Origin of the sequence: Flavobacterium xinjiangense (assembly GCF_900142885.1) — a bacterium.
GTDB lineage: Bacteria > Bacteroidota > Bacteroidia > Flavobacteriales > Flavobacteriaceae > Flavobacterium > Flavobacterium xinjiangense.
In genome coordinates this window covers 1-54,001 of record NZ_FRCL01000018.1, presented here as the reverse complement: position 1 = coordinate 54,001, position 54,001 = coordinate 1, and the positions used below count along the sequence as shown (strand labels likewise).

Annotated in this window: 45 protein-coding genes and 3 tRNA genes; 23 read left to right on the top strand and 25 right to left on the bottom strand. The window is 32.0% G+C overall.

The window, feature by feature from the left end; genetic code table 11:
* Positions 1 to 809, bottom strand: an 809-nt coding sequence (locus BUC23_RS15990; protein WP_073211296.1) for a hypothetical protein, incomplete at its 3' end; no start/stop codon positions are given.
* A gap of 218 nt (positions 810 to 1,027) precedes the next feature.
* Complete coding sequence (locus BUC23_RS15985; RefSeq protein ID WP_084538381.1) at positions 1,028 to 1,498, bottom strand: T9SS type A sorting domain-containing protein; 471 nt, start codon at positions 1,496 to 1,498, stop codon at positions 1,028 to 1,030.
* A gap of 749 nt (positions 1,499 to 2,247) precedes the next feature.
* On the opposite strand from BUC23_RS15985, the gene BUC23_RS17565 reads away from it, so the two are divergent.
* Positions 2,248 to 2,964: a helix-turn-helix domain-containing protein gene (locus BUC23_RS17565; protein ID WP_167365597.1), complete on the top strand. Its 717-nt coding sequence runs from the start codon at positions 2,248 to 2,250 to the stop codon at positions 2,962 to 2,964.
* A gap of 28 nt (positions 2,965 to 2,992) precedes the next feature.
* Here the strand turns inward: BUC23_RS17565 and ccsA are convergent, their stop codons facing one another.
* Positions 2,993 to 6,136, bottom strand: coding sequence for a cytochrome c biogenesis protein CcsA (gene ccsA, locus BUC23_RS15975; protein WP_073211290.1), 3,144 nt, complete (start codon positions 6,134 to 6,136; stop codon positions 2,993 to 2,995).
* 201 nt (positions 6,137 to 6,337) lie between these two features.
* Here ccsA and BUC23_RS15970 point away from each other — a divergent pair, with 201 nt between their 5' ends.
* The 9 genes from BUC23_RS15970 to BUC23_RS15930 all read left to right on the top strand — a co-directional run bounded on the left by BUC23_RS15970 (position 6,338) and on the right by BUC23_RS15930 (position 14,079).
* A complete protein-coding gene (locus tag BUC23_RS15970) occupies positions 6,338 to 7,111 on the top strand; it encodes a Rossmann-like and DUF2520 domain-containing protein (RefSeq protein ID WP_073211287.1) in 774 nt (257 codons plus the stop codon).
* Positions 7,095 to 7,622, top strand: a complete 528-nt coding sequence (locus tag BUC23_RS15965) for a KdsC family phosphatase (protein WP_073211285.1) — start codon at positions 7,095 to 7,097, stop codon at positions 7,620 to 7,622. Before BUC23_RS15970 ends, BUC23_RS15965 begins: the two co-directional genes overlap by 17 nt.
* A gap of 43 nt (positions 7,623 to 7,665) precedes the next feature.
* Positions 7,666 to 8,589, top strand: coding sequence for a geranylgeranylglycerol-phosphate geranylgeranyltransferase (locus BUC23_RS15960; protein WP_073211282.1), 924 nt, complete (start codon positions 7,666 to 7,668; stop codon positions 8,587 to 8,589).
* A complete protein-coding gene (locus tag BUC23_RS15955) occupies positions 8,582 to 9,166 on the top strand; it encodes a Maf-like protein (RefSeq protein ID WP_073211279.1) in 585 nt (194 codons plus the stop codon). The genes BUC23_RS15960 and BUC23_RS15955 overlap by 8 nt, the downstream gene beginning before the upstream one ends.
* A gap of 12 nt (positions 9,167 to 9,178) precedes the next feature.
* Complete coding sequence (locus BUC23_RS15950) at positions 9,179 to 9,709, top strand: mechanosensitive ion channel family protein (protein WP_073211318.1); 531 nt, start codon at positions 9,179 to 9,181, stop codon at positions 9,707 to 9,709.
* Between the two features lie 183 nt (positions 9,710 to 9,892).
* Positions 9,893 to 11,122, top strand: coding sequence for an AI-2E family transporter (locus tag BUC23_RS15945; RefSeq protein WP_073211276.1), 1,230 nt, complete (start codon positions 9,893 to 9,895; stop codon positions 11,120 to 11,122).
* Between the two features lie 21 nt (positions 11,123 to 11,143).
* Positions 11,144 to 12,964: a BamA/TamA family outer membrane protein gene (locus BUC23_RS15940; protein WP_073211273.1), complete on the top strand. Its 1,821-nt coding sequence runs from the start codon at positions 11,144 to 11,146 to the stop codon at positions 12,962 to 12,964.
* 143 nt (positions 12,965 to 13,107) lie between these two features.
* Positions 13,108 to 13,425 carry a hypothetical protein gene (locus BUC23_RS15935; protein ID WP_073211271.1) on the top strand — a complete coding sequence of 106 codons (318 nt, stop codon included), beginning with the start codon at positions 13,108 to 13,110 and terminating at the stop codon, positions 13,423 to 13,425.
* A 168-nt stretch (positions 13,426 to 13,593) separates the two neighbouring features.
* The gene (locus tag BUC23_RS15930) at positions 13,594 to 14,079 is read left to right on the top strand and encodes a hypothetical protein (protein WP_073211268.1); all 486 of its coding nucleotides are present in this window, start codon (positions 13,594 to 13,596) and stop codon (positions 14,077 to 14,079) included.
* 54 nt (positions 14,080 to 14,133) lie between these two features.
* Here BUC23_RS15930 and BUC23_RS15925 read toward each other — a convergent pair whose 3' ends face one another.
* From BUC23_RS15925 to BUC23_RS15865, 13 genes are all read right to left on the bottom strand, one after another.
* Positions 14,134 to 14,562 carry a protease complex subunit PrcB family protein gene (locus BUC23_RS15925; RefSeq protein ID WP_073211264.1) on the bottom strand — a complete coding sequence of 143 codons (429 nt, stop codon included), beginning with the start codon at positions 14,560 to 14,562 and terminating at the stop codon, positions 14,134 to 14,136.
* Positions 14,563 to 14,591: 29 nt separating this feature from the next.
* Complete coding sequence (gene bshA / locus BUC23_RS15920) at positions 14,592 to 15,725, bottom strand: N-acetyl-alpha-D-glucosaminyl L-malate synthase BshA (protein ID WP_073211262.1); 1,134 nt, start codon at positions 15,723 to 15,725, stop codon at positions 14,592 to 14,594.
* 76 nt (positions 15,726 to 15,801) lie between these two features.
* Positions 15,802 to 17,817 carry a heavy metal translocating P-type ATPase gene (locus tag BUC23_RS15915; protein ID WP_073211259.1) on the bottom strand — a complete coding sequence of 672 codons (2,016 nt, stop codon included), beginning with the start codon at positions 17,815 to 17,817 and terminating at the stop codon, positions 15,802 to 15,804.
* 1 nt (position 17,818) lies between these two features.
* Positions 17,819 to 19,000 carry an MFS transporter gene (locus tag BUC23_RS15910; RefSeq protein ID WP_073211256.1) on the bottom strand — a complete coding sequence of 394 codons (1,182 nt, stop codon included), beginning with the start codon at positions 18,998 to 19,000 and terminating at the stop codon, positions 17,819 to 17,821.
* A gap of 46 nt (positions 19,001 to 19,046) precedes the next feature.
* Positions 19,047 to 19,667, bottom strand: coding sequence for a phosphatase PAP2 family protein (locus BUC23_RS15905; RefSeq protein WP_084538379.1), 621 nt, complete (start codon positions 19,665 to 19,667; stop codon positions 19,047 to 19,049).
* A 41-nt stretch (positions 19,668 to 19,708) separates the two neighbouring features.
* Positions 19,709 to 22,702, bottom strand: coding sequence for a serine hydrolase domain-containing protein (locus BUC23_RS15900; protein ID WP_073211255.1), 2,994 nt, complete (start codon positions 22,700 to 22,702; stop codon positions 19,709 to 19,711).
* Positions 22,703 to 22,715: 13 nt separating this feature from the next.
* Positions 22,716 to 23,198, bottom strand: a complete 483-nt coding sequence (locus BUC23_RS15895) for an ABC transporter ATPase (protein ID WP_073211313.1) — start codon at positions 23,196 to 23,198, stop codon at positions 22,716 to 22,718.
* A 34-nt stretch (positions 23,199 to 23,232) separates the two neighbouring features.
* Positions 23,233 to 24,003 carry a phosphatase PAP2 family protein gene (locus BUC23_RS15890; RefSeq protein ID WP_073211252.1) on the bottom strand — a complete coding sequence of 257 codons (771 nt, stop codon included), beginning with the start codon at positions 24,001 to 24,003 and terminating at the stop codon, positions 23,233 to 23,235.
* 32 nt (positions 24,004 to 24,035) lie between these two features.
* A complete protein-coding gene (locus BUC23_RS15885) occupies positions 24,036 to 24,827 on the bottom strand; it encodes a (Fe-S)-binding protein (protein ID WP_073211249.1) in 792 nt (263 codons plus the stop codon).
* A gap of 58 nt (positions 24,828 to 24,885) precedes the next feature.
* On the bottom strand, positions 24,886 to 26,223 hold the full coding sequence (locus tag BUC23_RS15880; RefSeq protein WP_073211310.1) for a 4Fe-4S dicluster domain-containing protein: 1,338 nt from the start codon (positions 26,221 to 26,223) through the stop codon (positions 24,886 to 24,888).
* A gap of 5 nt (positions 26,224 to 26,228) precedes the next feature.
* On the bottom strand, positions 26,229 to 27,194 hold the full coding sequence (locus BUC23_RS15875) for an MlaD family protein (RefSeq protein WP_073211246.1): 966 nt from the start codon (positions 27,192 to 27,194) through the stop codon (positions 26,229 to 26,231).
* A gap of 47 nt (positions 27,195 to 27,241) precedes the next feature.
* Positions 27,242 to 28,402, bottom strand: a complete 1,161-nt coding sequence (locus BUC23_RS15870) for an N-acetylmuramoyl-L-alanine amidase (protein WP_244153847.1) — start codon at positions 28,400 to 28,402, stop codon at positions 27,242 to 27,244.
* Positions 28,403 to 28,449: 47 nt separating this feature from the next.
* A complete protein-coding gene (locus tag BUC23_RS15865) occupies positions 28,450 to 29,619 on the bottom strand; it encodes an N-acetylmuramoyl-L-alanine amidase family protein (RefSeq protein WP_073211303.1) in 1,170 nt (389 codons plus the stop codon).
* An 82-nt stretch (positions 29,620 to 29,701) separates the two neighbouring features.
* On the opposite strand from BUC23_RS15865, the gene BUC23_RS15860 reads away from it, so the two are divergent.
* Positions 29,702 to 32,449, top strand: coding sequence for a putative LPS assembly protein LptD (locus BUC23_RS15860; protein WP_073211300.1), 2,748 nt, complete (start codon positions 29,702 to 29,704; stop codon positions 32,447 to 32,449).
* A 137-nt stretch (positions 32,450 to 32,586) separates the two neighbouring features.
* Positions 32,587 to 32,967, top strand: a complete 381-nt coding sequence (locus tag BUC23_RS15855) for a RidA family protein (RefSeq protein ID WP_073211243.1) — start codon at positions 32,587 to 32,589, stop codon at positions 32,965 to 32,967.
* Between the two features lie 143 nt (positions 32,968 to 33,110).
* Here BUC23_RS15855 and BUC23_RS15850 read toward each other — a convergent pair whose 3' ends face one another.
* The 4 genes from BUC23_RS15850 to BUC23_RS15835 form a co-directional block, all read right to left on the bottom strand.
* Positions 33,111 to 33,962, bottom strand: a complete 852-nt coding sequence (locus tag BUC23_RS15850) for an N-acetylglucosamine kinase (protein WP_073211240.1) — start codon at positions 33,960 to 33,962, stop codon at positions 33,111 to 33,113.
* Between the two features lie 139 nt (positions 33,963 to 34,101).
* Entirely contained in the window at positions 34,102 to 35,106 is a 1,005-nt protein-coding gene (gene gap, locus BUC23_RS15845; protein WP_073211298.1) for a type I glyceraldehyde-3-phosphate dehydrogenase, read from the bottom strand.
* Between the two features lie 76 nt (positions 35,107 to 35,182).
* Positions 35,183 to 36,169 (bottom strand): 6-phosphofructokinase, encoded by a 987-nt coding sequence (gene pfkA, locus BUC23_RS15840; protein ID WP_073211237.1) that lies wholly within the window; start codon positions 36,167 to 36,169, stop codon positions 35,183 to 35,185.
* Between the two features lie 316 nt (positions 36,170 to 36,485).
* Positions 36,486 to 40,904: a translocation/assembly module TamB domain-containing protein gene (locus BUC23_RS15835; protein WP_139259939.1), complete on the bottom strand. Its 4,419-nt coding sequence runs from the start codon at positions 40,902 to 40,904 to the stop codon at positions 36,486 to 36,488.
* Between the two features lie 225 nt (positions 40,905 to 41,129).
* On the opposite strand from BUC23_RS15835, the gene tsaD reads away from it, so the two are divergent.
* From tsaD to BUC23_RS15790, 9 genes are all read left to right on the top strand, one after another.
* Positions 41,130 to 42,152 (top strand): tRNA (adenosine(37)-N6)-threonylcarbamoyltransferase complex transferase subunit TsaD, encoded by a 1,023-nt coding sequence (tsaD, locus tag BUC23_RS15830; protein WP_073211232.1) that lies wholly within the window; start codon positions 41,130 to 41,132, stop codon positions 42,150 to 42,152.
* 3 nt (positions 42,153 to 42,155) lie between these two features.
* Positions 42,156 to 42,863 carry a 16S rRNA (uracil(1498)-N(3))-methyltransferase gene (locus tag BUC23_RS15825; RefSeq protein WP_073211229.1) on the top strand — a complete coding sequence of 236 codons (708 nt, stop codon included), beginning with the start codon at positions 42,156 to 42,158 and terminating at the stop codon, positions 42,861 to 42,863.
* Between the two features lie 23 nt (positions 42,864 to 42,886).
* Positions 42,887 to 43,522, top strand: coding sequence for a DUF4159 domain-containing protein (locus tag BUC23_RS15820; protein WP_073211227.1), 636 nt, complete (start codon positions 42,887 to 42,889; stop codon positions 43,520 to 43,522).
* Between the two features lie 374 nt (positions 43,523 to 43,896).
* Positions 43,897 to 44,847: a zinc metalloprotease gene (locus BUC23_RS15815; RefSeq protein ID WP_073211224.1), complete on the top strand. Its 951-nt coding sequence runs from the start codon at positions 43,897 to 43,899 to the stop codon at positions 44,845 to 44,847.
* Positions 44,848 to 45,348: 501 nt separating this feature from the next.
* Positions 45,349 to 46,299, top strand: a complete 951-nt coding sequence (locus BUC23_RS15810; protein WP_073211221.1) for a zinc metalloprotease — start codon at positions 45,349 to 45,351, stop codon at positions 46,297 to 46,299.
* Between the two features lie 198 nt (positions 46,300 to 46,497).
* Entirely contained in the window at positions 46,498 to 47,448 is a 951-nt protein-coding gene (locus BUC23_RS15805) for a zinc metalloprotease (RefSeq protein WP_073211218.1), read from the top strand.
* Between the two features lie 74 nt (positions 47,449 to 47,522).
* A complete protein-coding gene (locus BUC23_RS15800; protein WP_073211215.1) occupies positions 47,523 to 48,614 on the top strand; it encodes an AI-2E family transporter in 1,092 nt (363 codons plus the stop codon).
* Between the two features lie 2 nt (positions 48,615 to 48,616).
* On the top strand, positions 48,617 to 49,798 hold the full coding sequence (locus BUC23_RS15795; protein WP_073211210.1) for a THUMP-like domain-containing protein: 1,182 nt from the start codon (positions 48,617 to 48,619) through the stop codon (positions 49,796 to 49,798).
* Positions 49,799 to 49,800: 2 nt separating this feature from the next.
* Positions 49,801 to 50,367 carry a hypothetical protein gene (locus BUC23_RS15790; RefSeq protein ID WP_073211207.1) on the top strand — a complete coding sequence of 189 codons (567 nt, stop codon included), beginning with the start codon at positions 49,801 to 49,803 and terminating at the stop codon, positions 50,365 to 50,367.
* Here BUC23_RS15790 and BUC23_RS15785 read toward each other — a convergent pair whose 3' ends face one another.
* The 4 genes from BUC23_RS15785 to BUC23_RS15770 form a co-directional block, all read right to left on the bottom strand.
* A complete protein-coding gene (locus BUC23_RS15785; protein WP_073211204.1) occupies positions 50,368 to 51,024 on the bottom strand; it encodes a M15 family metallopeptidase in 657 nt (218 codons plus the stop codon).
* Positions 51,025 to 51,118: 94 nt separating this feature from the next.
* Positions 51,119 to 51,192: transfer RNA gene (locus BUC23_RS15780), tRNA-Arg, on the bottom strand.
* Positions 51,193 to 51,215: 23 nt separating this feature from the next.
* Positions 51,216 to 51,290, bottom strand: a tRNA-Pro gene (locus tag BUC23_RS15775).
* 17 nt (positions 51,291 to 51,307) lie between these two features.
* Positions 51,308 to 51,391 (bottom strand) — tRNA-Ser (locus tag BUC23_RS15770).
* 229 nt (positions 51,392 to 51,620) lie between these two features.
* Here BUC23_RS15770 and BUC23_RS15765 point away from each other — a divergent pair.
* Together BUC23_RS15765 and BUC23_RS15760 are read left to right on the top strand one after the other, a co-directional pair.
* Positions 51,621 to 52,799 carry an acetyl-CoA C-acyltransferase gene (locus BUC23_RS15765; protein ID WP_073211201.1) on the top strand — a complete coding sequence of 393 codons (1,179 nt, stop codon included), beginning with the start codon at positions 51,621 to 51,623 and terminating at the stop codon, positions 52,797 to 52,799.
* Positions 52,800 to 52,870: 71 nt separating this feature from the next.
* Positions 52,871 to 53,632 carry a C40 family peptidase gene (locus BUC23_RS15760; RefSeq protein WP_073211198.1) on the top strand — a complete coding sequence of 254 codons (762 nt, stop codon included), beginning with the start codon at positions 52,871 to 52,873 and terminating at the stop codon, positions 53,630 to 53,632.
* A 53-nt stretch (positions 53,633 to 53,685) separates the two neighbouring features.
* Here BUC23_RS15760 and BUC23_RS15755 read toward each other — a convergent pair.
* Positions 53,686 to 54,001 (bottom strand): IS3 family transposase (locus BUC23_RS15755; RefSeq protein WP_139259937.1); only part of this gene is annotated, 316 nt, incomplete at its 5' end.

Sequence of the window (54,001 nt, the reverse complement as noted above, 5' to 3'; positions counted from 1 at the left end):
GTTTGTAAAGCAGTATCCGCTGAGGTTCTTGCTGCAGTTTCTGAAGTCAGATCTGAAGTCAAAATACCTTCAGCTGTTGTAGCTCTTGAAATTTCAAATTGTAAAGCTGTATTACTATTTGAAATAGTAGTGTCAAAATAGGTTTTAACTGCTTTAACTGTAGGGTATTTTGTACTAGAATCACCGTCAACATTAACATCTGAACTTTTATTAGATGCAATTTCTTTACTGTCTAGTACTGTTTTAGTCGCCAAACTGACAGGTTTATTTAAATCACTTGTGTTATCGATATTTTGAAAACCTAGGTTCTTTTTTGCCTCAAGAAGCGTTGTTGCGTTAGTTCCTCCGTTTTCAATAGAAACAACTCCGGTAACATTAGCAGCATTTGTTGCAGAATAAGCAAAAGGAACATAAGTAAAAGGTTGATTACTGATTTCCGTAAATGCTGAGCAACTTCCTGAAGTACTAATACCTACTACCAGACTTTTTTTCATAGAATCCCATGAAATTGTTTCAAAAGAAGTAGCATAACCATCCGTTTGTGATCCGGTACCGATGATTAAATTAACCATGCCATATTGATCAGTTTTAGTTTGAATAACTTCCTGATATTCTAATTTTGAAAACTCATCATAGAATTTAAACAAGAGGCAAACATCTTTATCAACTAACGGAGAATTTGAATTATTAGAATTAGTTGTTTGTCCTACATTTGGATTTAAAATCACGGCTTGATAGGTAATACCATTTGTTTGAGCAAAAGTTTTAGAGGCTAAAAAAAATAGGAAGAGTAAAATTATTTTTTTCATAATTAAAATTAATTATTGTTAAAAGGAAGGTCGGGATAAAATTGAGTTTGGATAATAACTTTTGTTACATCTTTAAAAAATCAAAAAACATAAAAAAATGCGATACTACATCTATAATTTTATAAATATTAATGAAGTATACCTTGAAAAATTATTTCTGACTGGATTAATTTTATTTAGAGTAGTAATCAAAATAGAAAGTGGAAAGTAATTTTTTATCATAGTTTGATGATTTTAGTGTAATAATTAAAGCTAAGCGCATTTAACCGAACAAGATATTCTGAACTTGGAAGTGATGGTAAATCAATCGTCAAAATATTGTTGCTGGGTTTTATCTTTTGGTCAAAAATCAAATGTCCGCTTAAGTCAAAAACATTTACATTCATTAGTCCCGTAATTGGTTTTGATAATTCAAAATTAACAGTACTAATAAAAGGATTGGGATATGTCGTTATTTTGATATCCTCAGCTGCATTAGATGAAATATATTTTCCCCACATACTTTGTTGAAATCCCTGCATTATTACATAATTGCTACTGGAAGTTCCAATAAGGGATTGTTGTCCAATAGTCTGCGTTATCACTGAACCAGCAGGCATTACTTTTGATATGCCTTGTGAAGAAAGCATTTGGTGATGCAAAACTTGCCCATGAAAAGTTATAGTAAAAAATATAAGTAAATACCTCATAAAAATAAATTTTAAGCAATTTAACCTATAATTATTACCGTTTATCGATAAAATTTTAAACACATAAAAAAAAGCTTAATCAGTAACAACTTTTCAGTTTTTAGTAACAGAAAAGAGTGTCAAAAAGCAATAAAAGAAGATTAGTTTAAGAATATAATACATACTTAAATCTTTTTTTAAATAGGATTACAAAAAAATATATATTTCAAATTAATTAGATATTAAAAATTTAATTCTATATTTTTAATGCATCATATTAAAAAATTAAAATGCTGACAAATTTACTTTTCATCATTACTGGACTTATAGGTTTATTAACCCTTATTTTAATATTTACAAATTATAAATCAAATAGGATTATGAATTTTTATATAATTCTATTAATCTTTATAATGTCTTTACGTTTCTTTTTAAATGGGTTTACCTATTTTACAACTGATTTCTCTCTTAAAAACATCTATTTTACATATTCCAATTTTTCATCGGTTGTAATCCCACTGTGTTATTTGTACTTTAAAAATTTATTTGCAAGTGAAAAAGCATTTAAAACTAAAGAACTATATCATTTTATATTCCCTTTGTCACTTACTATATTAGGAATTGTTCTTAATTATTTGAATTTCACAATACCGAACTTAAAACTTTTTTTGTACGTCATTTTTGTTGCGTTCATTTTATACTATAATATATTATCCTTTAGGATTATAAATACTAATATTTGGTCAAAAAAGAGTTCGATAAAAACAATTATGAATGATAACAAAGCCATTAATAGTTGGGCTTCATTTTTATTTATTGCTCTAGTATTAATATCCATTAGACTTACTGCTGCTCTTTTTATAGAAATTTATTACAACCAGAATATGAAGGGGTATAATTACCAATGGATAGCTGCTTTTATCTGGTTACTGATTTTAATTAAAATATTAATTTCTCCAGAAATACTTTACGGTTATAATGCCTTGAACAAAAAATTAAATGAAAATAAAAATACTGATTTAATACTAAAAACAATCTGGATTACACCCAATACTACCAAAGTAAATAATATTCAACACGAGGCTTTAAAAGAAAAAATAGAGGAAAATCTAATAAATTACATCAAAAAAATTGAAAAAGTATCGCTTGAATACGAACTCTTCAGAAATTCAAAAATGACTCTTACTGATTTAGCGAGCAAGCTAAATATACCAAAAAGTCATATTTCTTATCTATTTAAATACCACTCGACTATTTCCTTTTCTGAATACAAAAAATTAATCCGAATCCATGATGCAATCAAGCATATCGAATCAAATTATCTGAAAAACAACACATTAGATTCGCTATCTAAAAAGGTTGGATTTACTTCCTATAATCCTTTTTTTACTAGTTTCAAAGAAATTTCGGGTGTTTCGCCTTTAGAATATTTAAAAATGGCAAAAGTTAAATTTGACGAAAAAAAAAAGGTTCAGCCGCAAAACTGAACCTTTTTTTATGGAAATAATTCAATCACTATTTCTTATAATATTTTCTATATTTTGGATAGGAAATAGCTCCAAATAATGCAATTGCTCCTAAAGAAATCCAAATCCAACTCAATGATTTAGCCTCACCACTTGCATAGGAATGTAAACCAACCAAGTGAAAATTTACACCATAATAAGTAAATAAAATAGATACGAAAGCAAACATACTCATCAGGTTAAAAAACCATTTCCCTCTTAAAGATGGCACAAAACGAGCGTGAATCACAAAAGCATAAACCATTATACTGATTAAAGCCCAAGTTTCTTTTGGATCCCAACCCCAATAACGTCCCCAACTTTCGTTAGCCCATTGTCCACCAAGGAAGTTTCCAATGGTTAGCATTATTAAACCTATGGTCAGTGCCATTTCATTGATATATGTAATTTCCTGAATATTCAAATCCATTTTGGCCTTGTTTTTTTCGTTGGTAAACAATATCAGTAATAGAGAAACAGCTCCCAAAATCATTCCTAACGCAAACGGTCCGTAACTTGCAACAATAACAGCGACGTGAATCATCAACCAATACGAATTAAGAACGGGCTGTAAATTAGCAATCTCAGGATCAATCCAGTTCATGAATGCCGCAAACAAAATCATTGAAGTAACAAATGCAGATGCAGCAACCGTAAGTTTTGATTTTCTGTCAAAAGCCAAACCAAAGAACATAGTTGCCCAAGCCACATAAATAATCGATTCATACGCATTACTCCAAGGTGCATGACCAGATATAAACCAACGCGCAATTAATCCAATGGTGTGTAAACCAAATAATATTCCAATAATTACATGGAAAGAGTTAATTGCGATACGTAATAATTTTTTCTCAAAAATAATATTAAGTATTGTAAAGATTAGCATTAAGCAACCTATAGTAAAATAAGCCATGAAAAGATTCTTGAAAATATCGGATTTATTATACAAGATTTCCAATGAAATTTTATCTTCACTCGGTCTTACTTTAGCTCCAAATTTTTTCTGAAAACCATTTATGCTTTCTAATAATTCGTTAGCTGTCTTATAATTTTTAGTATCAGCTGCATTAGTTAAAGTCCCAAAATACAATGGCAATACACTTTTAGTATAAGTCGAATCCATTCCTTTCATCCCCGATTCATTCAACTCTAAATAAGAAATCCATTTATTATTTGCATCGTTCGGAATAGGGAAAATCTTTAATATTCTTCCGCTTAGAGCCGATTCCATCAGATTTACTTTTTTATCAGTCTCGATAAAGTCCTTTTCGAATTGATTCGGATTAGCATTTTTGAACGCATCATCCAAGTAAGGAGATAGTTTATAATTCCCTTTTTCATCAAAAAAGGATATAAATGGAGCATATTGTGCCTCTTTATCAACCCCAATTATTTTTCGAATGCTATCATTTCCTGCTTTGATATAAATTAAAGGAACTTCAATCCATAGTTTGGCATATTGAGTCATCGACAATAATACCTGATCTGAATTCATTCCTTTATACGATTCCATATGGCTCACTTTTCTCAGCAATTCAGATGAAAAGGTATTAACCGGTTTCATTCTTCCTCCCGCATCTTGTATAATTAAACGCCCAAATTTTGCCGCATGATCTTCTGGAACTTTATATTTATTCAGTAATGAATCAATTTGTTTTTCGCTTGGAGTCTGATGTTGATGATTGTCATGACCTTGGGCAAAAGCATTAAAACTAAGCAGTAAGACTAAAATCGTAAGCAATTTAGCCTTCTTCGCTTTCACTACTTCGAGTTTTCGTTTCAAATCAGCAAAACGGGAATACTTGGTAAACATAATAGACATCATTGCAAAGAACAACATGAAGTAACCACTATAAGTAATTGCAGTTCCCCAAAAATCGTGATTGACTGATAACACTGTTCCTTTTTCATCAGGATCGAATGAAGATTGAAAAAATCGAAATTGTTTATAATCTAAAACATTATTCATAAAAATTTTGGCATCAAATGATTTGATTGAATCCTGAACAGTAACCTGGCTTTCAAAAGAAGAATAGCTTTTCTCCGTTCCTGGATATTTTTTGGCAATAAAATCATTCAGTTTTATCTTGAAAGGTAAGACATAAGCCTTACTTCCGTAAAATACAGTATACTCTATATTTCCAATTTTCACTGTTTTAGATTCTCCAATTTTACCTTTAGAACCTAATATCGTAACTTCTTTTTGCTGTCCATCCGCACTAACATTCAAGACTAAAGCGTCTTCATGATTCTTTTCCTTAAAATCATTTTTTGAATCATACCCAATCACTCCTTTTACTGCAGGATCTGGAAATACGAAGCGCATTTCGCCAATTGAATATAAAGAACGCATCATCAATGGTTGAGCAGCTCCAATCGTCACTTTACCCTGTAATTTATCAGCCATACGCATATAATTTCCTTCAAATGGTGTTTGTATGGTACTGGTATCACCGCTAATGTTTATATTTATTGCGCCGTCGGTATATTTATTCAATGAAAACAAGACATTATGAATATTTTGAATTTCACCTTCTTTTAGCAGGTGTTCATGACGTCCGCCATCGCCTGCCTCAACGATTTTAAAATACAATATACCCTTAGGATCTGGTTTGATAACTTCTTTTGCACCCAAAATAAAATTTTTATATTCGACTTTAAATTCAGTATCTGCAAATTTATCGGAAATAGAAAAATTATTATTGGTAACTGGCGAAAGCAATAATTGTTTTTCAAAAACTCTGCGTTTCATTTCGCCTTTGTACTCACCATCAACAAAAACGGTAAGAAACGTTTTATCTGAAAAAACTTGATTTTCCGCAGCGCCTTCACGAATAGGCATCATTCCTTCGTAACTAATATATCGAGTTACGAAAGCTCCCAAAAGAATAAAGACAAAAGCCAAATGGAGTAATAATGTGGCCCATTTTTCTTTCTTCAACAATTGATAACGCTTAATATTCCCTATGAAATTAATCATAAAAAACACCATTATGGCTTCAAACCACCAAGCGTTGTAAACCCAAATTTTAGCTGTATCAGTATTATATTTGCTTTCGATAAAAGTTCCGGCCCCCATTGCAATTGCAAATGATAAAAAAAGGATAGCCATTAATCGAGTTGAGAACAAAATAGAGAAGATTTTTTTAATCATTTGTAAGGTATTTCATTTCTTATAAAGTGCCACAAAAGTACTTAAAAATGTTGACTTCTATATTCGTACAATTGTTAATTTAATCCAAAATTAAGACTTTTTGTTTTCTGATAAAAAAATGACTCGACTACCTATTATACTTTGAAAACTAATGAAGAAACACTTAAAAAACACTTAATATTTTTTTCCTAATTTTGCCCTATGACTAAAGTAATAATTATTGGCTCTGGAAATGTCGCACAACATTTAATTGTTGCTTTTCAACATTCCCAAAACATGGGAACAGAAATCGACTTAATTCAAGTTTTTTCAAGACGAAAAGAAAGTGTCTCACATCTACTCGATTTAAATAAAATCACAGATAATTTAGAGACTTTGGAAGAAGCTGATTTGTATATCATTGCCGTTTCTGATGATGCAATTGCCGCTGTTTCATCGGAGCTTCCGTTCAAAAATCGCTTAGTGGTGCATACTTCCGGAAGTATATCACTAAATAATTTAGATGAAGATAACCGAAAAGGTGTTTTCTATCCCTTGCAGACATTTACCAAAAACAAAGAAGTTGATTTTAAAATCATCCCAATTTGCTTAGAAAGCGAAAATGCAACCGATTATCAACTATTAGAAAAAGTCGCAAAAATAATTTCTGATAAGGTTTTCGCTATTAATTCAGAGCAACGCAAAGCATTGCATGTTGCGGCTGTATTTGTCAATAATTTCACCAATCATTTGTATCAAATAGGGAATGAAATTTGTCAGGAAAATAAAGTTCCTTTCGAAATTCTGAAACCTTTAATTGCAGAAACCGCAGAAAAAATAATGGTACTTTCGCCAGAAGAAGCTCAAACCGGACCGGCAAAACGCAATGATAGCAGTACAATTGAAGCACATGAAGCTTTTATAACGGATCAAAACCATTTAAAAATTTATAAAACACTAACACAATCAATACAGCATAATGGCAAAAAGTTATAAAGAAATAATGAACGACATCACCACTTTTATTTTTGATGTCGATGGCGTACTAACCGATAGCTCGGTTTTTGTAACCAATGAAGGGGATATTCTGCGAACCATGAATATTCGCGATGGTTATGCTATGAAAGCAGCAGTCGAAAGCGGATATAACGTATGCATTATTTCAGGCGGAAGCAATGAAGGCGTTCGTATTAGACTAAGAAACCTTGGAATTACAGATATTCATTTAGGAACTCCAAATAAAGTAGAAACCTTTGATGAATATACAGACGTCTACAATATAAATCCAGAACACGTTTTGTATATGGGAGACGATATTCCTGATTATCATGTCATGAAATTAGTTGGCCTACCAACTTGTCCTCAAGACGCAAGTCCTGAAATTAAAGGGATTTGTAAATATATTTCGCATATAAACGGTGGAAAAGGAGCTGCTCGCGACGTAATCGAACAAGTCATGAAAGTGCAAGGAAAGTGGATGGAGCATTTTGACGGAAAACACGATTAGTAGCTGTTTTAAAATGTTGAATTATAAATTTTAAATGAAATAAATGTTTCCGTTTCTAAAACTAATACGTTACCAAAATTTACTGATGCTTGCATTTATGCAACTCGTTTTTAGATATGGTTTTTTTAAATTTCAAAATATCCCATTGTCGCTTGCTGATTGGCAATATGTGTTGCTAGTCGTATCTACCGTTTTACTTGCTGCAGGTGGCTATGTAATCAATAATATCGTTGACCAAAATACGGATAACGATAACAAACCGAAAGACGTCATTGTAGGCAAATTCATTTCGGAAGCAAAAGCGTACAATATATATGTTGCACTTAATTGTGTGGGTGTGGGAATTGGATTTTATTTATCAAATGTGATAATGAAACCTGGTTTTGCGTCTATTTTTATTTTGATAGCCGCAACACTTTATCTTTATGCTACAAGCTTGAAGCAAATGGTTCTTATTGGAAACATAATAGTTGCTTTAGTACTGGCTTTCAGCGTTGTTATAATAGGAATTTTTGATTTATATCCGGCCACCTATGAAGGAAATCAAGGACAAATGGCTGTGATTTTCTCCATTCTATTAGATTATGCTATTTTTACTTTCTTTCTCAATTTCATTAGAGAAATCGTTAAAGATTTAGAGGATGTAGATGGAGATTACAATCATGGAATAAATACTTTACCGGTAGCAATAGGAATTAGCCGAACCACTAAAATAGTTTTTGCTTTAAGTTTTATACCTGTAGTAGCAATCCTTTTTTATATATATAACTATTTGTTCCTGTTGATGTACACCACTATTTACTTCTTATTTTTTGTTGTGGGACCACTACTATATTTTACAATCAAAATTTGGAATGCAAAAACAAAAAAAGACTTTTCTCAATTGAGTTTGTTACTGAAATGGATATTGTTTTTCGGAATTTTATCTATTGTTGTAATCACTATTAATATGAAATACAATGCTTAAAAATAAATTAAAAAAATACAAGCTTATTCTTGCCTCCGGTTCTCCAAGACGTCAACAATTCTTTAAAGATCTGGATTTAGATTTTGAAATCAGATTAAAAGAAATCGAAGAAGTCTATCCTCCGGAATTAAAGGCAGCAGCAATTACAGATTATTTGGCTGAACTCAAAGCAAGCGCGTTTGAAAACGAATTGCAACCCCATGAAATCCTTATAACAAGCGATACGATAGTTTGGCACAACAATAAAGCTTTGGGCAAGCCAAAAGATGCAGCAGATGCATTTGCTATTCTAAAATCTTTGTCGAATGCCACTCACGATGTGATCACCTCTGTTTGTTTTAAAACTGTTTCAGCAACAACGGTACTAAATGAACTGACTAAAGTTACTTTTAACGAATTGAGTGATGAAGCCATTTCCTATTATATCGAAAATTATAAACCGTTTGATAAAGCGGGAGCTTATGGGATTCAAGAATGGATAGGTTTTATTGGTGTTTCAAAAATTGAAGGTTCTTACGCAAATGTGATGGGAATGCCTACTGATAAAGTTTACGAATATTTGAATAAATTAGCCTAATTAATCATGGATATGAATCTGCTTTTCGATTATACAAAAGAACTAATTGGTACCGGAATATTATTAGTCGTATTTATTTCATTAAGAATTATAACAACCAAATTAGTTAGGCGCTATGCTAAATCAAGTCATACTCTCGAACATCGAACTAATTTAGTCATCAAATACATTCATCTATTTATTAATATTTTAGCGTTCATCGCTTTAGTTTTAATTTGGGGAGTCCAGACCAAAGATATATTTATTGCTCTTTCCTCTATTACAACAGTTGTAGGCGTGGCCATGTTTGCGCAATGGTCTATTTTGAGTAATATTACCTCTGGTATTATTTTGTTCTTTTCATTTCCGTTTAAAATTGGTGATGTAATACGTATTCATGATAAAGATTTCCCTTTTGAAGGTGAGATTGAAGATATTGGGGCTTTTCATGTGTACTTAAAAACCCATGATGGAGAAAAGGTTATCTATCCAAACAATTTACTTTTACAAAAAGGAATTTCAATAATGAAAAACCATTTTGATGATAAGGAATTTATAGATTAATTGTAATTTTATATAAATATATTATTGTAGTTGCAGTTATAAATTTTTACCGTTTATGTGTAAATTATATAACAATTTAAAAAAAATCTATAAACTTAAAAGTTTTTATTACCTCATATTTGCTTGTTAAATTTTAAATTATATCTTGTTACAGTTTAATACGATATAAATACAACTAAAAATATGAATGACACTATAAAACTTCCATTCTACGCAAAAATCACTCTGATTTTATTGAGTCTGATTAGCTTTGGCTATATTTTTTATATCGGTCAGGAAATCTTAATTCCAATTCTGTTGTCTTTTATATTTGCCATATTATTACGACCAATTGCGCATTTTATAAGACACAAGCTTCGTTTTCCACATGTTATTGCAGTCATGATTACTGTTTTGCTATTTATTTTATTTTTCATTGGACTTTTTGCATTTCTATCAATTCAGATTAGTGAGATGGCTAATGATTTTAATAAAATCGAAAGAAATTTCACTATTCACATGCAAAATATGCAGCAATATATCAGGGACCATTTTAATATAAGTTCAAGAGAACAAAAAGAATATCTTGACACAGCTACTGAGGATTCAATGAAAAAAGGAAAAGAAATGATAGGAACGACTTTGATGTCTTTTACGGATACACTCCTAAACCTTATTTTGATTCCCATTTATACTTTTTTAATCCTTTTGTACAGAACACATTTCATGTTGTTTTTTTCTAAATTGATAAAAAAAGAATACCATCCCAAATTACAGGATATATTGTCTCAGATAAAAGTAGCTGTAAAAAGTTATATCGTTGGTTTAATAATAGAAATGATTTTGGTTTCTGTATTAACTACAGTTGGTTTCATGATAATAGGTGTTAAATATGCTGTTTTATTGGGAATTGTCACCGGACTTCTAAATTTAATACCTTACGTCGGAATATTGTTCGCAGGTGGTTTAAGTATTGTAGCGTCGCTAACTGGCACTCCTGATTTATCGATAATTATTGGTGTTATTGTAGTCAACATAATTGTACAGTTGATTGATAATAATGTTTTAGTGCCATTAGTTGTAAGTTCAAAAGTCCAAATAAATGCATTTGTTTCGATTGTTGGAATTATAATAGGCGGTGCAATCTGTGGGATTTCTGGAATGTTTTTGGCTATTCCGATTATAGCCATTCTTAAAGTAATTTTCGACAGAATAGAATCGTTAGAACCTTGGGGCTATTTAATGGGCGATGATTTACCAAAAACTTATACTTGGCGAAATATCAAATTACCACTTTTTGATTCAGAAACATCGGCAAAGAAAATCATAATCAAAACGGATATTATTGTTCCCATGTTTACGGAAACTACTACTGAAACGGAGATAAACCGAATTAATGATGATAATTTAGAAGCACAAAATCAAAATAATTAGACCTATTCAAAGTTTTTTTAGATGCTAAAAAGCCAAAAAATCATATTATTCCTTTTATTACTCTGCTACTCTCAAGTCTCTTTTTCGCAAGTCGATAAACAAAAAAAAGATTCTTCTGAAGTATATAAAAACATTCAAACCTATTCTAAAAAAAATAAATTCACCAAATTAGTTCATAAACTAGTTTTTAGACCTGTTAATTTAAAAACTGCAAAGAAGAAAGTCATACAGAAAAGATACCCCAATTTTGAAGGTAAAATAATTAGAAAAATCAACATTTTCACCCTTGATCCATTTGGATATTCAGAAATTGATTCTACCAAAAAACCAAAAAACTGGGCAGAAAGGGAAGGAAACAGAATACATATTAAAACCAACAGACTTGCTATTCTGAATCTATTACTTATTAAGAAGAATAGGCCATTAGATTCTCTACTAGTTAGGGAATCCGAGCGTTTAATCAGAACTCAAAGATATGTTAACAGAGTTAGCATTACCGCTGACAAAATCGAAAACAATCCTGATTCAGTCGATGTCTTCGTGCGGGTATTAGATTCGTGGAGCATGATTCCAAAAGGTTCTATTTCAAGTTCCAGGGCTACTTTCGATTTGAATGAACGCAATTTTCTTGGTTCAGGTCATGAATTTAATAATAAATTTAGAAATCGATTCAGTGATGGAAAAATTGCTTACAGTTTGGCATATAGTATTCCAAACATTAAAAACACTTTTATAAAAACGACCGTTAGATATTATATTGATCTAGATAATTATTACGGTAAAAGCGTAAATATTGAACGCCCTTTTTATTCCCCTTTGACAAAATGGGCCGGTGGAATTTATGTTGACCAACAATTTCGAAAAGATTCATTGCAAGATTCTAATTTGATTTATGCCAAGCAAAATTTCAAATACAACTCACAAGATCTTTGGATTGGTCGCGCATTTAAAATTTTTGCTGGAAATACTGAAAGCGACAGAACCACAAATCTTATTCTTTCAGGTCGGATTTTAAATGTGAAATATACTGAAAGTCCAACTATTGAATATGACCCAACAGATTTCTATTCAGGAGAAAAGTTTATTCTTTCTGGAATTGGTATCACATCACGAAAATTCGTAGAAGATAAATACATTTTTAAAAACGGAATTATAGAAGATGTTCCCATTGGAAAAATATTTGGAGTAACCGGTGGGTATCAATATAAAAATAGCCATGGCCGCTATTATTTGGGTGGTCAATTTTCTTTTGGGAATTTTTATAAGTGGGGATTTTTAAGTACTAATTTTGAATTAGGTACTTTCTTTGACAAAGCGACCACCTCCCAAACGGCATTTTCATTTCAGGCAAATTATTTTACTAATTTGATTGATCTGGGAAGATGGAAAATAAGACAGTTTATTAAACCGCAAGTCTTACTGGGCGTAAACCGTATAAATTCTTTGGGTGATCAACTAAGCATTAATGAAAATTACGGGATTAATGGTTTTAGCAGTGCATATTATGGTACAAAAAAACTAATATTGACTTTACAGACCCAAGCTTACTCACCATGGGATCTTTGGGGATTTAGATTGAATCCCTATTTTAATTATTCAATTGCAATGCTAGGAAATGCTGAAAAAGGGTTAAGTAATAGTAAAGCCTATTCAAAAATTAGTGTTGGATTTATTATAAATAATGACTTCTTAGTTTTCAGTTCGTTCCAATTATCACTTTCCTACTATCCTTCAATTCCAAATATTGGAGAAAATGTTTTTAAAACTAATTCTTTTGAAACTACTGATTTTGGCTTTCAAGACTTTGAACTAGCTAAGCCACGCACCGTAATTTTTAAATAGCCTTAAATTATCTACTATTAAAGCACTTCATTTTATAAAGTGTGAATTATGTAATTATATAATAAAATTTTGTAAATTTATCTTACATATTATTTTATATCTTTACATTATTAAAATAATTTTAACTAAAAACCTTAAAAAAAATGAAAAAAATCACTTTTTATTTAATGATGATGGTATTATCATTAAGTGCGTTCCCAACCACAATTTTGGCTGCTGAAAAAGCACCAGTTACAATAACTAATACTACAAAAGAAGTACCTGCAGAAGTAAAAGTTTTGCTAAATCGCCTAGATGAAATTAAAGCAATGGATAAGTCTTCATTGAATTCTTCTGAGAAAAAACAACTTCGTAAAGAAGTTCGCGCTATCAAATCTGAGTTAAGATCAACTGGAAATGGAGTATATTTTTCTGTTGGTGCAATTATCATTATCATCCTTTTATTGATTCTTTTATTATAACAGATCTTGAATATATAAATTTAAGAGAAGTTTCAAAGCTTCTCTTTTTTTTTTAAAAGAACATCCCAATTTTGTGTAAACTAAAGTTTTATGGCATAATTATTGGCTCTGTAAGAAATATTAGCTTTTAGCTGATAGAAAAATGAATATTAATCAAATATATTATCAATGAAAACATTAAAATTAATCGCTTTAGGAATTATACTTTTTGCCTCAAGCACAATACACGCCCAAGTTTCAGTAAATGTAAATATCGGAACTCCTCCATTATGGGGTCCTGTTGGATACTCTAACGTAGATTACTACTATTTACCTGATGTTGAAGCTTATTATGACATTAGAGCCACACAATTTATTTACTTAAATGGAGGAACATGGACTCGCTCTAGATATTTGCCAGGACCATATAGAAATTATAATTTGTATAATGGATATAAAGTAGTACTAAACGATTACCACGGATCTAGACCATACAGTAACTTTAAAAGTCATAAAGTAAAATATTACAAAGGATATCACGGTAAACCACAAAAATCAATAGGTTCATACCGTAAAAATGATAAGAAATACGAAAATCATGGTGACAATGGTAACTACAACAATGGTCATAAAGAAGGAAAAGGTGATAAAGGCCATGGAAATGGAAAACACTAATTTATAATGTAAAAAAGTGGCAAAACATAAAAAAACTCCGTAATGGAGTTTTTTTTATTTAAAAATGATTTCTTTTTTTGAATTTATTCTAACAACACAAAAAGGGTTTGTAAAAACTTGTGTAACCATACCTCCTGGTTCAGGTATAGTTTCTTTTACAGTTATAATTATATTTTTATCAGTTTCGACAACATTTTCAATTCCTATTTTATAGCCCCCAGTAGTTTTTTCTCCCATATTTAAAACTACAAAATTTGCGATCTGTACATCGCTTGAACTAATTTTATTTTTTAAATTCTCATCGCTTTGGAGCATTTTAATCTCATTAGGCTCCGAAAGAATCTCAAAAAAACGAATACTTGCGCCACCATCATTTTGCTGAGTTAAAATTTCAAACAAAGGCCTTTTACCTGAAATTTTAGTAGTGGACGAACAGGAGACTAATACCGATGCGGTAAAAAAAAGCAGAGCAATTTTTTTCATTTTTTTTTAAATATAATTAAGAAAGAACCTTATACGTATTGCATTATGGCTTTTTGATATAAATCCTCATACAATGGCAAAATGTTTTTGATATCAAATTTCTTCGCAATATCTAAAGCATTTTCTTTGAATTTTTTTAGAGTTTCATCATCTTTAAGAATTTTCAAAGCATTCTCTGCCATTTCATCTGTGTTACCCACATCACTTAAATAACCAGAAATTCCATCAAAATTCACTTCAGGTAAACCTCCAGAATTACTTGAAATTACAGGAACACTCCAAGCCATCGCTTCCAAGGCAGCTAAACCAAAACTTTCCGTCTCTGACGGCAACAAAAACAAATCCGTGTAACTTAGAATTTTATCAATTTCATTACTGTTCCCAAAAAAGATTACCTTGTCTGAAATACCTAATTCTTGGCATAAATATTCAGCTTTCTCCTTTTCTGGTCCATCCCCTACCATCATTAACTTAGCAGGAATTTCCTTTTGAATGTTGTAAAATATTTTTATAATATCGGGAATTCGTTTTACTTTTCTAAAATTACTAATATGGGTAATGATACGTTCATTTGCTTTTGCCATAACAGAACGATGACAGGCAATACTTGGGTCATTAACATTCTTATCCAATTCGATAAAATTTGGAATAACCTCAATTTCTTTTTTTATGTTAAATAACTTAAGAGTCTCGTCTTTCAAACTTTGGGAAACTGAAGTTACATAATCTGATTTATTGATACTAAAAGTTACTGCAGGCTTATAAAATGGGTGATTACCAACTAAAGTTATATCTGTTCCGTGTAGCGTTGTAACCATCGGAATGTTAATTCCTTCATCTTTTAGCATTTGTTTCGCCATATAACCTGCATATGCATGCGGGATGGCATAATGCACGTGAAGCAATTCGATTTTATATAACTTTACCATATCGACTAATTTGCTCGATAAAGCCAATTCATACGGTTGATAATGAAACAAAGGATATTCAGGCACATTAACTTCATGGTAATGCACATTAGGATTCAAAAGAGCCAGACGCACTGGTTGACTATATGTTATGAAATGAATTTCATGACCACGTCTAGCCAGTTCAAGACCTAGTTCTGTAGCGACAACTCCACTTCCTCCAAAGGTAGGATAACAAACTATTGCAATTTTCATGTATTTAATTTAATGAAACGAAATTAATAAAATTAGCTTGGAATTTTAGAGAAAGTTAAGTTAAAAACTCATTTTTTTAAAATTTCATTCGTTGAATTCTTACTGCATTCAAAATGGCCAATAAAGCGACACCAACATCTGCAAAAACGGCTTCCCACATCGTGGCTAATCCTCCTGCTCCCAAAATTAAAACTACGAGTTTAACAGAAAAAGCTAAAACAATATTTTGCCAAACTATTTGTTTTGTTTTTTTTCCAATATTTATTGCGGTAAAAATTTTCGTGGGCTGGTCGTTTTGAATCACTACATCTGCAGTTTCAATAGCTGCATCACTTCCTAAACCTCCCATTGCAATTCCAACATCTGCTAAAGCGATTACTGGTGCATCATTCACCCCATCACCAACAAATGCTATTTTTAAATGCTGTTCTTTTAGTTCTGACACTTTTTGAACTTTATCCTCAGGCAATAATTCCCCAAAAGCTTGGTCAATATTCAACTCCTTGGCGACAAGCGAAACTATCACTTGATTATCTCCTGAAAGCATAATAGTTTTAACATTTACGCTATGTAAATTCTGAATTGCTTCCTTTGCATCCTCTTTTGTTTCGTCAGCAATAATAAAATAGCCCATATATTTATTATTCAGAGCAACAACTATGATTGTAAATGGAATAGTATCAATTTCAGTGTCATAATCGATGTTGAATTTTTTCATCAATTTACTACTTCCTACTAAAATTTCTTTCCCGTCGACGAGTCCTTTTATTCCTAGACCTGCAATTTCTTCAACCTCAGTAGTTATAGTGTCTTTGGCAATATCCTTTGTATATTCAATTATGGCTGAACCAACGGGATGAGTTGATTTCGCTTCAATTGCGGCAGTATACTTTACTAAATCAACCTCCAAAATTCCAGTGGCGACCACTTTTTGAACTTTAAAAACCCCTTTGGTTAATGTTCCTGTTTTATCCATAACGACTACTTGAATAGAAGCTAAAATATCCAAAAAGGTAGAGCCTTTAATCAAAATCCCATTTTTGCTGGCGGCGCCAATTCCACCAAAATACCCTAACGGAATAGAAATTACTAATGCACAAGGACATGAAATTACTAGAAAAATTAAAGCGCGGTACAACCAATCTTTAAAAACATAGTTCTCCACAAATAAGAGCGGAATCAAACAAATTCCGATGGCCAGAAAAACAACTATTGGAGTATAATTTTTTGCGAATTTTCTAATAAATAATTCGGTTGTCGCTTTTTTAGCAGTGGCTTCCTGAACCATTTCCAGAATTCGGGATAACTTACTGTCCTTAAAATCAGTAGTAACTTGGACCTGGATAACTGCATTTAGATTAATCATTCCCGCAAGGACCATTTCTCCTTTTAATTTAGTGTCTGGTTTGCTTTCTCCAGTTAAGGCAGCTGTGTTAAAATTGGCAGACTCCGAAATTAGTTTTCCGTCCAAAGCCAATTTTTCACCTTGCTTTAATTGAATGATTTCTCCAATCTTAATATCTGAAGCTTTCTTTGAAATAGTGACTAATCCTTCAATTACGTTCGCAGAGTCCGGTCTTTGATCTAATAATGATTTGATGCTGGATTTGGCTCTTTTTACAGCTAACATTTGAAATAATTCCCCAATAGAATAAAATAACATTACAGCTACACCCTCAGCATATTGACCAATTCCAAAAGCACCAAGTGTTGCGATACACATTAGAAAAAATTCTGAAAAAACAGCGCCTTTGCGTATGCTTTCAAAAGCTTCTTTCAAGACAGGCAAACCTACCGGAATATAAGCAACACAAAACCATACAATCCTAACCCAACCGACAAACCAGGTTTGGGGAAAATAATTGTCTAATGCGATTGCCACTAATAGCAGTAGTAAGCTTATTATTGAAGGCAAGAACATTTTAAAAACAGTATCACTCCCATTTGAATGATCGTGGTCGTGATCATCATCAGCATGGTTTTCAGATTCATCGTGGGAACAACATCCCGCATCTTTGTTCATTTTAACAACTTTTTTTTCTTCTACTGCGCAACATTTGTCGTCAGGTAAAGTTTTATGTTGGAATGCCATTTTAGATTGTTTTGTATTTAATGAAAAACGAAAAATAAATAATAATAAGTAATGTAGTTATTCCAGTAATAAAAAATGTAGTATTCGCACCAAATTGATACCAAAGGAGTCCAGCAAAAGAACTAGCCAATAAGGCGCAAATACTTTGAAATCCAGAATAAGTTCCAATGGCAGTCGCCGTATCTTTTTTATCAGAAATATTACTGATCCATGCTTTTGAAATTCCTTCGGTTGAGGCCGCATACACACCGTAAATTAAAAATAATCCTCCAATAATATAACTATTTTTAGTAAATGCCATTCCAAAATAGACAATTGCAAATAGAAATAGTCCAAAAATAAACATTTTCTTCAATCCAATTTTATCAGCAAAAATTCCTAATGGAAATGCACAAAGAGCATAAACTAAATTATAAAAAATATAAATCTCTATTACCACAGTATCATTCAAGCCTGCTTGTTTTGCTTTTAAAAGTAAAAAAACATCGGAACTGTTGAATAAGGCAAATGCTAATAGTCCTATTACTAGTCTTCGATATTGTGCAGGACTTGTTTTCCAATAGCTAAGAAACGAGAAAAACGAAGTCTGTTTTACCTCCTTTGCTTGTATCTTAAATTTATCTTTAAGCAAAAAAGAAGCAAATACAGCTACTAAGCCTGGAATAAAAGCAACATAAAAAAGCGTTTTGTACTGTTGTGGATAAAAATGCAGATAAGCCAAAGCTATAACAGGTCCTAGAACGGCACCAAACGTATCCATTGATCTATGAAATCCAAATATCTTTCCTTTGGTTTCAACAGTTGCTTCATCAGATAAAATAGCATCTCTTGCCCCTGTGCGAATTCCTTTTCCGAAACGATCAATTGCTCTGGCAAAAAATATCCAAAGAGGAAAGACGAATACCGCCATCATGGGTTTTGAAATAGCACTTAAACCGTAGCCCAGACGCACAAACGGCACTCGTTTACCTGAATTATCAGATAACTTACCAAAATATCCTTTACTTAATCCAGCTAAAGCCTCGGCAAAGCCTTCTAAAACACCAATTAATACAATCGAGAACCCAATTGATTTAAGGTATATAGGCATTATTGGGTAAAGCATTTCGCTCGCTGTATCTGTAAACAGACTAACTAATGATAATATCCAGACCGTTTTTGAAATATAATTTAATCTTTTCATTTTGAATTATTTTTCGTTTTCATGGAACAGTACATGGTATAAATCGTTATTTTTCCCTTTTAGATCTTTTCTTATTAAGCCATTTATTAGCCTTATAGGTTAGGTACGCAGAGCCACTTCCTAAAACAGCACCTGCAATTACATCCGAAGGATAATGAACTCCTAAATGCAATCGTGAATATCCTACCGCACTTGCCCAAACAAAAGAAGGCGCAATTACATACCATTTAGGATATACCATACTTAGTGATGTTGCTGTCGAAAAAGCTGTCGATGTATGACCTGACGGAAATGAATAGCCAATTGCCGAAGTTGCCCTGTCAATATCAGAATACCTATTATATGGTCTTTCTCTTCGTACCGCTACTTTTAGAGCAGCTGTAATAAAACCATTCACTAAGAAAGTTTCTCCAATAAATATAGCGTGCTTTCTAACGGCGCTGTCTTTTTTTATAAATCCTACAGTATACATAATAATGGGAATCGCAGTGCTGACTTCCATAGTACTGTTACTAAGAACTTTGTAAGTGAAATCCAAGTTTTTATTCCTATTTACATTAATATCTCTTAAAATATCAATATCAATATTTTGAGCATTTACAATGCTTACACAAAAAATAAACAAGGTAAAAAAAACAGACTTTAGCAACTTACTCCTTTTTTTCATAGCAACTCCAAATATAACATTATACCAATTACAATTTTACTTTACTTAATAATTGCATCATAAATTATTTCCTGAATGTCTTCCCTGATATTTTCTTTAGAAAGTCTGTTTTCTGCCGCAATTGGAAAAGTTCTGTTCGATAAAAATATGTAAACTATTTCTGTATCAGGATCAGCCCAAGCCATCGTCCCGGTATAACCGGTATGTCCAAAACTTGTCATAGAAGCACATCCACAGGTAGGACCTTCAGCTCCTAATTGCGGTTTATCGAATCCAACTCCCCTTCTATTTCCCTCAGCACAAAAATAACAGGTATTAAAATCATTAAACGTTTTCTCAGAAAAATATTGGTGATTACCATAGCTCCCTTTTTGCAAGTACAATTGCATAATTTTAGCTACATCCATTGCATTTGAAAAAACACCGGCATGACCAGAAACTCCACCTTCTAATGCCGCCGATAAATCATTAACATAACCTTGCAAAAGTTGGCGACGGAAATAGGTATCTGTTTCTGTGGGCGGAATTCTGTTTTTATCAAATTTCGTTAAAGGATTGAAACTTGAATTATTCATACCTAGCGATCGGTAGAAATTCTCCTGAATTAAATCATCTAACTTTTTACCCGTTGTATTTTCTAAATAATCTTTAAGAATCATAAAAGTAAGATCACTGTATTTATATTCTTTTTTAACAGCTAATTTACTTTTAATAATCATTTTCATTATCGTGTCATGAAAATCATTTCTTATAAAAAGACTATCACCTAATTGTTTAGAAAACTGATCCTCTGAAACTTTTCTGAAATATTTTTCTGAAAAGTTTGATTTATCCATCGTTGACTTATAAAATGGAATTCCGGCTACAAGGCCTGCATAATGAGATAATAATTCTTTGAAGTGAATATTTTCTTTATTGGAATTTTTAAATATTGGAGACATCGTTCCTAATGTCGTTTCCATATTAATTTTTTCCTGATCATATTGTTGCATAACATTTGGCAAAGTAGCAAGAATCTTTGTTAATGAAGCTACATCATAAATATCTGAATCCAAAACCTTTAAATCTTTATTGTAGGTATGATATCCAAATGATTTTTGGTAAATTACTTTTCCTTTTCTAGCCACAAGTACTTGAATTCCAGGAGTCATTCTGGAATTTATAGCCTTTTGAGCTAAAGCATCAATTTTAGATAGTATTTCAGGGTTCATCCCCACATTTTCTGGAGCGGTAAATCCAAGACGGTTTAGTTTTTCGGTTGCTAAACCATCATTAACTTTAAAACTTGTGTTTATGGATACCGGTAATTTTCCTTTGGCTTCAATAGCTCCAAAAATCAATTCCGCAGAAACTTCTTGTGCGATAGTACTGTTTTGATAAGAAACAATTAAGCCTTCAATATCATCAAAATTTGCAATAGACAGTAAAGAATATGGTTTTGCAAAAATATCCAAAATAACATTATTATTTCGGGCTAAATAATTGATTTTAAATAGTTCGTCTGAATTTAAATCACCGTTTTTAAAAGCCACATCCGATTTATGATAACCAATAATTACGGTTGTAAATGGTTTCAATTTTACTTGTAAACTATCAAGATTTGTATCCGAAATAACTGTTATCTCTGCATACTTTTTTAATGTAGAAACAAAAGTATCGTTCTTGTCATCCCCCATTTTAACATAGGCTATTTTTTGACTTTCTAAGGTTTTAATTGGTAAAAGAGAAGCCTTATTTTTTAAAACAGTAAGCGCATTTTCATAAAGTTCATACTGTAAAGCATCATTTTTTGTTGAATTTAAATCTTTATATAAGTTAGCGATTGCAATAGGTTTATAGGAATTTAAACCGGCCTTGTACTTAAATTTTAGAATCTTCTTTACAGAAAAAGCTAATCTTTCCTCCGGAATTAAATTAGTAGAATAGGCCAATTTGAATTTATCAATAGCTGCAGGCACATTTTCTGGAAATAATAAAATATCATTCCCAGCCATAAAAGCTTCAAAATTTATTTCACTTGGAATATTAGAGTTACTTACTCCTTTCATATTTAAGGCATCCGTAAATATAAGCCCTTTGAAACCCAATTCTTTTTGAAGAATAGTAGTGACTACATTAAAGGAAATTGACGAAGGGTAATTTGGCCTTGGTTCTAAACTGGGAACATTTAAGTGCCCAACCATAACAGAAGAAAGTCCTTCGTGAAACATTTTTCTATATGGATAAAACTCCACCTCTTCCAATCTTTCTTTAGAGAAATTGATTGTTGGCAGTCCTTTATGGGAGTCCGTCTCCGTATCGCCATGTCCGGGAAAATGTTTCCCAGTGGAAAAAACACCTTGACTTTGGAAGCCTTTCATAAAAGCAATGGCATGTTCAGTAACCTTGTATTTATCTTCTCCAAAGGAACGAAAGCCAATTATAGGATTTCTTGGATTAGTGTTAATGTCAAGAACTGGTGCGAAATTAAATTGAATGCCTAGTCGCTTACTTTGTTCTCCCATTTGAACTCCCACTCTTTCTACCAATTTCATATCCTGGATGGCTCCAAGAGTCATATTCCAAGGATATCTGGAGGTAGAATCCAAACGCATATTTAAACCCCATTCCGCATCAGTACCAATAAATAATGGAAATTTTGACTTGGACTGAAAACGATTAGCCAAATTTGCTTGACGAACCGGACCACCTTGAAAGAAAATTAATCCTCCAATTTTGTTTTCAGTAATCAGTTTATCAATAGCATTAAAATGGACCGTATCTTTATTAGAATAAGCGGCAACCATAAATAACTGGCCTATTCTTTCGTCTAAATTCATTGCAGTGTAAACACTATCTACCCATTTAGTTCCTTTGGGAGATAACTCAAAAAGCGTAGGTGCATTTTTTAAATCATCATTTACAGAATTACCTGTTTTTGATGGAATATTGCTTAGAATTACTTTAGGCTTATTAATTTTTGTACCAACACAACTAGCGGCAACAAAAAGAAACAGGACATAAAATAAAACAATTCTGATGCCTATTTTTTTCATTGAACTATTTTGTTTAAAAAAAGCGACTGTGCCAGCTGTCAATAGCGGGAACTTCCCACGATTCATTGTATTCTTCGATGTTATTAACCAAATTATTAAAAACGATAGTGTTTTCAGTAACGGCTTTATCCTTAACCATTTTCTTAAAATCAATCAAAGGCTTATGTGCAATATGCTCCCCTAGTTTGAAAGTCACATTCATTTTATCCAATAAATCAACACCGTATTTTTGTTCTAAACTTTGAATAAACTCAACAGATGAATCAATTGAACATCCTGTTGCAGCCTGAACATCTTGATCAACGGCAATTATAATGAATCTATTGTATTTTAACTGATAAGACGACACTAGACTTGTTCCGTGTGCAGCCCAGCCTTCAAGAAAGGATTGCAAAGCAGTTTCGATTTCAGAAAACTCGGCATCCGAAAATTTTCTGTTTGATTGATAAATCCAGATTTTAGATTCTTCGGGTAAATTTTCAAAAGGAACGTACATAATTTTATTTTTATAATTAACGCTGTTATAATTATTAAAACGTTGAAACAAGTCCAAATCCCACTTGTTTACCGTCATAATAAGGAATAAATGCTGTTTTTTTATTTGTTTGTTTTTTAGAAGCTAGTAATCTATTAATGGAAGGATATAGCCAGTAAGCAGCCTTTGCGCTTAATATTCCAATTCCTGCTCCAGCAACTACATCCGTGAGCCAGTGTTTGTTATTATAAAGCCTAAATGCTCCTGTGCCTGTAGCAACTAAATATCCTGAAATACCATACCATATAGACACATCCTTGTATTCTTGGTAAACTAATTCTGCTCCCATAAAAGCAGTAGCAGTATGTCCCGAAGGAAAAGAATTAAAGCCAGAACCATCAGGCCGCTCTACTTTAAGAGTCCTTTTTAAACTATTTACTGCAATTCCCATAATTAAATATGAAGTTGCAACGATAATGGTTTTATCACGGAAATTATTTTTCCCCTTAATACCAATAGCACTCAAACCATAAACGGAAGCCAAAGGAAGATATTGCGAAAAATCATCAATAGTGAACTTTTTATCAATGTTCTCTTTTACCTCTTCTTTAATTTGATCATTAAATGATTCGAGCTGATCATTACCAATTCCTATTATTCCATAACCAATTAAAACTCCAGGAATAATTAATTGTTTTGCTCTAAAGTGGATTTGTAGCTTATTTTTAATTGCTAAACTATCTACTGGAGTGGCATCAACAGACTGGGCAGATGAGACCAAACTCAACAGCATTATTATGAAAAATAGAACATTTTTATAAATCATAATAGCCGATTAAGTAAATTAAAATAGAATACTTACAAATCTTGAGCATTAGCAATTAACTCAGCAATGTCCATAACTTTTACATCACCTTCTTTCTCTTTATTTTTTATTCCATCAGTCATCATTGTATTACAAAATGGACAACCAGCAGCAATAATATCGGGTTTTGTTTCTAATGCATCTTCGGTTCTTTCAACGTTGATTTCTTTGTTCCCAGGTTCAGCGTCTTTAAACATTTGTGCTCCACCGGCACCACAGCATAATCCATTTGCTTTAGAACGTTTCATCTCAACTAATTCGGCATCCAGTTTAAGTATCAGATCTCTAGGAGCTTCATAGACGTTATTAGCTCTTCCTAAATAACACGGATCATGAAAAGTGATTCTTTTTCCTTTGAATTGCCCTCCTTCAATTGTCAATCTTCCATCATCTAAAAGTGATTTCAAAAATTCCGTGTGATGGACTACTTCGTACTTTCCGCCTAATTCAGGATATTCATTTTTCAAAGTATTAAAACAATGCGGACAAGCAGTAACTATTTTTTTTGCCTCATATGCATTTAAAACCTCAATATTCATCATGGCTTGCATTTGAAACAAAAACTCATTTCCAGCTCTTTTTGCAGGATCTCCAGTACAACTTTCCTCAGTACCTAGTACCGCAAAAGAAACATTGCTACGATTTAAAATTCGAACAAATGCTTTTGTTATTTTTTTTGCTCTATCATCAAAACTTCCTGCACAACCTACCCAAAATAAAACTTCTGGTTGCTTCCCTTGAGCTAGCATTTCTGCCATTGTTGGCACTATTAAATTTTCTGACATGATTTTTTTATTGATTCGGTTAAACGTTTAAAGGAATAACCAATTAAACTTTAAAATATTAGTTTTCGTTTTTCCAATTTAAGCGGTCTTGTTGATTGTATTGCCAAGGCGCACCATTATTTTCTATATTGGTCATCATAGCATTTATTGGCATTGGCGCGGCACTTTGTTCCATAACTAAATAGCGTCGCATATCCATTATTATTGATAGCGGACTTATACTTACTGGACACTCCTCCACACATGCATTACAGGATGTACATGCCCAAAGCTCTTCTGGTGTAATATAATCGTTTAACAATGATTTATTATCCGGAATAAAAACTCCTTTATTAGCATCGATATTCCTGCCTACCTCTTCAATTCGATCTCTGGTGTCCATCATAATTTTACGAGGAGATAATTTTTTTCCCGTAATATTAGCTGGGCATGAGGAAGTACAACGACCACATTCAGTACAAGTATAAGCATTCAATAATTGAACCCAATTTAAATCTTGGACATCACTTGCTCCAAACTTACTTGGCACTTCATTTTCAGCAGCTGGTGGCGCTGCTGCAAATGGATCTGCATTTGGATCCATCATCATCTTTACTTCCTTTGTAACGGATTCTAAGTTATCAAATTGACCTTGAGGATTTAGATTTGCAAAATAAGTATTAGGGAAAGCCAAGAGAATATGCAAGTGTTTCGAAAAGTACAAGTAATTCATAAAAATCAAAATACCAGTGATGTGCAACCACCAAAATATTTCGGTAAAAAGCATCACCAATTCGTTTGACATCCCGTTAAATAACGGCTCAATAAATTGACTGATAGGAAATGACCCTGCTTTGATAAAATGAGAAAAACCTCCAGGAACATTTTGTAAATGCAAATCAGTTGCATTCATTAATAAAAACAAAGTCATTAAAACAACCTCAAAATATAAAATATAATTAGCGTCATTTTTAGGAGAGCCTTTCAAATCTGAACTTGCAAATCGTTTTAATCTTATAATATTTCTTCTGGTCCAAAAAGCAATAACAGCAACTAAAACTAATAATGCTAATATTTCAAAAGAAGCGATCAATACATTATATACTGGTCCTAAAAAAGAAAAAACTCTGTGCGTGCCAAATAAACCATCAATTATTATTTCTAATAATTCTATATTGATTATAACAAAACCAACATACACAATAATATGAAGTGCTCCTGCTATAGGTCGTTTCACCATTTTAGACTGACCAAGAGCAATCATGGCCATATTATTCCAACGTGCTTTTTTGTTATCTTTCCTGTCAACAGCCACACCAAGATTAATATTTCTAATAATTTTCCTAATATTATTATAAAAATATCCAAAACCTATAACCAATAATATGGCAAATAATATATTGTCTAAATAGCTCATCATTGCTAATTTTTTATTTTAATTATTGAATCATTTTTTGGAGCAATATATGGTTTATTTTTCTTTCCAAATACAGAAATATTAACATATCTTGTTGGTACTAGTCTTATATCTTGTAGTAACAATTCTAATTCTTTTGTAGTAGCTTTTAAATTTTCATAAAAGGCTTCATCGTGCAATAATTTCCCCATAGAACCCTTTCCAGCTTCTAAACCGCTCATTATACCGTCAACTCTTGCCAATGTTTTATTTAGATTTCTTACGGTTTTTCCTAAATCAGCTTTATTTATTGAATCCGATATTTTAGAAAAATCGTTAGAAATTTTGTTGAAGTTAGTGACAGCTCCTTTTATTTGCGCTTTGTTTTCGTCTAATAAAGTATTTACACTTGCAGATGCTCTATGAAACTGTTCAATAGTTTTAGACAACTCTGATAAACTTACTTTCAAATCTTCTTGACCTTTTTTATCTAAAACATTATTAACCCCTGTTATTAGTTGATCTGTATGAAGCATTATTTTTTCAAACTTTTCCTGAAGTGGAGCTAATTGATCACCTACTTTTTCAGTAAGTCCTATTTTTACGTCTCCACGCAGTTTTTGCCCATCTTCTGCAATGGTTTTATCTTGAAAATTATGATAAATCGCGATTTGCTTTCCTCCAATAAATCCTGGCTCATAAATTGTGGCTACACTGGATTTAGAAATTGGAAAATCCGTTTTTAATTGAAGTTCAACTAATAGATTTCCGTTTTCGTGATTTAAAGCAATACTATTTACTTTACCGATGATTAGACCATTTAAGGTCACAGGTGAAGATGTGGCCAATCCCTCAACATTTTTATATTCAACATAAAAAGTTTTGTAATTTGTAAAAAGGTCTCTTCCTTTTAGAAAACTGTAGCCCCAAATAAATAATAAAATAGATGCAATGACTAGTACGGCAGTTTTAATTTCTCTTGTTATTTTCAAAATTTAAGTATTTTGCACAAATTTAATATAAAAATTTAAACTTGTTATTATAATTTAACGGCTTCTTGTATACTAATTTTTTCACCGTTTTTAAAAGCTACCAGATATGCAGAGGGAAAACCTTTAGATTTTGCAATTTCTAAATTTTGTTTAGCTGTAGTATAGTCTGATGTTGAACTATAATTGTACTTAAAAAAAATTCCATTTTCTGTTGATAATGAAACGTTTTTCAATCCTTTAAAATTAACGGGGACTAATTTGATGCTTTTTTTTGAAGTTGCGATTTGAACTTTAAAAACTACTCCAGAGGATACTTTATCAACAGTCTTTTTTTGTGCAGATACCGTTTCCTTCGATGTTTTATTTTTTAAAATAGTTGCAGTGTCTTTTCTTTGATTTTTCGTTGATCTTTCCAATGCTGGTTCATCTGAATCAATTTCAAAATATTGTCTTTTGTAACTAATAATGGCGTCGGCAATAGTTTCTGCCATTTTATCTTGCCCTGATTCAGAATTTAGGTAAAGTCCCTCTTCTTTATTGGATAAAAAACCTAATTCAATCAAGACGCTTGGCATATATGCCGCATCCAAAACCCATAAAGGTGTTTGCTTAATTCCTCTTGATTTTCTATTCAATTTTGAAGTGAAATTCTTTTCTATTTTTGATGCCAGACTAATACTTCTATTCAGGTATTCTTCTTGCATAATCTTCAGACCAATCAGTGTTTCCGGTTTATTAGGATCAAAACCTTTGTACGATTTTTTATAATTTTTTTCCAATAATATTACCGAGTTTTCTTTTTTCGCTATTTCAAAATTAGTGTTGCTGCGGGCTAAACCCATTACAAAAGTTTCAGTACCGTATGGAGTTGCATTGGAAACAGAATTGCAATGTATAGAAATAAACAAGTTAGCATCAATATTATTTGCAACCTTCGGCCTTTCTCTTAATTCTATAAAAACATCTTTTTTCCTAGTGTAAACAACCTGAATATCTCGATCTCTTTGAAGATATTTTTCCACTTTTAAAGTAGTTTTAAGGGCAATATCTTTTTCCACAAAACCATTATAAGAGTTCCCTGGATCCTTGCCTCCGTGTCCTGCATCTAGTATAATAACAAAATTGCGACTGGACTGAGAAATAATATTTAAAGAAAAAAATAGGATTATAAACAAGAACTTGACATTAATTTCTTTTGATATTTTCAAAATTCAGGGAGTTTTTTTTATTGTAATTGGAAACCTATTCTAGTATGCTAATTTTTAATCGCATCTTCAACACTGATTTTTTCTCCATTTTTAAAGGCGATTAAAAATGCAGAATCATAGCCTTTTTTTTTAGCCTCTTGTAATTGTTTTTTTGCTTCTTCATAATCACGGGTTTCCCCATACATATATTTATAGACATTGTTATCATAGGCTACAGATATATTTTTCAGCCCCTTGAAATTTCTTGGTTGCAATTCAACTCTTTTAATACTTGCTGAAAGTTGTACTTTAAATAGTGCGGCTGAGTTATCAGTTCCTTTCAGCGTTTTTTTTTGTTCAGAAGAATTAAAATTCATTTTAGGTCTAACCGCCGTTACTGTATCTCTAATTGGTTTTTCAATGATTTTCTGTGATGGTTTAGTATCAAAGGTTTCCGGTTCGCCACTTCCATAATATTCATTTTTATAGCTAATAATCGCTGATGCAATAGCTTTTGCAATTTCATTCTGACCTTCTTCAGAGTCTAGGAGATTTCCTTCTTCAAAATTAGAAATAAAGCCCATTTCAATAAGAACTCGGGGCATGTACGCTTTATGAAGTACCATATAAGGTGCTTGTTTAACTCCTCCACCTCTAATTTTTTTACCAAGGGCTCCAAAAGCATCCTCAACTTTGCTGGCCAACGAAATACTGTTATCTAAGTATTCCTCTTGCATCAACGTCATTCCAATCATGGTCTCAGGAGAATTAGGGTCAAACCCTTCATATTTTTGTTTGTAATCTTTTTCCAAAGTAATAACGGAGTTCTCCTTTTTAGCTGCTTCTAAGTTTGAAGCCACTTTTGTCATACCCATAACATACGTTTCCGTACCAAATCCAGCAGTATTTCTATTTGCATTGCAGTGTATCGAAACAAAAATATTGGCATCAGCTCTGTTAGCAATATTAGCTCGCTCCACTAAATCAATAAAAACATCAGTTTTTCTAGTATAAATGACGTCTGTTTGCGGAGCGGCTTCCAAAATTCTTCCCACTTTAAGAACAACAGCCAAAGCTATGTTTTTCTCCACGTGGCCATTATATACGGCGCCAAAATCATGAGCACCATGTCCCGCATCTAATGTTACTTTAAATACATTTGATTGACTATAGGCAGAAAAAGTAACTACCATAAGAAAGAAAGTGACTAGCATTTTAATTTTAAATGTAATATTCATAATTCTTAAAATTAATTTAATTAAAACTCTAGGGTTATAAATTCTATAATTGATTATTTTTGACAAAAAATTATATGTAAGTTTGACGTGTCAAAAAACAGGCCATAATTTTACAAAAATAGCATTTAAACCTTTGCATACAAACTTATTTAATATCGTTTTATTATCAATTTTCCTAACCATAGGATCAGGAAAATTATATTCTCAAGGTACAACAAAAAAAACAACTGCTATACCTACTAGCAAACAAACAGATAGCTCTAAAACTGTTGTTCCTAATAGTAAAAAATCAGCAACCACAATAAAAAAGGAAAACGATTCAATAAAAATCGATACTATAAAGCAAAAGAAAGCATTTTTGGACGGTAAAGTAAAATACAAAGCCGAAGACTACGCTAAGATTGATCAAAAGAAAAAACTTATTACTTTATATAACAAGGCTGAGCTATATTATCAGGACATAGAACTAAAATCTGGTATTATTGTTATGGATTATGAAAAGAATGAAGTTTATGCGGGTCGAATAAAAGATTCTTCAGGAGTATACACGCAATATCCAAATTTTAAACAAGGAAGTAACGTTGTTGAACCTGATTCCATTCGTTTTAATTTTAAAACTAAAAAAGCACTAATTTGGAATTCAAGATCTGACCAAGGGGAATTTAAAATAAAAGCAGAAATCACAAAAAAAGAAAATGACTCTGTTTATTTCTTGAAAAATGCTCGATTTACCACATCAAAAGATGTAGATAATCCGGAATATTATTTCCAAACAAGAAAAGTAAAATTTATTCCGGGCAAAAAAGTAGTCACGGGACTGACTAATATGGTTATCGCTGATGTTCCAACACCAATAGCATTACCTTTTGCTTTTTTTCCTATGAGTAAAGAAACCAGCCTGTCAGGAATAATCTTACCTAGTTACAATGATTCTAACACCAGAGGTTTTTCGTTGCAAAATGCTGGATATTATTTTGCGCTAAGCGACAATTATGATTTGACTGTTTTAGGTGATTACTATACCAATGGTAGTTATGGGATGCGTTTTGAATCCAGTTATGCCAAACGGTATAAATTTAGAGGTAATTTCAATGTTCGATTTGAAAATTTAATTAACAGTGAAAGAGGATATCCTGATTACTCCAAGCAAAAAATTTACAACATACAGTGGTCACATGCGAAGGATTCAAAATCGAATCCGAATTCAAGTTTTTCGGCATCTGTGAATCTGGGGAGCAGCAAATATTTTAGGCAGTCGATCAATCAGGCAAATGTTGGATCAAACCTGAATAACACATTAAGTTCCTCGATTTCATACAGTAAAACATTCAACACAGTTCCTCAAGTTAGAATGTCATTGACTGCAACCCATTCGCAAAACACGCAAACCCAAGAAATTAACATGACGTTGCCTACTCTTCAGGTAAGTATGGATCGTATTTATCCTTTTGTTGGCAAAGACGGTGTCAAAAAAGGATTTTTCAAGAATATCAACCTACAATATAATTTAAGTGGAAAAAATAGTATTGTAACGACTGATTCTTTATTCTTTAAACCACAGATGTTTAGAGATGCTAAAACGGGTATTGAACACACGATCCCGCTGAGCACTAATTTCAAATTATTTAAATATTTCAGTGCTTCCAGCTCTTTCAATTACAGAGAAGTATGGTACACCAAAACGATTTCAAGAAATTATGATATAGATCAAAGCAAAGTAGTGGATAATACTATTAATGGTTTTGATGCTTTTAGAACGTATTCTTTCTCATCCAGTTTAGGGACTACAATTTACGGTACTTTTAATTTTGGTGATGATAAAAAAATAAAATCCATCAGACACGTCATGCGACCTTCCCTTTCTTATGGTTATACTCCAAGTTTTGAAAAATACTACGATAGTTACGCTTCTGATGCTACTGGAACTATGATTAAACAATACTCCCGCTTTGAAAGTGGGATCTTTGGAGCACCTGGAAACAGCAACTCTAACACGCTTGGTTTCGATTTGAGTAATACGTTTGAAGCAAAAGTCACTGATAAGGATTCGACAAAAATTGAACCTAAGAAAGTAATGCTTCTTAACAATTTGAATCTTTCTACAAGTTACAACCTAAATGCTGACGGAGTTACCTCTCTTGCTTTTGCACCAGTTAGAGTTAGTGGTGGTACACAACTATTGAAAAATAAGATGAATGTGAATTTTGGCGCCACATTAGATCCTTATGCCATCAATAATTCAGGAACCAGAATTAATGTTTTCAATATTGACAATGGCGGAAGTTTATTCCGAATGACAAGTGCAAATATGACCTTGAATTACGCCATTTCGAGCAAGGAAAAGGATAAACCTAAGAAAGAAAAGAACACTCAAAGTGAAAGAAACGGTGGTCGTGAAGATGATTTATTTGGAACAAATACAGATTTAGGCGATAGCAGAAAAAGTCAATTTGGTGAGGAAGAAGAAAATGAAGAGGACAAAATATCGGAGTTTTTTAGTGCCAAGTTACCTTGGGACATGACTTTTGCTTATTCACTGACTTATGGGAATAACAATAGAGAAAAGAAAATTATTGGGAATTCATTAATGATTTCAGCTAACGCAGACATTACACCTAAATGGAAAGCAGGTGTATCTACAGGTTATGATTTTGTTCAAAAGGGAGTAACATTTACACAGTTTCGTTTCGAAAGAGATTTACTGAGCTGGAGAATGGATTTCAATTGGACACCATTTGGCGATAATGCTAACTGGGGATTCTTTATTGGGATCAAAGCCGGTGTTTTAAGCGATATTAAATGGGATAAACGTAGTAGAACCAATCGATAGTTTCTTATTTTTTTTTAATTATGATTAATTTCAAGCAGAAAACAGACAAGGCTTTTACATCTTTACAAACAGAAACTAATAAATCATAATTGATTAATTTCCAAAAAAAAACTTTAAAAATCTAATACATTCATTTTATGAAAAACATAATTTTTACCGAAAATGCACCAGCTCCAATTGGTCCTTATAACCAAGCCGTACTTAAAGGAAATACACTTTATACTTCAGGACAAATTGCTATAAATCCAAAATCTGGAGAATTAGTTACGGATACTATTGAGTCCGAAACCGAACAAGTGATGCAAAATATGAAAGCAGTTCTAGAAGCTGCCGGAATGACATTTGAAAATGTTGTAAAAACAACTATTTTTATAATGGACATGAATGATTTCGGAAAAATAAATACCGTTTATGGCGCTTATTTTAACGAAAAAACTGCGCCAGCTCGGGAAACAGTTCAAGTGGCTTGTTTGCCAAAAAATGTAAATGTGGAAATTTCTATGATTGCTATTCTTTAGTAATCAAGTGATCAGTTCCAGTTCTTAATATAGCTAGCATTAATAAAATTGATTGCAAATAAAAAACACTACGGATTTACTTTTTTACAAGTAAATCCGTAGTGTTTTTTTATTAATGGAAAACGGAACACTCCTTCTTAAAACTATTTATTTGCTATATGATAAGCAATAAGTCCGTCAATTGGTCTTCTCAGAACATTTCCTAATTTCAATTCATATTTATCAAAAGTCTCTTGCAATTCATCCTTCAAATAAAAGGCAATGGAACCTACAAAATGAACAGGAACTTCTTTACAGTTTTCGTATTGTTTAATATAATTTTTCACAAAAGATTTCATCCCCTTGAAGATAATTTTTCTACAAAACTCACTGTCTTTATGTTGAATTAGGAACTTTGCAAATGTTGCTAGATAAGCGTTTGGATTTGCTTCTTTATACAATTTACTTTTAACTGCATCAGGCTCTAAATCGTACTCTTTTTCAAATTCAACAGCTAATTCCTTAGGCATTTTGTTGAAATAATACTTTCTGATTAATTCTTTTCCAAAAACATTACCGCTACAGTCATCCATAACTATATAGCCTAATGATTGCACTTTTTGATGTAATTCTTTACCATCAAAATAACTGCAGTTAGACCCAGTACCTAAAATACTAACAATAGCTTTTTCACCTTTAGGAGTAGTGGCATATACAGCAGCATAAGTATCCTCTTCAACAACTATAATTGCGTTTGGAAAATAGCTTTGAAAGATTTGAGAGAGAGAAATTTTCATTCTTTCAGTTCCGCACCCTGCTCCATAGAAAAACAAATGGGTAGCTTCCTTTTTATTTTGCAAAATATCAAAACGGTCATTTAAACGTTCAATTATTTCGTCTCCGTCTAAAATTTCAGGATTTAATCCTAAAGTTTGTGTTGTAAACAATACTTTTCCATCATCATCTATTGCAATCCAATCGGCTTTGGTAGAACCACTATCAACTAATAATCTCATTTTTTTTGGTTTTTTTTGGTTTTTGAATTTTGAGCAATTTAAATTAAAACACCTGCAGCATAAAATTTGGATTTTTAAAAGTGCGCAAAAAATAAAATCCCGTTAAATGTAATATAACGGGATTTGTAAATATAAAGAATTATTTTAAACCTGCAATATGTACAGATAAATCAATTAACTTGCTAGAATAACCATATTCATTATCATACCAAGAGATGATTTTGAAGAAAGTAGAGTTCAATCCAATTCCAGCATTAGCATCAATAATAGATGTTCTTGAATCAGAAACGAAATCTTGGGAAACAACTAAATCTTCAGTATATCCTAAGATACCTTTCATTGTAGTTTCAGACGCATTTTTCAATACTGCCATAATTTCTTCGTAAGAAGTTTCTTTTTCAACTTTTACAGTTAAATCAACTACAGAAACATCAGTGGTAGGAACACGCATTGACATACCTGTTAATTTTCCATTCAATGCAGGAATAACTTTCCCTACCGCTTTAGCAGCACCTGTAGAAGAAGGGATGATGTTACATGAAGCAGCACGTCCACCTCTCCAGTCTTTTCTAGAAGGACCATCCGTAGTCATTTGAGTTGAAGTCGTAGCATGAACAGTAGTCATTAAAGCTTCAACAATTCCGAAATTATCATTTATAACTTTAGCCAATGGAGCTAAACAGTTCGTTGTACAAGAAGCATTAGAAACGATTAAATCAGAAGCTTTTGCTGATTCATGATTAACACCCATTACAAACATAGGAGCATCAGCTGAAGGCGCAGAAATTATTACTTTTTTGGCTCCACCTTTTATATGCTCATTTGCAGTTTCAATAGTAGTAAAGAAACCGGTACATTCAGCAACTACATCAACATCAACTTCATTCCATTTTAAATCTGCAGGATTTCTTTCTGCTGTGATACGAATATTTCTTCCGTTTACAAAAAGTTTTCCTTCTTTTACTTCGACAGTTCCATTGAAACGACCGTGAACTGAATCATATTTTAATAAGTAAGCTAAATGATCTACATCTAACAAATCATTTATAGCTACAACTTCTACATTATCTCTATTGAAAGACTCTCTAAATACAATTCTTCCAATTCTTCCAAAACCGTTTATTCCTAATTTTACTTTTGACATTTTAATTGATTTTTTGTTTATTTTCTGTAACTTCATTTAAAGTCTAATTTCCTCACAATAAACTTCATTTTTTTATTTATGTAGACATGATGTCTGAAACTCTTAATAATTCTCTGTCTATTTCTGTTTTACCTTTAATAGCTTGCTCTAATGGTGTCAACGTTACCTTATCATTTTGTAGGCCAACCATGTAGCTTGATTTCCCTTCTATTAACGATTCAACCGCTTTTACTCCTAGTCTACTTGCAAGAACTCTGTCAAAACAAGATGGAGACCCACCTCGCTGCATGTGACCAAGAACTGAAACACGTACATCATATTCAGGTAAATTGGCATCAACATAATCTTTCAATTCAAATACGTTCTTACCTATTTTATCACCTTCAGCAATAACAACTATACTGGATGACTTACCAGAAGCCTTACTTTTTTGCAGGGATTCAAGTAATCTGTCTAATCCTAAATCTTCTTCAGGAATAAGGATTTCTTCTGCACCTGCACCTATACCGGCATTCAAAGCGATATGCCCTGCATCTCTACCCATTACTTCGACAAAAAATAAGCGGTTGTGAGAACTTGCTGTATCTCTAATTTTATCGATTACATCAACAACGGTATTTAACGCAGTATCATAACCTAATGTATGGCTTGTTCCAAAAATATCATTGTCAATAGTTCCAGGTATTCCCATTACTGGAAAATCAAATTCACTATTAAATAACAATCCTCCTGTAAAAGTTCCATCACCACCAATGACTACCAAAGCATCAATTCCGGCTTTTACAAGATTTTCATGCGCTTTCTTTCTACCTTCTGGTGTTCTGAATTCAGTAGAGCGAGCCGATTTTAAAATCGTCCCTCCTTTATTGACTATGTTATTTACACTTCGAGGCCCCATTTCTTTGAAGTCTCCTTCAATCATTCCTTGATATCCTCTATAAATTCCTATACATTCTATGTTGTGATAAGCGCAAGTTCTAACAACTGAACGTATCGCTGCATTCATTCCTGGCGAGTCTCCGCCTGAGGTTAGAACGCCAACCTTTTTTATTGTTTTTGGCATTATTTAAGTATTAAAGTGTAAAATTAACAAACATTCAGCACTTATAGAGCTGAGTTTTTAATAAATTAGGACAGCCCTTTAAATTCAAACGTTTTCGTTAATAAGTTTTTAAAAAAGCAAAAAAATATTGGTTTTATTTAACAAAATTTAAAAAAAATCAATTATTTTATAATTATTAACAGTTAAAGATAGTTAATAATTAAATATTTAAGAAATGAGTTATGAGAAATTAAGTATATAGTAAGCAAAATCTTTTACAACAAAGTACAACCGAATCAATCCAAAATCTTTTATCGAAATATGATAGTCAAGTTAATTAATCCTCTTCAGGTGATAGAGCTTCCTGATCGATGTCCGGTTTTTTAGTTTTTGATTTTTTGGGATTCGAAAAATTAATATAATCAGGAGCTAAATCAGAGTCCTGATCTTCTATAGCAGGATTCGGGCTGCTCTCAACTCCTAATTTATGGCTTTTGAATATTTTATTGACAAATTCTTTAAAGGTATCAAAATCCACTTCGTAAGAAACCCCTACACCTTGTGTATAACCAATTCCTTGTCCTATGTAGTTTATATCATTTTCTTTGTTAAAAAGACGCAAATTCATGCTTCCGTCTTCATTAACTCTATAAAGCACTTCTACATCGCCTACAATTGCTGATTCATTTATCCCTCCAAAAGGAACCCCTACTTTTCCGTTTATTGTAATCCTTTCATTAATTTTTGATGAAATTGTAGCTATAAATCTTCCATCAGTTTCTCTTCCAATTCTCCTATCAGCAGAAACAAAATTAAATCCAACTTTAAATTTCTCATTATCAGTACGTATTATACCACCTAACAAACTTGTAGCTGTCTCAAACAAACTTCCTGAAAAGTCCGATTGATTTACTCCTTCCGGACTTAAGAAACCACCAGACGATAATAGATACAAAGCTTGTGTCTGTCTAACATCCTTGTCATTTAATTTGTATTGAATTTCAGATTTTAATACATTACTAACCGTTGGAAATTCAATATTAAAATCCGGTTCCGGGCTCGTCAAATCGCCTCGAACACCAATTATAACTTCAACAGGCACTTTTGAGTTAAAGGACGAATTTTCTAAAAGCACAGCAGGGTTTGCAGTGGTTTTATATACTGCTTCTAAATTTAATTGTGCTTTCATAGGATTACCTTCCCATGTAATTGATCCGCCTTTTTTTACAGCAAATTTCTTATCGATAAGTCCGCCATATTTAAAATTATAGCTTCCTTCATACGCCTGGAAATCTCCCCACATATTAAATTTACCTAATGTGTTTATCTTAAACAACAAAGATCCAAAACCTTTTCCTTTCATTCCATGACCGGTATTTCGATCTAGAATCACTTCTACTTCGGCATCTGGAGTTATATCTAAATCAAATTCTAATTCGAGTCCTTTATAATTTCTAGTGTTTTCAAAAATTCCTTTTTCGATATTATATTTTTCTTTTGGAGTAACGAAATGAATAAAACTATTATCACTAACACTTTGCGCATTGTTAATAGGAATTTTAATCGTTGTTCCTTTCTCCGATTTTGCATCAACTTTTATAAAAAGTCCATTTGTAGGCCCTTTTATGGTTGCCGTACCATCTATAAATGCAGTACCGTAATAAGCCGCGTCATCACTGTCTTTAGTATCTAATGCTAAGAGTCTTTTTGAATTTATAGTTAAGTCTAATTTCCAGTCCGAAAAATTTTTGTGCTGAATACTTCCGTTTAAAGACCCCTTTGTACCATATTTTGTGTCTGTCAATGTGTTATCTCTAAACAAAAACCGCTCATCAGAAAGATCAATTATTGTTTTATCTTTCAATGCATAATCTACATTCAAATAAGGAATGGTCAATCCAGCATCATCAACATACAGACGACCATTAATATCTGGCTTTTTAAGATTTCCCTGAATTGTTGAATTTCCCGAAACAAAACCTCTTATATTTGACAACACTTCACCCCCTAGAGAGCTTAATGTACCCAAATTAAATTTATCGAATTTTAATTTTAGATCCAGTACTGTTTCTTTATTTACGATCTCAAAATTTCCATTCGCATTAAAAGACTCGATATTTTCATTTTCAATAGTGGAATTAATCGTGAACTTTTTAAAGTTTTCATCCCCTTCTATATCGAAAGTCAATAACCCTAGATCAGTTTTATTTACGTTTAAATGGTCGATCTCAATTGATGCTGTTGGCTGGTAAACATTCTTGTCTTGCTTGTAATGTACTTCCCCATTAATATTACCATTAAAAACAAATTTTTCATTCTCGGGCGTAATTTTATTTAAATCGACATCTTTGAAACTCAATTTTAAATCTTTGTAGGTCGGTCCGTTTATATCTCCCATCAATGAGATTGCCTGATCTTCATGTGACAGAATTATATTATCAATATTAAAATTTTTAAATGATTTATCAAAAACAATTTGGTTATCAGGTGCCTCCTGTTCATTTAAAAACCATAAATAATCTTTAAATTTAACTTCTGATTTACTAATTCCAACAACATTTTTGTTATTCTTATTAATCGTGTGGTATAAATTTAGATTGTAATAATCTTCCCCCTTATCGCCTCCTTTAAATTCTGAGCGAAAGAACAAGGTATCTTTCATAGTCACATTAATCAAACTAAAATCTCTGATTTTATAATACTTATTTTTTATACTATCTAATTCAATATAAGCATTATAAAGCGGGTTTTTATTATCTACGGAAATCCTGATGTTATCAAATGTATTATCTGATGCTTTTATCTGTGGGGAATTAAAATTTAATTTAAACTCTTGATTGTCTGAGTTAATATTTCCCTTTACAATAGTGTTAGGTCCAATAGAAATTTCAGGATAGAATATTTCAATAATTTTATTATAAATGGTAAAATCAAATTTAAGAAACTGTCCTTTTTTTACTTTATTGGGCTTGTAATTCGTATAAAGACTTCCCAACGAATTAGTTATCATATTTTTTAATTGACTAAACTCGTATTTACCAACAATTTCACCCTCCATAACATCTGGAGAATTTACAACTATAGTTCGTACTCGATTTTGATCAAAACTTGATTTTATAGCAAAATCATCAAAATTATAGGTTCCTTTTACATTTTGATATGAAGTTTTATTAACATACAAATCTCCCTGAAGATTCTCAATAGTATTACCGGAAGCTTGAACAACAACATCTCCTTTGAAAATAGATATAGAATCTTTTACAAAATTTAATTTATGCAAATCAGCGTTCTCAACATTAATATGAAAATCGTATCGACTGTCTTTTTTGCTTAAATCCAGTAAACCATCAAATGTCATACTTAAATTAGGGTCATTTACTGAAAGTTGTCCTTTATAATTAGGCATTTTAAAATTACCATTTACGACTACATTATTATAGGTGTAATTATTGTAATCAATTTGACTCACATCCCCTTTTATCGATGTATCTAAATATTTTTCTTTAAACCCTTTTCCATCCACATCTAAATCAAAACTTACTCTTCCTATATCTTTTCTATCAAATAAAGTACCTATGTCAAAATCTTCAATAACAACATTTCCTACATAAGACGCTTTGTCGATCACATCTATATTTTTCATCTGTAATTTAGAAGTCACTTTTCCCAATTCTGTTACCATTGAAAAATCAGCATCAATTGTCGTAGTAGTAATATGTGTAATACCCTTGGCAGAAAATTTTCCTAATTTTTTTAGCGTGGTTGGCAGCTTTTTTCCCAAAATATCAGGAAGTATAACTATGAGCTTGTCATAGCTGGAATAAAGTTTATCAAATTTACCATACATGTAAAACCCATGCTCTTTGTTTGCAAATAAATTCTTGAAATTTATATCACCTATTATCTGAGTGTTTTTGGAATCAATTAAATTTAAATTTGTTATCCTTAAATCATTCAGCGTTCCCTTAATATTTGCTTTTGTAAAAAAATGCTGGTTTTTGCCCAACTCTTTATAAAAAAACCGAATGTCATTTGACGCAATTGACGCCGTATCCAATTTTATATTAAATTGAACTTTATCCGTAAAATTGGAGAAATCTTCAATTTTATAATTCAAATAGACCGTCCCCTTTACCTTTGATCCCCTAGTTAATAAATCAAGATCTTCCAGTTTAATACTCTTCTTCGAATAACTAAATTTTGAACTTAAATTCTCAACATATAAACCACGATGATCCAGAAAGGACATTTTGTTGATTATGGTAGTAACTTCTGAGCCATACAATTGAAAATCATCGACAGAGGCATTCAATTTACTAAAATTAACTGATATAGGGGTCGCCCTATTCTCATCTGTTAAAATGAAATGACCATTATAAACATGAAGTTTAGAAGATTTTAATAGAAAATGTTTTTTTGACTTTTTTCCGGTTTCAAAGGCGGCAATAAACTTATCAATATTGGAGAATTTCTCGTTTTTATACGTTTTTAAATTAAAAATTAAACCATCTAAACGTAAATCTCCAAAAACCAAATCACCATCTAATAATTTTTTACCCTCTAAAATTGTCGTTTTAATTCGATTTGCATAAATCAAAGTGTCTTTATGATGATCCAGTATCAAAACTTTTTTAAACTTTACACCCCCAAAAATAGATACCGCAACTCCATCAATTGCAATATCAGTTTTAAAATCTTTATTAAGACTTCGGACAAAATATTGAGCTATTTTTGTTTGAACAAAAGGTGTTGTCAATGCAATACCAAGCACCAATAAAAGTAGGATAAGTCCAAGTATAGAACGAAATACTATTTTTCTAAATTTTTTGATACTTGTTTATTTTTTTAATTTTTATAATATTTTATTTTGCTTTTAGAAACAGCGGTCCTTTTAATAAAAATTCTTTAATTTTGGCTCCGCCGTAAAAATAAATATTTTAAAATCAGTTCGTCAAATATAATTCAAAATTTGTGCCTTTTTATGCAAAATCCAGAGGTTTTTATTCTTGCTATCGAAAGTTCATGTGATGATACAGCTGCTGCTATTTTACAAAACGATAAAGTCTTGTCAAATGTTGTTGCTAATCAGTTAATTCATACTCAATATGGCGGCGTAGTTCCTGAACTAGCTTCTCGCGCACATCAGCAAAATATAGTACCGGTAATTGATGCTGCACTCCGAAAAGCAAAGATACAAAAAGAACAGCTATCAGCAATCGCATTTACCCAAGGACCAGGATTGATGGGATCTCTTCTTGTTGGCAGCTCATTTGCAAAATCATTAGCATTAGCATTGAAAATTCCTTTGATTGCTGTAAATCACATGCATGCTCACATATTAGCTCATTTTATCGATGAAGAAGGATTTGAAAAACCTACTTTCCCGTTTTTGGCGTTAACAATTAGCGGAGGACATACCCAAATTGTGCGAGTTAATGATTTTTTTAACCTGACTATTATAGGAGAAACCACTGATGATGCGGTTGGCGAAGCTTTTGACAAGAGTGCAAAAATACTTGGTCTTCCCTACCCTGGCGGTCCTTTAATTGATAAACATGCGCAATTAGGAAATCCTAAGGCTTTTGTATTTACAAAACCAAAAGTTCCAGGATTAGATTTTAGTTTCTCCGGATTAAAAACAGCCATTTTATATTTTATTCAAAAGAAAAAGCTTGAAAACCCTAAATTTATTGAAGAAAATTTGGATGATATTTGTGCCTCTATTCAGTTTACAATAATTGAAATTTTAATGGATAAATTAAAATTAGCTGTAAAGGAAACAGGAATAAAACAAATCGCAATTGGAGGTGGTGTTTCTGCCAATTCAGGAATCCGAAAAACATTAAAAGAAACGGAGAATAAATATGGATGGAAAACATTTATTCCTAAATTTGAATACACTACGGATAACGCTGCAATGATTGGAATTGTAGGTTACCAAAAATTTTTAACTAAAAATTTCGAAACTTCATCTGTTGTTTCTAAAGCAAGAATACAATTCTAAATTATGCAATTATTTTATAATATAAATATTAATGAAACCACTGAAAACTTTTCTTTTGATAAAGAAGAAAGCAAACATATTATTAAAGTATTACGAAAAAAAGATACTGATATTCTCTATGTTACCAATGGCTTAGGTTTATTATTTAAGACCGAAATTACTTTAGCTTCTGACAGTAAATGCACAGTGAAAATTATTTCTTTCGAAAAATCAGCAACTCCTAAATTTCATTTGCATTTAGTCGTAGCTCCAACCAAAATGAATGATCGTTTTGAATGGTTTTTAGAAAAAGCTACTGAAATTGGTATTCATGAAATCACCCCTATTATTTGTGATCGATCCGAAAGAAAAGTAATCAATACCGAAAGATTTGAAAAAATTCTATTGACTGCCATGAAGCAATCTAATGTATTATTTCTTCCTAAATTAAATAATGCTATACCGTTCAAAGAATTTTTGAAACAAAAACAACAAGGATTAAATTTTATAGCTCATTGCGAAGAAACAGATAAAAAAACTCTAAAAACAGCCTTAAAACCGAATGAAAATGTTACAATACTCATTGGTCCTGAAGGAGATTTTACAGAAAAAGAAATCGAATTAGCACTTGATTCAAATTATATTCCGGTTTCTTTAGGAAATACCCGATTAAGAACAGAAACTGCCGCAATTGTTGCGTGTCATAGCGTAGTTTTTGTTAATGAAAATTAATAATTAATAACTTCTTGCGAGTCATGAAAAAAATATTTTACATAGTATTTCTAGTATCTATTTCTTCATTTTCGCAAGAAATAGCTTTATTAAAATATGGTGGTGGAGGAGATTGGTATGCTAACCCAACTTCATTGCCCAATTTAATAAAATATTGTAATGCGAATATAAACACTAAAATAAAATCGAAGCCAGGAACTGTTGAACCAAGCAGTCCCGATTTACTTTCCTATCCGTTCGTCCATATGACTGGACACGGAAATGTAGTGTTTAGTGATAGTGATGTAATTAATCTTAGAAATTATTTATCAGCTGGCGGTTTTCTTCACATTGATGATAATTATGGCATGGATCAATACATTAGAAAGGAAATTAAAAAAATATTCCCTGGTACTGATTTAGTAGAAATCCCTTCAAATCATGCCATTTTTCAGAAACCGTACCTTTTTTCTAGTGGATTACCTAAAATACATGAGCATGATGGCAAACGACCACAGGCTTTTGGAATATTTGTAGAAAACAAATTAGTACTGCTTTATACCTATGAATGTGACTTAGGCGACGGTTGGGAAGATCCCGAAGTACATAACGACCCAATAGAAGTTCGTGAAAAAGCACTAAAAATGGGGGCTAATATCATAAATTATATCTTTAATTAGTAGTTAAAAAGGACAATCATAACTTTCCTTAATTATTTTTCATAAAATAGTTCTTTTTTTATTCATTAGTTTGTCCAAACATTTCGTTTTTAACTTAGAATTATTGTAGTATTTATAAACAATTCTCCTCTCTCCTTTTTATAGCTTTTCGAAGCTACCATTGACGAAGTACTTCAAAAAATAGTGTTGTAGTACAAATTTACCTGATACGAAGGAATTAAATATGATTATTTAACAACTTTGAAAATAGGCGCTTCAACGTTACATATTCATTTTTATTATTTTTAGAAATATTTTTTTATTTAAAAAATTGTTATATAATTGCAGTAATATTAACCAAAACCAATATTTTATAACAAAAGCCCTTATTTATTATGAAAAAAATTCTTTTAACCGCAACTGCATTTTTAATGCTTTTCTCTTGTCAAAATGACACAACTGAATCAACAACGCAAAATGCTACTGCTCTTACCAAACGTAGTTGTGCATCTCAAGATGTATTAGCTGCTCAATTAAAAGCTGACCCTACTTTAGCTTTAAGAATGAACCAAATTGAAGCTTTTACCCAAAATGCTATGCTAACCAATCGTTTAGTAAACGGAAAAGTTGAGATTCCAGTTGTGGTAAATGTTTTATATCGAACAACTGCTGAAAATATCTCTTTAACACAGATTCAATCTCAAATTAATGTACTGAATCAAGATTTTAACGCAACAAACTCTGATTTTAATAAAGTTCCTTCTTTATTTTCAGGTGTAAAAGCAAATGTTGGAATCACATTTGTATTAGATCAAGTAATTAGAAAATCTACAACTAAAACTTCATGGGGAACTACTGACACCATGAAAAAAACAACTTATGGCGGAATTGCTCCTACTTCACCTACTACAAAACTTAACTTATGGGTTTGTACAATTGGTGGTGGGATCTTAGGCTATGCACAATTCCCAGGTGGAGCATCTTCAACTGATGGAGTAGCTATTGATTCTAAATATGTCGGATTATCTGGAACTGCTAGTGCTCCTTACAACTTAGGAAGAACTGCGACGCATGAAGTAGGACACTGGATGAATTTACGTCATATTTGGGGTGATGCTAATTGTGGAAGTGATTTAGTATCTGACACACCAACTCATAACGATGCAAATTATGGTGTTCCTGCATATCCACATTACAGTACATGTTCAGGAACTCCGGTAGAGATGACTATGAACTACATGGACTATACTGATGATAATGCAATGTATATGTTTTCAAATGGACAAAAATCAAGAATGTCTGCTATTTTTGTATCAGGTGGTGCAAGATCAGGATTCGGAATATAATTTTTAAATTTTAAGATTCTAAAACTCGCTACTTGTTAGCGAGTTTTTTATTTAAAAGTAAGTCAAAGGAAATAGTATTAATCCACTTGGCATAAAATACTACAATTTGCTTCCCATAATTCACAACGCTAATATGTAGTTCCTTAAATTAATCTCTTTGCCCTAAATTAGTTTTCAAATAATAATAAAAAAATTCATTTTTTATGACTAAAACAACCACGTAATTCCAATAGCTCCACTTTACAACTTTTTTGAAAGTATTCTTATAATAATTTAATTAATGAACTAAATACGATAATCATTGACAAGTATTCAGTTAAAAAGTCACATTAATTATTTAATTGTAAGGTAAAACCTCATAACAGACAAATTAACTTTACGAAAACGATATAGTCGGTAGATTTTTCTTTTAAATATATTTTTTTTATTCAAAAAATTGTTATAGAATTGCATTATTATTAACCAAAACCTATCTTTTATAACAAGTAACCCCAATTAATTATGAAAAAAATTCTTTTAACTGCAACGGCATTTTTAATGCTTTTCTCTTGTCAAAATGACCAAACAGAATCTACTGCTGCTGCAACAAATGCTACAGCTCGTCGTTCATGTGCATCACAAGATGTTTTGGCTGAACAATTAAAAGCTGATCCTACTTTAGCTTTAAGAATGAACGAAATTGAAGCCTTTACAAAAAAATCAATGTTAACTAACCGTTTGGTAAATGGTAAAGTAGTAATTCCAGTTGTCGTAAATGTATTATACAGAACTGCTGCTGAAAATATCTCTGATGCTCAAATTCAATCACAAATTGACGTATTAAACAAAGATTACACTGCAACAAACGCTGATTTTAGTAGTACTCCTGCTGAATTTGCTGGTGTAGCTGCAAATGTTGGGATCACTTTTGAATTAGTGAAGATTAATAGAAAATCAACAACTAAATCTTCATGGGGAACTAGAGATGCAATGAAAAAAACAAAACAAGGAGGTTTAGATCCTACAACACCTACAACAACATTAAACATGTGGGCTTGTACAATTGGCGGTGGTATCTTAGGATATGCTCAATTTCCTGGAGGTTCTTTAGCAACCGATGGAGTTGTTATCGACTCTTTCTACTTCGGTTTATCAAGCGCTGCAAGTGCTCCTTATAATTTAGGAAGAACTGCTTCACATGAAGTAGGTCACTGGATGAATCTTCGTCACATATGGGGAGATGCTTCTTGTGGAGATGATTTAGTTTCTGACACTCCGGTTCACAAAACTTCAAACTTTGGTGTGCCAACTTATCCTTATGTAAGTACATGTTTACCTGCTCACAACGAAATGACAATGAACTACATGGATTACACTGACGACAGAGGAATGTATATGTTTACTAACGGTCAAAAATCAAGAATGTCTGCTTTATTTGTTTCAGGTGGAGCAAGATCAGGTTTCGGAATATAATTTTTTAGATTTTAGAATTAAAACTCGCTACTTGTTAGCGAGTTTTTTTTTGACTTAACATTTAGTGATTAATCTTCCCAACATGATTGTAGTACAACATAATTTCAAGCTTATAAATCCAATTTTAACAAATAATAATCGTAAATTTATTGCTATTATTTTGACAAACAGTGATTTATAATCTTAAAAACTATTATTATGAAAAAAATTATTTTAACTACAACGGCATTTTTGATGTTATTTTCTTGTCAAAATGACCAAACAGATTTAAATTCCTCTACCACAAAAGCTATTGTACAACGAACATGTGCTTCACAAGACGTTTTAGCTGAACAATTAAAAGCTGACCCAACTTTGGCTTTAAGAATGAATGAAATAGAAGCTTTTACAAAAAAATCAATCTTAGCTAACCGTCTAGTCTATACAAAATTAGTAATTCCAGTAGTTGTTAATGTGTTATACAGAACACCCGCCGAAAATATCTCTGATGCACAAATACAATCGCAAATTGATGTCCTAAACAAAGACTTTACTGCAACAAACCCTGATTTCAGTAACACTCCTGCTGAGTTTGCTGGTGTAGCTGCAAATGTTGGTATCACTTTTGAATTAGTTAAGATTAATAGAAAATCAACTACTAAAACTTCGTGGGGGACCAGAGATGCCATGAAAAATTCAAAAAGAGGAGGATTAGATCCTACTTCTCCAACCACAACTTTAAACATGTGGGCGTGTACTATAGGAGGTGGGATTTTAGGATATGCACAATTTCCCGGAGGTTCTTTAGCAACTGATGGAGTTGTTATCGATTCTTTCTACTTTGGTTTATCAAGCGCGGCAAGTGCTCCGTATAATCTAGGTAGAACTGCATCTCACGAAATAGGCCACTGGATGAACCTTAGACATATTTGGGGTGATGCTTCATGTGGGAACGACTTAGTTTCTGACACTCCGGTTCACAAAACTGCAAATTTTGGTGCACCAACGTATCCATACGTAAGCGCCTGTTTACCAGCTCACAATGAAATGACAATGAATTATATGGATTACACTGACGACAGAGGAATGTACATGTTTACTACTGGTCAAAAAGCAAGAATGTCTGCTTTATTTGTTTCGGGTGGTGTAAGATCAGCTTTTGGAATATAATTTTTAAGATTTTACATTTTAAAACTCGCTACTTGTTAGCGAGTTTTTTTATCTTTATATCCTAAAAAGTATAAATGATCACATCAAAAATTATAGCCAATGGAATATTGAGAGCAGTAATCGTACTGGTTTCAGTTGCTCTGTTTCTTTATTTTCTATATCAAATTCAATCGGTGCTGATTTACCTTATCATTGCATTAATTCTTACATTAATAGGGAATCCCATTTTAGATTTTTTTAAAAGAAGACTTAAATTCAATCATACATTCGCAACAATTACAACTTTGCTCCTATTCATTCTTATCATAGCTGGGTTTGTTATGATGTTTATACCTTTGATATTATCTCAAGGTCAGAATTTATCTCTTTTAAATACTGCAGAGATTGAAAAAAGCATTATTCAATTAATCAATCAAATTTCCATTTTCCTAGAAAGCCACCAGATTGATTCCTCAAGAATTTTAAAAGAAGCGGATATTACCTCCAAAATAAATTTTAATCTTATCCCTAATTTTTTAAATGTAATCTTTGGCACAATCAGTAGTTTCGGAATGGGATTGGCCTCCGTTTTATTTATTACTTTTTTCTTTTTGAAAGATCGATTATTATTCATTTTAGGAGCAAAAAAAATAATACCAGATAGCCACGAGGACCAGATTTTGAATTCTTTAGAAAAAATAAATCACCTATTGTCACGCTATTTCATCGGTTTATTAATTCAATTATTTATCGTTTTCCTGTCGTATATTATTGTTTTACTCATTTTTGGGATTCCAAACTCGATTGTCATTGCATTTTTATGTGCCGTATTAAATATCATACCTTATATTGGACCATTAATAGCCTCTATTTTAGCAGCGATTCTTACTATGATTAGTAATTTAGGAAGTGATTTTCAATCTGAAATTCTACCCACTACATTGTATGTTCTGTTAGGTTTTTGGATAGTTCAAATTATTGACAATAATGTATCGCAGCCCATTATTTTTTCAAAAAGTGTAAGTTCTCATCCGCTAGAAATATTCCTTGTGATATTAATGGCAGGCTTTCTTTTTGGCATTTTAGGAATGATTGTAGCGGTTCCACTTTATACCATACTAAAAGTAATAGGCAAAGAATTTTTTCCAGAGAATAAAATAATTCAGCTGTTAACTAAAAATATTTAATTTTGAATGTAAATATTCTAAATTCTGAAATTCAAGAATTTATAAAAAAAAATATTGGAATCTCTATTTCAAAATTAGCATTGCAGAAGAATCCTTTTCCAGAAGTAGAATGGATTTCTATTTTGAATCAAATAGAAGCCAAAACAAAAAGTAAAGACAAACTCCCAACTTGGTTTTCGACAAAAAATATTATTTATCCAGCTAAAATTTCTATTGAACAAACTTCTTCCGAAAAAACAGCTTTGTACAAATCTACTATTGTTTCCGGGGCTAGTTTAATCGATTTGACTGGAGGTTTTGGTGTAGATGATTTTTATTTTTCAAAAAAAATAAAAGCAGTTGCCCATTGCGAAATTAATCCAGATTTATCAAATTTGGTAAAACACAATTTTGAACAATTGGAAGCAAAGAATATCACTTGTTATTCAGGAGACAGCTTAGCAACTTTAACATCATTAAACAAAAAATGGAATTGGATTTATATTGATCCTTCCAGAAGGAATGATGCCAAAGGCAAAGTTTTTATGCTAAAGGATTGCTTACCAAATGTTCCCGAAAATATAGACTTCTATTTTAAAAACTCGGATTCAATTTTAATAAAAACAGCGCCGTTACTCGATATTTCAGCAGGTTTATTAGAACTTAAAAATGTAAAAACTATTCATATTGTTGCTTTAGAAAACGAAGTAAAAGAACTGCTGTGGGAATTACACAAAGAATATAATGGAGCAATTACGATCAAAACGGTAAATATCGTTAGGGAAAAATTAGAAACATTTGATTTTGTATTAAACGAAGAATCAAAATTACCCCATTTTTGTTTACCTCAAAAATATCTGTATGAGCCCAATAGCGCCATTATGAAATCAGGAGGCTTTGACGAAGTAAGTACTTATTTTAAGCTTAACAAACTTCATAAGTTTTCTCACTTATATACCTCAGAAGAATTAATAGATTTCCCAGGAAGAATTTTTGAAATTGTAAATACAATACCATACAATAAAACAGAGATAAAAACACATTTAGAAAACAAACAAGCCAATATAACGATTAGAAATTTTCCTGATGCAGTGGAAAGTATTCGAAAAAAATGGAGAATAAAAGACGGAGGAAATGTTTTTTGTTTTTTTACAACTGATGAAAATAATCGCAAAATTGTTTTAATTTGCAACAAAATAAAATAAAAATGAAACAACTGATTGCACTTACTTTATTACTTATAAGCTTTACTTCATTTGCTCAAAAACCATGTGAGTTCAACATAGATGTTACCGATTCTCTAGGTACTTATAAATCGACAAAAGAATATATTATTTCGGAGCAAAATTTTGCCGGTAATACAAACTATATATTTTTTTCAATAGCTTTAACAGATGGTTTACCTACCTTGAATGTTCAAATGCTTCAAAAAAGCAAAGGATTCTTGAAAGCAAATTGTTTTGATAAAAATTCGAAATTATTTTTACAGTTAAACAATGGAAAAATAATCACTTTAATTCATATCGATGAAGAAAATTGTGGCTCTTTGATTCGGGATGACAAAAATTTTGACAATCGAGTAATTACAGGCAGTTTTATGTTTCTGAAAGATAGTTTTGAAGAATTAAAAAATTCACCTGTATCGTTGATGAGAATTAAATATTTAACCGATACTGAAGATTATGTGGTCAAAAAAGAATTTACTTCTGAGTTGAACAATCAGGTTTACCAACCTGAAAAATTCTTTATCAATACCATCCCGTGTATCGAATAATCAATCACAGTTCCATTTAACATTTGAAATTTTATCATTCAACCCTGATTTCAAGTTATAGTGCCACCATTCAGAATCGAATGAATTAAAATTGGCATTTGTCATTTCTTCCTTTAACAACATTCTATTTGCCTTCACTTCTTGGGATAAGTCAGTGAAATTGTGCCCTGCTTCTTTGCCGAAAAAATCAAAAGGAGTTCCCATATCTAGTTCTTTTCCATCAATAGAAACCAAAGTTATGTCGACTGCTCCTCCTCTATTATGAATGGAACCTTTGGCGGGATTTGCAACATATTCCGGGTTAGAAACAATCTTCCACATTTTTTTTTGAATATCCAAAGGGCGGTAACAATCAAAAATTTTGATTTTATAGCCCTTTTTCTTGAATGCAGTATTCACTTCAATCAATGCTTTCACCGTTTTTAAGCGAAGAAAACATTCTGCACAATTATATACTTTTGCTTTTAAGAAATTATCAGTTGTCGCGTATTTCATGTCATACACAAAATCTTGACTATAGTCTTTTAAATTCACTAAGGTAGTATCACTAATAGACGTATTTTCTTCTTTTATTTTAGTACTTGCAACTTGTGATTTACAGGAAACCATCCCCACAAGAAAACAAAAAAGAATACCAGATTTTAAGTAGGAAGTCATAAAATATTATTTTTTTATAAAAATAAGATAAATTAGGGCTTTACATCAGATATAAAAACAAAAAAACCGATACTAATTAAAGTATCGGTTTTTGTGAAGGCAGAAGGATTCGAACCTTCGACCGCCTGCTTAGAAGGCAGGTGCTCTATCCAGCTGAGCTATGCCTCCATTGCTCATGTAAAAAAAACTAGTCGGGGTGGCAGGATTCGAACCTGCGGCCTCCTGCTCCCAAAGCAGGCGCGATAACCGAGCTACGCTACACCCCGAAAAACAAAATATAAAGCGGAGGGACAGGGACTCGAACCCTGGCACCGATTACTCGATGACAGTTTAGCAAACTGCTCCATTACCACTCTGGCACCCCTCCAAACTCAAGGAAACGTGTCCTGTTTTGCGGTTGCAAATTTAAGACATCTTTACGTTACTCACAAGTATTTGAACCCTTTTTTTTAATATTTTTTGCCCTTTTTATAAAAACACTTCACAATCAAACATATACAGTTCAATAAATATTAAAAATATATTAAGATGCAATCAAAATATGAAATTCTATAAAAAAGATTAAATTTGCTACATAAACTAACATTATATATATCATGAACAAAAGAGTTGTTATTGTGTCTGCCGTTAGAACACCTATCGGAAGTTTTATGGGAGGATTATCTGCAGTCCCTGCACCAAGATTAGGGGCGGTTGCTATAAAAGGAGCTTTGGATAAAATTAATTTAGATCCAAATTTAGTTGATGAAGTGTTTATGGGTAATGTTGTTCAGGCTGGCGTAGGACAAGCTCCTGCTCGTCAAGCGGCTTTATTTGCTGGTTTACCAAATACTGTAGCTTGCACAACTATAAATAAAGTGTGTGCTTCAGGAATGAAATCAGTAATGTTAGGCGCACAAGCAATTATGTGCGGTGATGCCGAAATTGTTGTTGCCGGTGGTATGGAAAATATGAGTATAATTCCGCACTATATGCATTTGAGAAATGGAACAAAATTTGGTCCAACAACCATGATTGACGGAATGCAAAGAGATGGATTGTCTGATGCCTACGATAACAACGCTATGGGCGTATGTGCTGACTTATGTGCATCTGAATATAAATTTACTAGAGAAGAACAAGATAACTTCGCAATTCAATCGTACGAGCGTAGCGCAAGTGCATGGAAAGACGGGAAATTTGACAATGAGGTCGTTTCAGTTCAAGTTCCGCAAAGAAAAGGTGATCCAATAATTGTTTCTAAAGACGAAGAATTTACAAACGTAAAATTAGATAAAATCCCAACATTGAACCCCGCATTTACAAAAGATGGTACGGTAACTGCCGCTAATTCATCTACAATAAATGATGGTGCCGCTGCAATCGTTTTGATGAGCGAAGAAAAAGCAATTTCATTAGGATTAAAACCATTAGCTTACATAAGAAGTTATGCTGATGCTGCGCAAGAACCTAAATGGTTTACAACAAGTCCATCAAAAGCGATTCCTAAAGCTTTAGAGAAAGCAGGATTAGCCATAAGCGATGTAGATTATTTTGAATTTAACGAAGCATTTGCTGTAGTTGGATTGGCTAATGCCAAAATTCTAGGATTAGAAGACACTAAAGTAAATGTAAATGGTGGTGCTGTATCCCTAGGTCATCCATTAGGATGCTCTGGCGCCAGAATCATCGTAACATTATTGAATGTTTTGGAACAAAACAACGGTAAAATTGGTGCAGCTGCAATTTGCAACGGTGGCGGTGGAGCTTCAGCAATTGTTATCGAAAGAGCCTAAATAATTATGAATTGTGAGTTATGAGTTTTACAACTTATAACTCGCATTTCTTCACTCATAAATTAACCTAAATGTTTGGAATTTGTAACCTAGCAATGATACCTCTTCGGTTTGAAGCCAGTGATAAAAGCGAAATCGTTTCACAAGTTTTATTTGGTGAACATTTTGAAATTTTGGAACAACAAAAGCAGTGGTCCCTTATCAAAATGCAATATGATGGTTATGAAGGCTGGGTAGATTCTAAGCAGTTCCAAATAATTTCTGAATCAAGTTACAATCAGTTATCGACTGAAGCTATCATTCTAAATGCAGATTTAATAGAATATATAACTGGTCCATCCAATTTATTGATGCCAATTCCTTTGGGTTCTTCCTTGTCTTTTATAAATCATTATGAGATAAATACATCAGGTTTTGACTTTGAAGGAACAAAAACAAGTGGAGAAAAGAATAAAGAAAACTTAATCTCTACTGCTTTCATGTATTTGAATGCACCATACCTTTGGGGAGGAAAAACTCCTTTTGGTATTGATTGTTCTGGGCTTACTCAAATGGTTTATAAACTGAATGGTTACAAATTACTACGAGATGCTTCACAGCAATCAACACAAGGAGAAGCTTTAAGTTTTATCGAGGAAAGTGAACCTGGCGATTTGGCTTTTTTTGACAATGAGGAAGGCAACATAATCCATGTAGGGATAATTATGGATGACAATTATATTATTCATGCAAGCGGAAAAGTTCGAATTGACCGATTAGATCATCTGGGAATATTTAATTCTGAAACAAATAAGCATACCCACAAACTTAGAGTTATCAAAAAAATTATTTAAAAAAAAACCTATCAAGATATAGACTGAACCCAAAAGTTTGGACAAATTTATAATTAATTTTGATAATAATGAGCTCGATATTGTATCGGGCTCATTTTGTTTAAATTTGATTTAATTCTTATGCTATTGTAATAGTTTATATATTTTTTAATTTCCCGCTTTAGTTCTTCTAAACTTGCAAATTTTTGTATGTAAAACAGTTCTGATTTTAGTATTCCAAAGAAGTTTTCAATAATGGCATTATCTAAACAGTTCCCTTTTCTAGACATACTTTGTTTAATTCCTTTTTCTTTTAACAAGTATTGGTATTGTTTCATTTGATATTGCCAGCCTTGATCTGAGTGTAAGGTCAGATTAGTGTTGTTAGGT

What these genes read in the sequence shown, in the direction of transcription:
- BUC23_RS15935 (WP_073211271.1), top strand. Translation starts at nt 13,108, where the DNA reads ATGAAAAAAATCACTTTTTATTTAATGATGATGGTATTATCATTAAGT.
- BUC23_RS15930 (WP_073211268.1), top strand. Translation starts at nt 13,594, where the DNA reads ATGAAAACATTAAAATTAATCGCTTTAGGAATTATACTTTTTGCCTCA.
- BUC23_RS15955 (WP_073211279.1), top strand. Translation starts at nt 8,582, where the DNA reads ATGCTTAAAAATAAATTAAAAAAATACAAGCTTATTCTTGCCTCCGGT.
- BUC23_RS15850 (WP_073211240.1), bottom strand. Translation starts at nt 33,962, where the DNA reads ATGAGATTATTAGTTGATAGTGGTTCTACCAAAGCCGATTGGATTGCA.
- BUC23_RS15895 (WP_073211313.1), bottom strand. Translation starts at nt 23,198, where the DNA reads ATGTACGTTCCTTTTGAAAATTTACCCGAAGAATCTAAAATCTGGATT.
- BUC23_RS15820 (WP_073211227.1), top strand. Translation starts at nt 42,887, where the DNA reads ATGAAAAAAATATTTTACATAGTATTTCTAGTATCTATTTCTTCATTT.
- BUC23_RS15760 (WP_073211198.1), top strand. Translation starts at nt 52,871, where the DNA reads ATGTTTGGAATTTGTAACCTAGCAATGATACCTCTTCGGTTTGAAGCC.
- BUC23_RS15865 (WP_073211303.1), bottom strand. Translation starts at nt 29,619, where the DNA reads ATGAATATTACATTTAAAATTAAAATGCTAGTCACTTTCTTTCTTATG.
- BUC23_RS15785 (WP_073211204.1), bottom strand. Translation starts at nt 51,024, where the DNA reads ATGACTTCCTACTTAAAATCTGGTATTCTTTTTTGTTTTCTTGTGGGG.
- BUC23_RS15985 (WP_084538381.1), bottom strand. Translation starts at nt 1,498, where the DNA reads ATGAGGTATTTACTTATATTTTTTACTATAACTTTTCATGGGCAAGTT.
- BUC23_RS15925 (WP_073211264.1), bottom strand. Translation starts at nt 14,562, where the DNA reads ATGAAAAAAATTGCTCTGCTTTTTTTTACCGCATCGGTATTAGTCTCC.
- BUC23_RS15815 (WP_073211224.1), top strand. Translation starts at nt 43,897, where the DNA reads ATGAAAAAAATTCTTTTAACCGCAACTGCATTTTTAATGCTTTTCTCT.
- BUC23_RS15965 (WP_073211285.1), top strand. Translation starts at nt 7,095, where the DNA reads ATGGCAAAAAGTTATAAAGAAATAATGAACGACATCACCACTTTTATT.
- BUC23_RS15890 (WP_073211252.1), bottom strand. Translation starts at nt 24,003, where the DNA reads ATGATTTATAAAAATGTTCTATTTTTCATAATAATGCTGTTGAGTTTG.
- BUC23_RS15915 (WP_073211259.1), bottom strand. Translation starts at nt 17,817, where the DNA reads ATGGCATTCCAACATAAAACTTTACCTGACGACAAATGTTGCGCAGTA.
- BUC23_RS15960 (WP_073211282.1), top strand. Translation starts at nt 7,666, where the DNA reads ATGTTTCCGTTTCTAAAACTAATACGTTACCAAAATTTACTGATGCTT.
- BUC23_RS15880 (WP_073211310.1), bottom strand. Translation starts at nt 26,223, where the DNA reads ATGAGCTATTTAGACAATATATTATTTGCCATATTATTGGTTATAGGT.
- BUC23_RS17565 (WP_167365597.1), top strand. Translation starts at nt 2,248, where the DNA reads ATGAATGATAACAAAGCCATTAATAGTTGGGCTTCATTTTTATTTATT.
- BUC23_RS15855 (WP_073211243.1), top strand. Translation starts at nt 32,587, where the DNA reads ATGAAAAACATAATTTTTACCGAAAATGCACCAGCTCCAATTGGTCCT.
- pfkA (WP_073211237.1), bottom strand. Translation starts at nt 36,169, where the DNA reads ATGCCAAAAACAATAAAAAAGGTTGGCGTTCTAACCTCAGGCGGAGAC.
- BUC23_RS15825 (WP_073211229.1), top strand. Translation starts at nt 42,156, where the DNA reads ATGCAATTATTTTATAATATAAATATTAATGAAACCACTGAAAACTTT.
- BUC23_RS15970 (WP_073211287.1), top strand. Translation starts at nt 6,338, where the DNA reads ATGACTAAAGTAATAATTATTGGCTCTGGAAATGTCGCACAACATTTA.
- BUC23_RS15800 (WP_073211215.1), top strand. Translation starts at nt 47,523, where the DNA reads ATGATCACATCAAAAATTATAGCCAATGGAATATTGAGAGCAGTAATC.
- tsaD (WP_073211232.1), top strand. Translation starts at nt 41,130, where the DNA reads ATGCAAAATCCAGAGGTTTTTATTCTTGCTATCGAAAGTTCATGTGAT.
- bshA (WP_073211262.1), bottom strand. Translation starts at nt 15,725, where the DNA reads ATGAAAATTGCAATAGTTTGTTATCCTACCTTTGGAGGAAGTGGAGTT.
- BUC23_RS15765 (WP_073211201.1), top strand. Translation starts at nt 51,621, where the DNA reads ATGAACAAAAGAGTTGTTATTGTGTCTGCCGTTAGAACACCTATCGGA.
- ccsA (WP_073211290.1), bottom strand. Translation starts at nt 6,136, where the DNA reads ATGATTAAAAAAATCTTCTCTATTTTGTTCTCAACTCGATTAATGGCT.
- BUC23_RS15885 (WP_073211249.1), bottom strand. Translation starts at nt 24,827, where the DNA reads ATGTCAGAAAATTTAATAGTGCCAACAATGGCAGAAATGCTAGCTCAA.
- BUC23_RS15805 (WP_073211218.1), top strand. Translation starts at nt 46,498, where the DNA reads ATGAAAAAAATTATTTTAACTACAACGGCATTTTTGATGTTATTTTCT.
- BUC23_RS15950 (WP_073211318.1), top strand. Translation starts at nt 9,179, where the DNA reads ATGAATCTGCTTTTCGATTATACAAAAGAACTAATTGGTACCGGAATA.
- BUC23_RS15790 (WP_073211207.1), top strand. Translation starts at nt 49,801, where the DNA reads ATGAAACAACTGATTGCACTTACTTTATTACTTATAAGCTTTACTTCA.
- BUC23_RS15810 (WP_073211221.1), top strand. Translation starts at nt 45,349, where the DNA reads ATGAAAAAAATTCTTTTAACTGCAACGGCATTTTTAATGCTTTTCTCT.
- BUC23_RS15905 (WP_084538379.1), bottom strand. Translation starts at nt 19,667, where the DNA reads ATGAAAAAAAGGAGTAAGTTGCTAAAGTCTGTTTTTTTTACCTTGTTT.
- BUC23_RS15910 (WP_073211256.1), bottom strand. Translation starts at nt 19,000, where the DNA reads ATGAAAAGATTAAATTATATTTCAAAAACGGTCTGGATATTATCATTA.
- BUC23_RS15945 (WP_073211276.1), top strand. Translation starts at nt 9,893, where the DNA reads ATGAATGACACTATAAAACTTCCATTCTACGCAAAAATCACTCTGATT.
- BUC23_RS15940 (WP_073211273.1), top strand. Translation starts at nt 11,144, where the DNA reads ATGCTAAAAAGCCAAAAAATCATATTATTCCTTTTATTACTCTGCTAC.
- BUC23_RS15900 (WP_073211255.1), bottom strand. Translation starts at nt 22,702, where the DNA reads ATGAAAAAAATAGGCATCAGAATTGTTTTATTTTATGTCCTGTTTCTT.
- gap (WP_073211298.1), bottom strand. Translation starts at nt 35,106, where the DNA reads ATGTCAAAAGTAAAATTAGGAATAAACGGTTTTGGAAGAATTGGAAGA.